Source organism: Aeromonas sp. S11(2024) (assembly GCF_041402345.1).
GTDB classification, from domain to species: domain Bacteria; phylum Pseudomonadota; class Gammaproteobacteria; order Enterobacterales; family Aeromonadaceae; genus Aeromonas; species Aeromonas veronii.
The window spans coordinates 1-56,066 of record NZ_JBGLRC010000026.1; the positions used below are offsets into that span (position 1 = coordinate 1).

Sequence of the window (56,066 nt, forward strand, 5' to 3'; positions counted from 1 at the left end):
GCGCGAAGGGAGCGGAGTTCCCCCCGTTGTGTGAAGGCAAGACCACAAAAGTATGCGGTGCAAAAAGCCAATAAAAACAATGCCAGTCAGGCTTAACTGACTGGCATTAGCCTCTTGCGACTCCTTTTTAAACGTTTTTACGGCATTTTATGCTGCCCGAAGGGGAGCCTGGGGCATCAGATCCCCGAGAGTAGCCGGTACTCCTCCAGCACGTAGGTATCCGTCATTCCGCTGACATAATCGAGCAGCAGCCGCACCCGGTAATACCACTCCTGCTCGTTCTGGCAGGCAAAGCGCGGATCCGGAGTGGCGATCGCCAATCGATAGGCCTTGAGATGGCGGGCCGAGAGGCGGTGATAGAGGCGGCGCGCAAAGAAAAGCGCCTGACTCCCCTCCCCGGCCAGCAGGCGAGTAAACTGTGGCGCTGGCAGTGCCAATAGACAGGCATAACTGGTCAGCACCCCGCGCAGCGCCGCATACCCTTCCAGTTCGAGAGCCTCGACTTCGGAGCGCATAAAGACCAGCTCGCGGGCCACCAGCTTGAGGATATCGAGCACCCGCGCCGCCGGCTCCTGACCGTGCAGCAGCGCTTGCGGATAGGAGCCCTGCAAAATGGCCTGATGTTCGCTGACATAGCTCTGCGCCGCCAGCGCCACCAGATCCCGGGTCAGTTGCTGGCGAAAATGGGGAAAAAAGCCCCGACCACTGGCAAGCGCGTCATCCAGTAAGGTGCCCATGTAGTCACTCTGGTCAGCAGCTCGCAGCGCCGCCAGCAGTTCACCCTGAGTCAGGATCCGCCGATCTACCGCATCTTCCAGATCGGCGATGCAGTAGGAGATGTCATCGGCCGCCTCCATGATGTAAACCAGCGGATGACGGCAGCCGGGGGCCAATCCCAGGCTCTGACCGAGGGCGCGGTAGAGCGGCTGCTCACTGAAGAAGATGCCCCGCTTGCTGCTCCAGCCATGATGCTGACCATAGCTCACGCCGGGCTGGGGCTGCTGCGGGTATTTGCAGAGCGCCGCCAGTTGTCCGAGTGTCAGGTTGAGCTCGTGCAAGCTGTGCACCAGCCGCAGACTCTGGGCGTTGCCATCAAACAGTTGCAGATCCTGACGCAATTCAGCCCACTGGGCCGAAGGTGGCTGCGCCAGCGCCTGCTGATAGAGGGGATCAAGCATCTCGCCGAGCCACTGGCTCATCACCTGCTCGCCAAAGTGGCCAAACGGCGGGTTGCCCACGTCATGAAGCAGGCAGGACATCTCCACCAGATTGATAAAGGCCCCTTCGCAGACCGTTCCTGCTGGCAAGGCGGCCAGAATGCGGCGGCTGATCTGGCGACCGGTCTCCTGCACCTCCAGCGAGTGGGTGAGGCGGCTGCGCACCGAGGCCTTAACATCGAGCGGAAAGACCTGGGTCTTCTGCTGCAACCGGCGCACTGGTGCGGCCTGCACGATACGGGCGCGATCCTGCTCGGTCGCCTCCAGCAGATCCTCGTCTCCCCAAGGGTGGATGCGCGCAGGGGTAATCAAACGGCTATACATCTCGCAGCTCCTTGCCAACAACGTCCATCAGACTCAAGACAACCTCCAGCCTCAAGACAGCAACCAGCGCCGCAGACGGGCGATGTCGCCGGGATATTCCTGGCGCAGCGTCTCAATCCAGTCTTCCACGTTTTCCCACCAGGCGGGATGATCCGGGCTCTGGATCAGCTGGGCCGTCTGCTGCAGACGGCGCAGGCCGATGGAGCCTGCCGCCCCTTTTATCTTGTGGGCTTCTTCCACCACCCCAGCTTGATCCTTGGCAATCATGTTGGAGTCGAGCACTGCCATGTAGTCCGGCATCATCTTCTCGAACAACTCAACGCTGGAGAGCAGCACCGGCTTGCCCACGGTATCGGCGTAATCGGTGAGGAAGGGGATATCCAGCAGGGCATCCTGATTGCCCGCATCAGCCTGCTCGTCCGCTTCATCCTCGGCCAGATCGGCAAACAGGTGGCCAATCACCTCCCGCACCGCTTTGGAGCCAAGCGGCTTGTTAATCACATCCTGCATGCCGTGATCCCGGTAGTACTGGCGATCACCGGTGGAGTTGGCGGTGAGTGCCACCATGGGTGGCAGGCTGTCGCCATAACGCTCCAGCAGGGTTTTCGCCACATCGAAGCCGGTCATGTCCGGCAGCTGGATATCGAGCAAAATGAGGTCGAAATCATCCGGGTTGGCCATCGCCAACGCCTGGGTGCCGTCCCGTGCCACCTGCACCTGATGACCCAGCTTGCCCAGCAGGGCGCAGGCCACCGTCACGTTAAGGTCCACATCCTCCACCAGCAGGATATCGAGGGAGGGCATCTCCTCCTCCTGCTCTGGCAACACAGGCTCGGCGCAAGCCACTTCCAATTCGGCAGTGAAGCAGGAACCTTCGCCCGGATCGCTGTCCACATAGAGCTGGCCGCCCATCGCCTGTACCAGCTGACGGGAGACCGCGAGGCCAATGCCGGTGCCGGTGGCGTGCTTCTTGCCCTGCACCTGATAGTACATGGCGAAGATCTTCTCCTGCTGGGCGCGCGGGATGCCGATGCCGGTATCCTCCACCTCGAAGTGCAGAGCCAGCTTGCCCGGCTCATCGGCGGGATGGGATAGGCAACGCACGGTGACGCCCCCCTCATCGGTAAACTTGACCGCGTTGCCCACCAGATTCCACAGCACCTGACGCAGGCGGGTACCGTCAGCCATCACAAATTGCGGCATGTCGCCATCGCGATCGAAATGGAGATAGAGCCCCTTCTGCTCCGCCTGAATGCGCGACAGGGTCTCCAGCTCGTCGAGGAAGGCGGGCAGATCGATACGGGTCGGCGCAATTTCGAGACGACGGCGATCCAGTTTGTCCAAGTCGATGATGTCGTTGAAGATATTGCCAAGGGTCACCGCACTCAGGTGAATGGTCTTAAGCTGCTGTTGCTGCTTGGGATCGAGGGGAGTATCCATCAGCATCCGACTTAAGCCCACGATGCCGTTGAGCGGGGTGCGCAACTCGTGGCTGATGGTGGAGATGAAGGTGGTCTTGTCGCGGCTAGCCTTCTCCAGCTTGTCCTGGTACTGCTTGCGCTCGGTGATGTCGCGGCCAAAACCGAGCAGGCCGAGTCGCTTGCCGAAGCGGTCGAAGAAGGGCACCTTGCGCAGCTCGAAGTAGGCTTTACGGCCATCGGGATACTCCAGCCACTGCTCGTAGGTGAGCGGCTCGTTGCTGGCAAAGACCTGCTTGTCGGTCTCCACCACCTTGTTGGCAATCTCCTGCTTGTAGACATCGAACGGGGTCAAACCGATCAGCTCGGCCTCCACCTTGCCGGTCAGCTCCTCCATGGCGCGGTTGCAACCGGAAAACTGCTCATCCTCGTTGCGGTAGTAGACCAGATCGGGGGAGCAGTCGATAAAGGAGCGCAGCAGGGCGGTACGCTCCCCCAGATGGAGCTGGGCTTTCTCTCGCTGGAACACCTCGTTCTCGAGATCCTCGATGGCCTGCAGACGCAGGCTCTCGGCCCGGTTGGTCTCGGCAATCTGGGCGTTGAGGCGGCTGATGTTCTCCTGCAGTTGGGTATTGAGCTCCAGATCCCGCTCGCGCATATCTTGCAGCTTGCGCACCATCCTGCTCAGTCGCTGACGGGAATCCTCCAGCTGATCCACCACGATGGAGAGAAAATAGACCGCCCAGGGGGTCACCAGCAGGCCAAAGAAGACCGAGCGAACGAAGTCGATCACATCGATATTGCCGCGCAGGAACAGGGTCACCCCCATCTGGATGGCGACCGCCAGCACGATAATGCCCGCCGCCAGGAACATGCTGAAGCGCACCAGTCCCAGCTTGGTCATCAGATCGACATAATATTGCGCCCAGGATTTAATCTGTTTCATCTTATTGTTTTCCCCCGATATTCGCGGTACAGAATACCAGCACAACCGAGTGAACTCTTCTTAATCTCGCACAATTAATTAACGATTCGCCGAATGAAATGAGTGGGTTAGGATAATTGGCAATATTGAGTCAGTTGCCATTAAGGTTTTTTCTTTATACTCACCGGCCGAAAAAATTCACCACCATTTAATTTAGGAGTTATCCGATGCGCAATACCACCTTGCTGGGCCTGGGCCTGCTGGTCGCAAATAGTGCTTATGCTGATTTGGGTGAAATTCCCAAGGAGTCTGGCTGGTCCGGTTTCCTGCTTGGCGGGGTCAGTGTCATCAATTACGAATCGAATTTTTATAGCGGTGATGATGAAAACCGCCGCCTGAGCGGACTGGGCAGTGCCGAGAGCAGCTCCGCCGTTGCCCCGCTGCTCAACGCCGATATCCGCTACACCTTTGCCGATACCCGCACCCAGGTCTTCCTCGGTAACCTGATCCAGGATGCCATCCGTTTCGACTTCACCCAGCAGCTCGGTATCCGTCAGGAAATGAGCGACAAGGGCATCGTAGCTGGCTCCGTGGTCTTTAATGCCATGCCGACCGAGCAATGGAGCGATCCCTTCGCGGTGGGTGTCGACCGTCAGTCGACCGATATCAAGTCAAAAGGGGTTCGCTTCGCCTGGGACAGCATCTGGGGTAGCAACTTCAATGGTAGCCTGACCACCCGCAACATCGAGGTGGATGAGGAGCGCAGCGGCAGCCAGTACGGCGCCGATACAGCAGCCAAACTGGATCGCAACGGCAAGATCCACGCCCTCGACCTCTCCTACAAATGGCAGCTGGCGCCCGGTCAGATGCTGGAGCCAGCCTTTATCTACCGTCAAGCCGATCTGGATGGCCGCGCCCAGAGCTACAAAAGCAACGGCCTGCAGTTGACCTACGGCATGCGCGCTTCCCAGTGGTCTTTCGTCAGCAACGCCTATCTGGGCCAGACCAAATATGATGAGGCCAACCCGATCTTTGGCCAAAACGCCGACTCCGACGAGTTTGCCCTGACCGGTACCTTCTTCTGGCACCGCCTGTTCGGTATTGCGCCGCTCTCGGCAACCTTTACCGCTGGCTACGCCAAGTCCGATTCCGACATCAACTTCTACGATTCTGAATCCGTGATGTTCAACACCGGCCTGCTCTACAACTTCTAACAACTGTTGTTCGCACCGATACAACAAGGCCACCCGAAGGTGGCCTTGTTGCTATCCGGCATTTGCCTCAAATACCCAGAGAGTCGAGTAGATCGTCGTGATCGTTGGCGACCGGGGCCGCAGCCTGAACCGGCTTGGCGGCATCCTGCTTGGCCTGGGCGATCAGCGCATCGGGATCCAGCTCCTCGTGCTCCATCCCCTCATTGTGGATGCGGATGAACTCGGTTTTGTCCATCGCCAGCTCCAGATAGAAGATGTTGTTGCGGGCGGTGAAGAAGGTGACGCGGCGGGACTCCGGGCTGTCGAGATTGGTATCGACGCTCAGCATCACCTGCTTGTTAAGGGCCAGCATCTTCGGCTGGTTCTGGGTGATGTGGGTCTGCAGATCCCGGCCCACCTTGACGGTAAAGCTGCCGACGATCTGGTTCATCAGCTCGCCCATCACGTTGCTCACCTCGTCAGAGGTGTGGGAGATGGCGAGATCCTCTTTGGATAGTCCCATGCTCAGCATGTAGCTCTCGTACAGCTCCATGGCGGCGGCGGCGGAGAAGTTGATCACCACCAGACCGGAAAAACCGCCATCGAACAGCACGAAGCAACCGATATCCGGCTTGAGGCAGGTCTTGCTGATTCGCTGCACCATGCCGGAAAACCGCACCTGACTCATGGTCGCGGCACTCAAAACGTCCGTCACCGAGTTGCACAGGCTGAGCAGCACATCCTCTGTGGTCAATACGGCATCGTCATCGGATCTTGTCACTATCATGGGACCTTCCTGAACATCGAAAATGGGCTTATCTATACCATAACTCTAACAGATGGCGCGGCCCGGAGACTGAAATAGCGACACGCCTCTCAGTTGACTCCGTTATCAGCAGCCACAGGGGTGAAACAGCTCAGCTTGGCGAGCCGGGCACGCCATATATCGGCCTGCTGGGCCAAAACTTGTGGCTCATAAGGCACGACCGGATGAGCGCCCCAGATGGGGCCTGGCCAGGCGCGATCCGTCGCAAAGCGGGCTACATGGTGAAGGTGGAGTTGCGGCACCAGATTGCCCAGCGCTCCGATGTTGATCTTGTCCGGGCTGAGGGCCTGCTCCATCAGGGCGGCGACGGCGCAGGACTCCTGCATCAGCTGTTGCTGCTGCTCCGGCGCCAGATGGTGAATTTCCCGCAGGTTGGCTACTCGCGGTACCAGGATCAGCCAGGGATACTGGCTGTCTTTGGCCAGCAAGACCCGGCAGAGGGGCAGCTCCCCGAGCCACCGGGTATCTGCCTGCAGGCGTGAATGCAATTCAAACATGAAAACCTCGTTGAGTACGATGAACAGAGCGCCTGAAAAAGGAGTGTCCACGTTACTGCAACGGGCAGAAAACTTAAAGCTGTGGGACGGCCCAACCGATAAAGCGCTTGCGCAGGGCCGGGTCTGCCTGGAGGAACAACTGCTGCAACTGCCCTTCCAGCTCGCTGGCTGCCACAACGGGTTGCGCCCCACCGGAGAGCGTAGCCGTTGGTTGTGTAGTAACAGCGACGGCCGTCAGCGCTGCCTTGCCGCCGCTGCGGTTGTATTCAGCCAGTTTGCCGTTCCAATCCACCCCAAGCAGCATGCCGCTGGTCACCAGCACATCCTGCTGGATGGCAAGCGCGCGACCATTCTCCTGCAGCGCTACCACAGGAGCCTTGGCGTAGGCCTGCATCCCCCGCTCGTCTCCCGGTACGCTGGCAGTCAGCTGCAAATGCTGATTACTGCCCTGATAGCGCACCACCTGCGGCTCGGAGCGTACCTGCCGATCATTCTCGCTGCTGCTGCGAGTGGGGATCACCCCCTCGAAGCGCACCAGCAGTTGCTGCTCGCCATCAGCCAGGGTGGCATGCTGCTCATCCAGCAAGGTGCCGTTGCTCACCGCGAGAATGCGGAAATTCTCCGGAACCTTCACGTCCACCATGGCCTGCACACTGCCAGCCCCCAAGACTGCACAGAGCAGCACAAAACCGGTCAACCCTCTATTAATCTTCATTCCCGCTGATCTTCCTGATGCTGATGATGGGCGCAGGGTAGCAGCCGAAGATGACAGAAAAATAACGTCGCTCAGAGCAGGTAGTGGGGTCGCTCGGCAAACCACTGGGCAAGCACCTGCTTGAACAGCCGGATCTTGCGTGGCACCCGCCGCTGCTGGGCATGCAGCACATGAAGCTGATGCAGCCCGCTCTGCCACTCATCTAGCACGGTCACCAACTCCCCTGCCGTCAGCAGCGATTCCACCAGCATCAGCGGGCACTTGGCATAGCCCATACCGGCACGCGCCAATTGCAACACGGTACTGTAATGGTTGGCCCGCACCTTGCCCTGCACCAGAATGTGGGCCTCTTCCCCCTCACGGATAAAGTGCCACTGCTCCCAGGCCGGATTGTGCCCCTGCAACAGGCAGCTGCGCCCGCTCAGCTCATAGGGAGTGGCTGGACGCCCCTCTCTCGCTACAAGTGCGGGGCTGGCCACCACTACATCCTTAAGTCGGCCAAGAGGAAGTGCGACCAGATTGTCCGGCACCTCGTTCATGGCGCGCAGGGCGATGTCGTTCTCCCCCTGACTCATGTCGACCATCTGGTTGGTGAAGTTGAGTTCCACCTCCACTCCCGGGCAGAGCGCGGCAAAGCTGGTCAGCAGTTCGCTCACCATGCGGTCGCCGGTGCTGACCGGGCAGGTAAAGCGCAGTCGTCCGCAATCCTCTTCGGTCAGCGCCTGAATATCCTGCTCCGCTTGCCGCGCCAGCGCGAAGATCTCCCCCGCCTGCTGGTAGAGGGTTTTGCCCGCCTCGGTCAGGCTGAGGCGGCGGGTGGTGCGCTGCAACAGTTGCGCATTGAGGGAAGTCTCCAGCGCGCTGACGTGGCGGCTCAGCATCCCCTTGCTGACCCCCAGCGTATCGGCAGCAGCCGAGAAACTGCCGCGCAGCACCACTTCGTAAAAGCTGGCCAGATGGGCGATATCCATCATTAGCTCCAATATGGAAACAATGGGTTTATTTTACGCGCTTTTTCGCATTTTCTGTTGCGCTAGAATCGATACATCCCAACCAGGAGTGATGCAGATGAAAATTGTGATTGTGGGTGCCTCCGGCACCGTCGGCTCCGCGGTCAGTGAACTGCTTGCCAAAGATCATCAGGTGATCCGGGTCGGCCACAGCCGTGGCGATGCCACGGTCGACATGCGCGATCCCGCCTCCATCAAGGCGCTGTTTGCCCAAGTGGGCCAGTTTGATGCACTGGTTGTCGCCAGCGGCAGCGTGGCCTTCAACGGCCTGACCGAGATGACCGACGAGCAATGGCAGGTGGGACTGGAGAGCAAGCTGATGGGCCAGATCAACTTGACCTGCGCCGCCATCCCCTATCTGACTGACAAGGGTTCCATCACTTTGATCAGCGGTATTCTGAGCGAGGAGCCGATCAACTGGGGGGTGAGCGCCAGCACCGTCAACGGCGCCATCGATCACTTTGTGAAAGCGGCCGCCTGCGAGCTGCCAAGGGGCATTCGCATCAACGTGGTGAGCCCCACCGTGCTGGCGGAGTCGATGGACAAATACGCCGACTTCTTCCCGGGGTTCGTGCCGGTACCAGCCGCCAAGGTGGCGCAGGCTTACAAGAAGTCGGTGTTGGGCATTCAGACCGGTCAGGTGTTCAGAGTGAACGGCTGAGCGCCGCTCGCTTGCCGCCAGACCAGCAATAAAAACGGGCCCCGCTGAGGGGCCCGTCTGTTTATTTGCCTCTATCTTTCGCCACCGGCAAACGTTTGTTTCTAGGCGACAAAAAAAGAGAGCACCCTTAGTCGATCAGACCGTACTGATCGCGCAGCACCTCGATGATCTCCTGCTTGGGATTGGCAGAACGCGCCAGCTTGTGGCCGATGATCTTCTCGGCGATCCCGACGTAGGTGTTGGAGATATCCATCATCACTTCGGTCGGCAGCTTGTTGTCGCGGGCCAGGGCAAAACGTTCCGGCATACGGTTCTTGTTGAGCAGGATGTCCGGATCCGGGAAGTGGTTGAGCAGCCACTGACGGAAACCCTCTTTGGACTTCTCGACAATCTGACCGTCGCGCAGGGCCGCGCCATCCCAGATACGGGAGCTGTCGGGGGTGCCCACTTCGTCCATGTAGATCAGCTTCTCGTTGCCGGCGGCATCGTGGACGTAACCAAACTCGAACTTGGTATCGACGAAGATCTGATCCAGCCCGGCCAGCGCGTCGCTGATGACGTTGAAGCCCTCTTTGAGCAGCACTTCGTAGCGGTCGATGTCGGCCGGTTTGCTGAAGTTGAAGCCTTTATAGTGGCGCTCGATATCGGCACGGGAGACGTTGACGTCATCGGCTTCCGGCACGCCATCCAGCCCTTTCAGCACGCCCTTGGTAGACGGGGTGATGAGGATTTCCGGCAGCTTTTGATCCTTTTTCAGCCCTTCCGGCAGGGTGATGCCGCAGAACTCGCGCTCGCCATCCTTGTAGGCACGCCACATGGAGCCGGTGATGTACTGGCGGGCAATCGCCTCGATCATCACCGGACGGGCTTTTTGCACGATCCAGACGAAGGGGTGCGGAATATCCAGAATGTGGCTGTCGGCCAGTCCCTTCTCCTTGAACAGCTTGAACCAGTGGCTGGAGATGGCATTGAGCGCAGCCCCTTTGCCCGGTACGCCGTTCAGGCCATCCACACCTTGCCAGATGCAATCGAAGGCCGAGATGCGATCGCTGATCACCATGAGGGCGAGGGGCGCATCGGCCGGCACATCATAGCCTTTCTCTTTTATGAGCCGGGCACTGTCTTCGGGGGTCAACCAGTAGACGCTGCGCACTTTGCCGGAATGGACAGGTTTATCGGTACGGATCGGCAAATCGTCATTCACCGCCAATACTTGATCTGCAAGACTCATGGCTAATAACACTTCCTGTTTGTGGGGGGTAAACATCGCGAGTTCCTCACCTGCACGCTCTTTTTGCAACGGGCTGGCAAGGGGGCTCGCATCATCGAAAACCGCTCGGAATCCCCGCGTTTTCAGGGGGATTTTGATAACAAAACAGGGGCACAAGGCCCCTGTATTTATTCTGCTTTTGCTGCTGCCTGATCGGCCAGCCCCTTGGCGAACGCCTCGGACAGGCTGATATACATCTGGGAGATAACCCCGGACGATACCGGCTTCTTGTCCTTGTCGAACAGGGTAATGGAGGTCTTGCCTCCCGCCATTTCGCCAAGCTGGAAGCGGTATTTCTCCTCCTCCAGTTTGAACGGCTCGCTCCCTTTCGCCTTCCAGAACTCGGCACCCGGCTCTTCGTACTCGACGTCGATCCAGCCCAGAGATTGCTGGGTATCCTTGATGGTGAAACCGTAAGCGGGCAGTACCTGGTTGAGGCGACGCCACACCTGATCAAAGGAGCCTTCGGCAATCCAGGCGCTCAGCTCGTTGTTGTCCAGACCCAGTTGCAGACCCATGCCATCGTTGGACTTGTGCTGCTCGCGGGCTTTCAGCTGGCTGTCGTAATAGAGCGAGAACTGGTTCAGCACTCGCGCAGCATAGCGCTGGGCATCAGCAGGGGTCAGCTTGTTGCTGGTCTCGCCGTCGATGGTCTCTTCGTGATCCAGTACCCGGACCGACATGTTGACGGCGTGGCGCTGGGCGTCGTTGCGTACGGTGAACTGGTAACGCTGACGGATTTTGAAGTCTTCGTCATCTTCACCCCAGCCATCGAGGGCGACTGTGTTGTCAAACCAGCCGGTCTGCAATACGCCATCCTGCTGATCCAGCTTCTCGGTGGTGACCTTGTATTTGGCCAGGAAGTTCATCAGGAACGACCAGGTATCGCGCTCCACGCTCTGGCTGGTGCTCAGGGCATAGAAGGCAACGGTCGGTTCGGTTGCGCTCTGCACCACCTGACTGCCCGGTACCACTGTCAGCAATTGAGCGGGTGGGCGCACATCGACCTGGGCGCCGAGGGCACCTTCACGGCTGCTCTCGGGAAGCGGCGGGATGTCGTACTGGCTGTTGAAGGTGGGGGCACTCAATCCTGCGGGGATCAAGAACGCGCGGCCCTCGAGGCGGGCATCTTCATAACCGAAGTCGCGGTTGGCCATTTTGCGATCCTGGGGGGTGCTGCAACCGGCCAATACGGCCACAGTCGCAACGCTCAGCACCAGACGGGCTCTATTTCCCTTTCCATTAGATTTAAACACTCGCCATCAACTCCGCTGTGGTCAGTGCTCGCGCCATCAGCTGTTCGCCCTCGGGGGTGAGGTCAACCAGCGGCAGGCGCAAGGTGGCTGTTGCAATCAACCCCAGTTGGGCACAGGCCCATTTCACCGGGGTGGGGCTCGGTTCGCAGAACAGAGTCTTGTGCAACGGCATCAAGAGATTGTTGATGTCATGCGCCTGCCCGGCATCACCGGCCAGCGCAGCACGACACATGTCGGCCATCTGGGCCGCTGCAATATTGGTGGTGACCGAAATCACGCCATCGCCACCTTGCAGCATAAAATCACAACCAGTGGCATCGTCGCCACTGTAGAGAGCAAACTCCGGCCCGCACAGCTCGCGCAGCAGCGGAGTGCGGCTCAAATCGCCGGTTGCCTCTTTCAAACCGATAATGCCGGGAACCTTGGCCAGACGGGCCACCGTCTCCGGTTTGAGATCGCAACAGGTGCGACCGGGCACATTATAAAGAATTTGGGGCAGACCACTAGCCTCGGCGATCGCACAATAGTGGCGATAGAGACCTTCCTGAGTGGGCTTGTTGTAGTAAGGAGTCACCGAGAGACCCGCCACCACGCCGGTTTTGGCCAGTCGCTTTGCCAATTCAATGGCATGGGCAGTATTGTTGGAGCCGCAACCGGCGATGACGGGAATGCGTCCGGCGGCATACTCAACGGTCTTTTCAACGACGGCGATATGCTCCTGCTCGCTCAGGGTCACCGATTCCCCTGTGGTACCCACCGCAACAATGGCGCAGGTCCCGGCGCTGACATGATAGTCAACCAGCTTGGCCAGACTGGCCCAATCGACTTCACCTGAAGCCAGCATGGGGGTAACGAGCGCAACAATACTACCGCGTAACATGGACTTTTCTCCCGATTTTCAGGGGCGTAATGGTAAAGCTGACCCCTTTGAAAAACAAGGGAGAGAGGGGGCAAGCCGTGATACCATCCGGAACAAAAAGCAATGGACGAAAGTCGGCAGCGTCCCTCAGGGAGTGGTCATCAGGGCCGGAGGGTTGGCTTGCCAGCGCGGCTTTCGCAACGAAATAACGGACGAGAGAAGATTTATGACTCACTACCTGGTCGTAACGGCCATCGGCACGGACAGGCCTGGCATCGTCAATGAAGTGACCCGCCACGTCAGTGGCTGTGGTTGCAACATTGTAGACAGCCGCCTTGGCATCTTCGGCAATGAATTTACCTTTATCATGCTGCTCTCGGGCGACTGGAACAGCATGATGCAACTCGAAATCAGCCTGCCCCTGCGTAGCCAGGAGTGGGATCTCATCACCATGATGAAACGCACCGAGCGCCACCAGTCCCTGCAGTATGACGTCCGCGCCAGTGCCGACCTGTTGATCCGCGACGAGCCCGGCATCGTAAGCCAGTGCACCCAGTTCTTCAGCGAACATGGCTGGAACATTCAGGCGATGCAATCCATGACCCTGGAGCAGCAGCCGTTCAACCTGCTGAAGATCAGTTTTCAGCTCAATCTGGCCAGAGAGGGTGAAGTGGAAGGTTCGCAAACCGCCTTCGCCGAATTCTGTCGTCAACTGGGTGCCGAATCGTTCGAGTTTATCGTCAATCGCAAACACGCCTGAGGGCGTTTTACCCGAGGAGACCCCATGCAACCACTACAAGCTGGCAGCCCCGCCCCCGATTTCTCCCTGCCCGACCAGAATGGCAATCAGGTCAGCCTTGCTGGCCTGCGCGGCAAAAAAGTACTGGTCTACTTCTATCCCAAGGCAATGACTCCCGGCTGCACCACCCAGGCCTGCAGCCTGCGCGATGTGAACGCCGAGTTGGCCGCCCTCAATGTGGTGGTGCTTGGCATCAGCCCGGATCCGGCCAAACGGCTGAAAAAGTTCGAAGAGCGGGACCAGCTCAACTTCACCCTGCTGGCCGATGAAGACCACGCCGTCGCCGATGCCTTTGGCGTCTGGGGCCCGAAGAAGTTCATGGGCAAGGAGTATGACGGCATTCACCGCCAGAGCTTCCTGATCGACGAAGAGGGCAAGATTGCCCACCACTTCGACAAGTTCAAAACCAGCGATCACCATCAGGTGGTACTGGATTTCCTCAAGGGATAATCCTCCCCTACGTCATTAAAAGGCCTGCCATGCAGGCCTTTTTTGTCTGGTCAGCCGCCCCTTGCCAGCGGATTTTTCTCACCAACTCCCCCGCCCAGATCAAAAAATTCATTTTATATATGGGTTAACGTGACCCCAGAATCATCTTCCAGCGAGATATCCCATGAACATGAGCAACACTGAGCGTTTGATCCTGAGCAACCAGTACGAAATTCTGGCGAAACTCAACCCGGAGAATGCGGACGTCTACCAGCGCGCCAGCACCATCATCGAGCGCGGCTACTGCCTGCAGATCCTCGAGCTGGAGAAGAGCTTCGGCCATCTGGATCTGGCTACCTGCCAGGAGGTAATCGACACCCTGGAGCTGCACCACGCACTGGCCATCTCATGGGGCAATCTGGATGCGGCCGATCAGGGCGAGATCAACGCCAGCCGGCTGGAGTTCAACGGCTACAGCCGCAGCCAGGAGCGTGAGCTGGCCGACTACGTCTGTTTCTTGCTGGAAGTGGACAAGCGCTTCCCCGAGCTCAAGTGCCCGTGCGACGAGCTCTCCAGCGACATCGCCATGCGCGACAAGTACCAGCGGATGCTGCAGGTGTGGCGCCAATGCCCGCGCCAATACAAGCTCTCCATTCAGGAGATCCGCAAAGTACTGGCGGCCTAAACCGCAACCACAACAAAAAAGGCGCCACTGGCGCCTTTTTGCATCTGAATCGGGTTATTCGTAGAGAAAGGATTTATCGAGCTGCTGGAAGGCGGCTTTGAGGGTATCGGCCAGCTCTTCATAGCGGGGCTGGGAAACCAGCTGACGGCGGCCTCCCTGCTCGTTCATCTTGCCGTTGATCTCCCGATACCAGCTCGCCAGCGACGGGGGTAAACGGGTGTCGGCACGCTGGCCGAGCCAGTAGTAGCCCTGCAGCGGCAAGCTGAGCAGAAACAGCACCGAGGTGATGACGGAGGGCCAGTAGTGCAGCTCGCCAAACTGGAACTGCAGCATCACGCTCAACACCGCCAGCGCGGGGATCACCTTGAGGGCGAACTCGGTCGCCTTTATCACCCGATTTTCAGGAAACATCGAATTGAGCTCGGGACGGCGCGGCCAAAGCGTCATATAATGGCGGCCTTGCTGTAACTTAGTTCCAAAAATGTTCATGCTCATACTACCTCCGAGCGCTTTTTGAACGTACTAACGGCAAAACCTCGACAAAATTTGATGCAAAGTAACAAAGGTTGAGGATGACTTTGTTATTTTTCAACAATCGGGTTATCCTTTGTACGCCCATTTTTGCGTCAAAAGCTTCTTGCTATTGACCTGTCAGGGACGTCTGGATTTCGGGTCTTGTATCACTATACAAGGGGCAAGCAACAGATTGCCAACCCTCATAAGGATAAGTTGAAAGTTTTTGGCCGCACCGCGTCCAACGCATCCGCCTACACAACCCAATCTGCGATAGGATTTATTCATGAGTAAGCTGGTTCTTGTTCTTAACTGTGGCAGCTCTTCCCTGAAGTTTGCCGTCATTGACGCAACCACCGGTGATGACCTGCTGTCCGGCCTGGCCGAGTGCTTCAACCTCGACGACGCCCGCATCAAGTGGAAACTGAATGGCGAGAAAGGCAGTGCCGATCTGGGCGCGGGTGCCGCTCACCAGGAAGCGCTGGACTTCATCGTCAACAAGATCCTGCCGCTCAATCCGGAACTGTCCAAGAACCTGATCGCCATCGGTCACCGTGTTGTTCACGGTGGCGAGCGCTTCACCTCTTCCGTTGTCATCTGCGAAGACGTGATCGCCGGCATCGAAGCCGCCGTTCCGTACGCACCGCTGCACAACCCGGCTCACCTGATCGGTATCCGTGAAGCTCGCCGCGTATTCCCGGCGCTGGCAGACAAGAACGTGGCCGTATTCGATACCGCGTTCCACCAGACCATGCCGGAAGAAGCCTTCCTGTACGCTCTGCCGTACAAACTCTACAAAGAGAACGGCATCCGTCGCTACGGCGCTCACGGCACCAGCCACTACTACATCAGCCTGGAAGCTGCCAAGCAGCTGAACAAGCCGGTTGAAGAGCTGAACATCATCAACTGCCACTTGGGCAACGGCGGTTCCGTCTGCGCTATCAAGAACGGCAAATCTGTTGATACCTCCATGGGTCTGACCCCGCTGGAAGGTCTGGTGATGGGTACCCGCTCCGGCGATCTGGACCCGGCCATCATCTTCTTCCTGCACGACAAGCTGGGCATGAGCGTTGCTGATATCAACACCATGCTGACCAAAGAGTCCGGCCTGCAGGGTCTGACCGAAGTAACCTCCGACTGCCGTTTTGTTGAAGACAACTACGACAGCAAAGAAGAAGCCAAGCGTGCTATGGACGTTTACTGCTATCGCCTGGCCAAGTACATCGGCGCCTACGCTGCCGCCATGGACGGTCGTCTGGACGCCGTTGTTTTCACCGGTGGTATCGGTGAAAACTCTGCCCCGATCCGTGAAATCACCCTGAACAAGCTGGGTCTGCTGGGCTTTGACGTTGATCACGACGCCAACCTGAAGGCTCGTTTCGGCAAGGGTGGCGAGATCACCAAGGCTGGTTCTACCAAGGCTCTGGTTATCCCGACCAACGAAGAGTGGGTTATCGCCCACGACGCGCTGGAACTGGTCGGCGCTTAATTGACGCAGTAACTCGAGGCCGCCCACCAGGGCGGCCTTTTCCTGATCCCAAAAAATGAACAAGGGGTATAAAGTGGCACGCACTATTATGCTTATCCCGGTCGGCACTGGTGTCGGCGTAACTTCCGTGAGTCTGGGCGTTGTTCGCGCCATGGAGCGTCACGGTGTCAATGTCAGCTTCTTCAAACCGGTTGCCCAGCCGCGTCCGGGTGAAACCGGTGCCGAGCGCTCAACCGCCGTTATCCGCGCTGCTGCCAACATCAACCCACCCGAGCCGTTCACCCTCTCCTACGCCGAGAACATGATCAGCTCCAGCAACACCGACATCCTGCTGGAAGAGATCGTTGCCCGCTTCGAAGAGCACGTGAAATCCAGTGGTGCCGAAGTGCTGGTTGTCGAAGGTATGGTGCCGACCGACAAGCAGCCCTTTGCCAACAAGCTGAACTACGACGTTGCCAAGGCGCTGGATGCCGACATGGTATTCGTGACCCACCCGGGCCATGACTCCAGCCAGAAGCTGAAAGAGCGCATCGAACTGGCCTGCTCCAACTTCGGTGGTGTCAACAACCCCCGCATCGTTGGTTGCGTGATCAACAAGGTTGGCGCGCCGGTTGACGAGCATGGCGTAACCCGCCCTGACCTGACCGAGATGTTCGAAGCCCATCACCACGCTTCCGACGCCGCCCACAACCTGGAAGTGCTGCAAGTGTTTGGCAAGAGCCCGCTGCGCATCCTGGGTTGCATCCCCTGGAACACCCAGCTGATCGCCCCGCGCGCCAAGGATCTCGCCAAGCATCTGGCCGCCAAGATCCTGCACAAAGGCGAGCTGGATAGCCGTCGCCTGCAGACCGTGACCTTCTGCGCCCGCTCCATCCACAACATGGTCGAGCACTTCCGTCCGGGCAGCCTGCTGGTCACCTCCGGCGACCGCTCTGACGTCATCGTCTCCGCCTGCCTCTCCGCCATGAACGGCGTCAAGCTGGGCGCCCTGCTGCTGACCGGCAACTATCATCCGGAGCCGCAGGTAATGGCGCTGTGCCAACAGGCCATGGCCACCGGCCTGCCGATCATGATGACCGGTACCAACACCTGGCAGACCGCCGTCAGCCTGCAGAACTTCAACGTCGATATTCCGGAAGATGACCGCGAGCGTATCGAGCTGGTACAGGACTACGTCGCTGGCCACATCGACAAGCACTGGATCGAGTCACTGACTGTCAGCTCTACCCGTTCCCGTCGTCTGAGCCCGCCGGCATTCCGTTATCAGCTGACCGAGCTGGCCCGTCAGGCCAACAAGCGTGTCGTGCTGCCGGAAGGCGACGAGCCGCGCACCATCAAGGCTGCCGCCATCTGTGCCGAGCGTGGCATTGCCCGTCCGGTGCTGCTGGGTAACCCGGAAGAGATCCGTCGCGTTGCCGAGCAGCAGGGTGTAGTTCTGACCGATCGCGTCGAGATCATCGATCCGGCCGTTGTGCGCGAGCGCTATGTGCCGCGTCTGGTCGAGCTGCGCAAGAACAAGGGCATGACCGAAGTGGTTGCCCGCGAGCAGCTGGAAGACAACGTGGTACTGGGTACCATGATGCTGGAGCGCAATGAAGTTGACGGCCTGGTATCCGGCGCGGTGCACACCACTGCCAACACCATCCGTCCGCCGATGCAGATCATCAAGACAGCTCCGGGCTCTTCCCTGATCTCCTCCATCTTCTTCATGCTGCTGCCTGACCAGGTGCTGGTCTACGGTGACTGCGCGATCAACCCGGATCCGACTGCCGAGCAGCTGGCCGAGATCGCCATCCAGTCCGCCGACTCCGCTGCCGCTTTCGGCATCGAGCCGCGCGTCGCCATGATCTCCTACTCTACCGGCACCTCTGGCGCTGGTGCCGATGTAGAGAAAGTGCGTGAAGCGACCGAGCTGGCCAAAGCCAAGCGCCCCGACCTCATCATCGACGGCCCGCTGCAGTACGACGCGGCCATCATGGAGAACGTGGCCAAGTCCAAGGCACCGAACTCACCGGTTGCCGGTAAAGCTACCGTGTTCGTCTTCCCTGACCTGAATACCGGTAACACCACTTACAAAGCGGTGCAGCGTTCCGCTGACCTGGTCTCCATCGGCCCCATGCTGCAAGGCATGCGCAAGCCGGTCAACGACCTCTCCCGTGGCGCCCTGGTTGACGACATCGTCTACACCATCGCCCTGACCGGTATCCAGGCTGCCCAAGCTGACGAACAAGCCTAATCAGTGCCTGTCTGAAAAAACCGATCACAAAGGCTGCTCACCCCAAGTGAGCAGCCTTTTTTCTTGGTTCTCTTTTGAAGACCAGTGAAACATGCCACCAGCGCAGTGTTGCGTAGAATAATGCCATGCGGTGCGCCAGCAACAGCTTTAGCGGAACCTCTCGGGAAAGCGTGCCCGCCACCTTAAAGATTCATCTAAAATAGATTAAAGATCATACGGTTGGATATATGAGAGCATTCATAGCTAAGCGCTTATAGCAAATATTTCGCCATCGGCATGAGGATTTAACCTGTTAGAAATAGCAGTGAAAAAGACCCGTTCGATACGCTATTCATCAATGTGCCACTCGGCAATATCCACATCATGGAGGAATGGAAATGCTGATGAAGAAGCTCTCTGCAGTCATGCTGCTGGCCTGCTTGCCCCTGTTCAGCCAACCTGTGCTGGCCGCAGATAAGGCAGCACCCAAGCAAACAACCACAGCCGAGGTCGCCAAGGAAGCCGGCAAGCTGAATATCAATACGGCCACCATTGCCGAACTCACCAGCCTGAAAGGGATTGGCGACAAGAAGGCACAAGCCATCGTCGACTATCGGGAAAAACAGGGAAAGTTCACCTCAGTCGATCAGCTGGCAGATGTCAATGGCATTGGCCCGGCCACGCTGGAAGCCAACCGTGACATGATCATCGTCAAATAACGTCCGAGCTCTGCATATACGAATGGGGCAGCCTGTGGCTGCCCCATTTTTCTTGGAGTATCATGGCCGCACTTTAATCCCGCTGGATAGTTTTCCATGAAAAAGACTCCTCTGACAGTTCGCAAGGCCGTGCTCCCGGTAGCCGGTCTGGGTACCCGTATGCTGCCAGCCACCAAGGCCATCCCGAAAGAGATGTTGCCGGTGGTCGACAAACCGCTGATCCAGTACGTAGTGCGCGAAGCCATCGCCGCCGGTATCAAGGAGATCGTGCTGGTCACCCACTCGAGCAAAAACTCCATCGAAAACCACTTCGACAAGAGTTTCGAGCTGGAAGCGACCCTCGAAAAGCGAGTCAAGCGTCAGCTGCTGGAAGAGGTGCAACAGATCTGCCCGAAAGACGTCACTATCATGCACGTCCGTCAGGGTGAGGCCAAAGGTCTGGGCCACGCTGTGTTGTGCGCCCGCCCGCTGATCGGTGACAACCCCTTCGCCGTGCTGCTGCCGGATGTACTGATTGATGAAGTGGCCAGCGACCCGAAAAAAGACAACCTGGCCGAGATGGTACACATGTTCGAAGAGAACCAGATCAGCCAGATCATGGTGGAAGCGGTTCCCGAGAGCGAAGTGGACAAGTACGGCATCGCCGACATCAAGGGCGAGGCCCTGAGCGAGGGGATGTCCCTGCCGATGCAGGCCATTGTCGAGAAGCCGCCCCGTGACGAAGCCCCCTCCAATCTGGCGGTGGTGGGTCGTTACGTCCTCTCCTCCAATATCTGGCCGCTGCTGGAGAAGACCCCGGCCGGTGCCGGTGACGAGATCCAGCTGACTGACGCCATCGCCATGCTGATGGAACAGGAGCAGGTCAACGCCTACTTCATGAAGGGCAAGAGCCACGATTGCGGCAGCAAGCTCGGTTACATGAAAGCCAATGTGGAATATGGTGTGCGCCATCACGAGCTGAATGGTGAATTCATCGGCTGGCTGAAGCAGTTCGTCAAGCAGTTGTAATCGCTGATAAATCTGTTTTTTATAGACGTATTTAAGGGGCATCAAATGATGCCCCTTTTTCATTTTTGCAACAAAAAATCAATCAAGAGTAAATAAACTCTCAGCAAATCATAATGTTGTAATTTATTCACACATGCTCTATAAGGATTGAGGCGTGTTTCTCGCCCTTGCATAAAAAACTCAAAAAAATATAAGACACAGGTGGAAGTTCCAATGAATAACCCGTCAAAAGGGACCTTTTTAGGTCACCCTAAAGGGCTTTTTTTGCTCTTTAGTACCGAACTGTGGGAGAGATTCTCCTATTACGGCATGCGTGCCGTGCTGGTGCTCTATTTGACCGACCTGACTGCCAACGGCGGTCTGGGCTGGAGTCAGGCAGATGCCCTCAAACTCTACGGTATCTATACCGGTCTGGTTTATATCACTCCGCTGATCGGCGGCTGGCTGGCTGACACCTTCCTGGGTCAACGTCGCGCCATCCTAATCGGTGCCGTGCTGATGGCCGCAGGTCAGTTCACTCTGGCACTACCCCACGCCATGTTCCCGGATATGGTCAACACCATGTTCTACGCGGGCCTCGCGCTGCTGATCGTGGGTAACGGCCTGTTCAAACCGAACATCTCCACCATGGTGGGTGACCTCTATGAAGAGGGCGATCACCGCCGTGATGGTGCTTTCACCATCTTCTACATGGGTATCAATCTGGGTTCCCTGCTGGCAGGTGTGATCTGTGGTGCTGCCGCTACGGCCTACGGCTGGCAAGCAGCCTTCGTCGGCGCCGGTATCGGTATGCTGCTCTCTCTGGTGATCCAGGCCACCATGGCCCAGCGTTTCCTGGGTGACATCGGTCGCGTCACTGCCGCCCAGCGCGCAGCCGCCCTGCGTACTACCGAGCAGAAAGCACCGCTGACCAAGCAGGAAGTGGATCGCATCAAGGTTATCCTGGTACTGGGTCTGTTCACCATCATCTTCTGGGCCGGTTTCGAGCAGGCCGGTGGTCTGATGAACCTCTACACCCAGGAGTATACCGACCGCATGATCGGCAGCTTCGAAGTGCCGACCGCCTGGTTCCAGTCCCTGAACCCCTTCTTCATCATCACCCTGGCACCGGTCGTTGCGGCCATCTGGATCAAGCTCGGCAAGAAAGAGCCGAACTCTCCTGTGAAATTCGCCATGGGTCTGCTGTTCCTGGCTATCGGCTTCCTGTTCATGGTTGGTGCCGTGCTGCAGCAGGGTGGTGACAACACCGTCAAGACCTCCATGTTCTGGCTGGTAGGTGCTTACCTATTCCACACCCTGGGCGAGCTCTGCCTCTCTCCGATCGGCCTCTCCATGGTGACCAAACTGGCTCCGCTGCGTCTGGCTTCCCTGATGATGGGTGCCTGGTTTGGCTTCGTTGCCCTGGCCAACTACGCTGCGGGCTTTATCGGCTCCTTCGTGGGTGAAGCCGGCCCGATCGCCATCTTCGGTGGCATCGCCCTGGCGGCGATACTGAGCGCCCTGATCCTGCTGACCATGGCCAACCGCCTGGTTTACTGGATGCACGGTGCCGAAGGCCCGGCCAAAGAGCCGCAAGCTCAAGAGAAAAAACTGCACTCCGCCACCGTCTAAACGATCAGGATTGTAAACAACAAACAGGGCGCCTATCGGCGCCCTGTTTGTTTTAGCCTGTTTATCAGGCGGCATCAGTGATGACGAACCTGCACATCCAGCGAGCCGCCGCTGTCGCTGCGAAACTGCAGGGCGAACGGTTCATGCCAGCTGCGTTTGTGCAGGGCGTAGTGGCTGCTGCGCATCAGACCAAGGGGTAGCCCACCGGAGCGCATCAGCCAGTGGGGAGAGGTGAGCCCGGCGTTGGCAAACACCAACCCATCATGCTGATCAAACAGCAGCGCCGCCATGGCAAAAGAGTGGCGAAGCCCGGACGCCATCAACTGATGGTTGAGGTAGTCGAGCAACCGGTGCGGCTGGCTCAGCAACCGGCTCTCGTTCTGCTGAAACTGGCGATAGGGGACGTTCATCAAGGATCGCACCAGTGCCCCACAAAATGCCGCATCCGTACCCATGATCGGCAGCTCCATCACCAGCACCAGCAGCTTGTCTTCCACCTTGAAGGTATCGGGAATAAACAACTGCCCCAGCCCCTTGAACGTGACCTGCCAGGGGCCCCACTCCTGCAAGCCCGGCGGCTTGAGCCCCGCCAGCAGGCGGCTAGCCGCCTTGTCGTGGGCACTGAAATAGTCGATGTGATCCATCAGCTCCAGCTGCTGCGCCCGGTTGCCGCTGCCGTTGAGACACTGTTCGATACTGCGCTCGACCAGCGCATAATCCTCGAGGGGTTTGAGCAGATAGTCCCGCGCACCGGCACGCAAGGCGCTGGCGACCGCCTCCATGGTGCTCTGGGCCGAAATAACGATCACCGGGATATGGGGATAGCGCGCAGAGAGGCAGGCGATCACCTCGTGGCCATCCATATTGGGCATATTGAGATCGCAGAGCACCACATCAGGATGGTAGAGGGCCGCCGCCGATAGCCCCTCAATACCATCTTCGGCCTGAAAGACCGTTGCCCCGTCCCGTGCGAGGTAACTCACTAACGAGTGGCGAAAAACGGCCTCGTCCTCCACCACCAGGATCCGTAGCCCGGCTTTTGACATCTTGATAAAGCTCTTATTAGTCAATTGGTTATTTAGGTATTAAGACTAGCTCAAAAGTCCGGCATCCGCGGAAACCCTGCGTCAAAAGTAGACCTCGATCATACGATGGCATCAAGAGAACCCCATCCGTCCGCGCAGCTCTATTCACTCGGGAGGCCCCACGACTACGACCGCCATCCGAATTGTGCAAGTGGGCGCCATAAGGGATAATGCCCCCCACTCCAGCTCGTGAAGAAGACCATGACCCCAGCCGAATACAGCGCCCTTGCCCACCCCAGATTGTCCCATCCGGCTCGCAGTCTCTACACCCTGCAGCTGCGCCGACTGGTACTGGAAAATCAGGCGGCCAGGCTCAACTATCCCGAGCTGGGTCGGGCGCTGGCGGTGGTCGATCCGGGTGATCCCAGCGGCTTCTCGTTTCAGGTCAATGCCCGCCAACTCACCGAGCTGTTCAATGAACTGATGGAGGCTGGCCTGCTGCAGGTCGAGGCGCAGCCCGAGAGTGAGCACTACCACCAGTGCCCGTTCCAATTGCCGCTGCTGACCCAGAAACTGCGCAGCCCGCTGCCGGAGCGCCCCTTCCAGATGCATCTGCAATGGCGTCCGGACGAAGAGCTGCCCGCCCTCGCCCGTCTGTGCGGGGTGATCGATGCCAGCTACAGCGAAGAGGATCTGGGGGAGTTTATCGCCTACTGGCTGGGGCGCCCCGAGGTGTTCGACTCCCAACATCAATGGATGCTCAAGTTCATTCGCGCCCTCAAGACCCGCCGCTATACCCGTCGCAAACCGATGGAGGTGCAGGGCTACCAGCAGGTGACGCCGGCCCCGGCAGAGTCGGGCCCCAGCAAACGGGCCCAACAGATGATTGAAGAGGCCAAGCGACTGGCCCAACAGCAGACGCAAGAACCCGCAGCGCAGCAGGAGCCGGATAATGATTGATAGCGGCCCCCGCCTGCAGGCAGAATCAATCCCCTGTCTACCCATCCCTGATCGAGCAGAAGGAGCACTCCATGACTGACCCGCAAGATCCCCTGCGCCAGGAGCTGGAAGAGATCGAAGCCAAGCGCCAGAAGATCGCCAAGGCCAAGCAGGATCACCGTATTCACGACCCGGAATTGAGCCGCCATGTGGGTGGCCTGCTGGAGCGCATTCGTCGCCTACAGCAAGAGACCGGCGGCGGCCAGTATGACTACGAGACCCTGCGCAAGGAGTACGACGCCAAGGCCAACGCCGAGGTGCGCGAGCTGCAGAAGGCGGCCCGTCAGGAGCGGATCCAGAAGCTGATCGCCCAGGCCGACCTCAACCCTGACTGGGTATTTGACAAGATGGATGCCACAGATCCGGCGCTGCAATATCCCATCGAGACCGCCCGTTACTTTATCAGCGGTTTCGAGCACTGGGAGAAGAGCGGTGGCGGCTGCATGCTGATCTACGGCGACTACGGCACCGGCAAGTCGACCCTGGCGGGGGCGGTAGCGCATGAGCTGATCGCCCGTCACCAGAAATCGGTGATCTTCCAGCAGTGGGCCTCCATCGTCGATCGGCTGTTCTTCAACGTGATCCCCGATCAGGACGAGCGCAACCAGTACCGCCGCGCACTGGAAGAGGTGGATCTGCTGATCATCGACGAGGTATCGGCCAACCGCGCCAAGATGGCGGAGAGCCAGTCCAGCTTCCTCGGCCACCTGCTGCGCCGCCGTCGCAACCTGTCAAAGAGCGTCATCATCATCACCAACCACACGCCCCAGAGCCTGCATCAGGCGATCGGTGATTTCAGCTATGAGGCGATCAAGGCATTCAATCCGGTGGATATCCACTTGAGCGGCCCCAGCCGTCGCCCCAGCATCGGCAACTACAACGGCTGATGCTTCTCAAAGAGTGCGAGTCGCTGACGGCTCGCACTCTCTCCTCCCTGTCAGCTCACAAATAGAAACAACTCTCATTTACAGCAAGCAAACAAGCCACTAGGCTAGCCCCTTTTGCCAAGGGAGCTCATCTATGCCAACCACACTGATTTTCGGAGCCAGCCGCGGGCTGGGCCGCACCTTTACTCATCACGCCCTGAACCAAGGGCACCGGGTCGTTGCGCTGGTGCGCAGCCCCGAGATGGCCATGGAACTGAGTGCGCTGGGAGTTGAGGTGATCGAGGGGGATGCGCTTGATCCGGCTGCGGTGCAGCAGGCATGTGTTCTGGCGGGGCAAGATGCACAGGTCGTCTCTACACTGGGCAGCTTCCGTCAAGCCGAGCCGGTGGACTATCAGGGCAACCGCCATGTAATCGATGCCATGGATCAGGCAGGCCTGAAACGGCTGCTGTTGGTCACCTCCCTCGGCTGCGGCGACAGCTGGCAATATCTGCCTGAGCGGGCCCGCGCCGCCTTCGGTCATGAAGTGCGTCTCAAGAGTCTGGCGGAGAGCTGGCTGCAGACCAGCGCCCTCGCATGGACCATTCTGCGCCCGGCGGGCCTGCAGGATGGCGACGCCACCGGCTGCGCCGAGCTGAGTCAGGGCAAGGAGGTACACGGACTGGTGCGCCGTGCCGATGTGGCCGCCCAAGGGCTGCGCCTGCTGGCGGATGAGACAGCGGTGGGACAGATCTACGCCATCGGGGATCCCACGCTCCAGCGCGGCTAAAGCAGCAGTAAAACCGCTTAACCCTACCACATAACAAAACGGTCAACCCAAGGGCTGACCGTTTTCGCTTTACCGCACATGCAATCTCACGGGCGCTTGCACCATCTCACGGACGCTTGCGCCATCCCGCTTAACCGGCAGTCGTCTCACTCTGTACGATCGGCTGACTGGCCACCGGCAACGACGGCTGCCGCCAACGCAGCAGCAGGCAGGCCAGCACACCGTAAAGCAGCGCCAGACCCCACAGCTGCCACCAGTAGCGGGAGACCTGCGCAAAGTCGGCCCCCATCTGGTTGAGGCGCAGAAAACCCTCGATGGCGGGGATAGTGGGCACCCACTGAGCGAGCCAGTTGAGAAGCGCCGGGATCAGCTCGAGCGGCCAGATAAAGCCCGCCAGAAAGACCAGCGGCAGGGAGGAGATGAGTACTACCTGAGTTGGCAGATCGCGCCGGGTAAAGATCGCCCCCAGCACCACGCCAAACCAGCAGGTCGCCAGCAGGAACGGCAGGGCGAACAGCCAAAGCTGCACCGGGTCGGCATGACGAGCGATATTGTAGTGATCGAAGCAGAAGCCGAGGAAGTAGCTCACCGGCAGCAGGAACAACCCAGCCAGTACCAGGGTTCTGGCCAGCAGTAGCGGCAATACAGGCGCGCTTTGCCAGTAACCATGCTCGCCGCGACAACTGCGCTGGTTCTGGGTCGCCCCCAGGATCCCCGCCCCCATCAGCAACACCTGATGGAGGATCAGCACAAATACCGCCGGCACCACGTAGTTGACGTAGCCCATGGTGGGATTGAACACCGGCACCACGTTGAGGGCCACCGCATTCCAGCCCATGGCCGCTTGTGGCAGCGCTTCGCCGTGGCTCAACAGCCGCACCACCTTCACCTGCGCGGCGAGAGTGCCGCCAGCCTGCGCCAGCCCCTCGGCAATGGTACCGTAGACCAGAAAGTAGGAGGCATCACCGGCATAACTCAGGGTGACGCTCTTGCCCAGCATCAGATCCCGATAGAAGTGGTTGGGGATATGCAGGATCCCGCTCGCCTTCCCGGTCATCATCAGCTGCCGCGCTTCATCCAGCGAATTGGCCCGCGCTACCAGTTTCACCTGCGGCGTGGCATCGGCCATAAATTCCAGCTGACGCGACAGCTGACTGCCATCTTCATTGACCACCACCACCGCCTCTTCCCGCGGTAGTTGATGCAGATAGGGTTGGGGGTAGAGGAAGGAGTAGAAGAACACCCCGCCAAACAGGGTGAGCATGATGGCGCGATCCGCCAGCAGGGTGCGCAACTCGAGGCGCAACAGATCGACAAATCCCAGCATCACTCAGGCTCCTTTTCGGCGACTGCCACTGCGGCTGATTGACGGGCCAGCTCGGCCTGCTGCTTGTAACGACGTACCACCAGCAGCAAGGGGAGCAGAAACAGCAGCAGCGCCCCCAGTTGCGGCAGGGCGGATGCGAGCGGCAGACCGTAGTTGCTCTGACCAATCTGCAGCTCGACATAGTGAGAGACCGGCAACAGGCTGCGCCAGAAGCGGGCGAAATCCCCCATGGCACTCACCGGAAAGGTGACCCCCATAAAGGCAAAACCGGGCGCAGTGTAAGCCCCCGCCAGCGACAGGGCGCGCGCCGGATCCCGGATGATGCCGTAAAAGAAGGCCCCCATGGTGACGCAGGCGGCCGAGGCGAGCCCCAGCCCCACCAGCAATACCAGCCAGCTACCGTGCATGGGGTAGGAGAAGCCCTTGAACAGCAGCAGCGTCCAGACAATCCCCCAGCCCCAGCCAATCAGCACGTGGGGCAGCAGGGTGCGCCAGAGACCAAACCAGACACCGCGAGTGGTCCAGTCCAGCCCCAGCCGATCGGTACGGGCCAGCGCATTGAGGCCAAACAGCACCACCAGAATCTGCCATACCGCGGGCAGAATGGCACTCAGCAGAAACTGGGCGTAGCTGGAGTTGAGGTTATAGAGCGCCGTCACCTGACTGCTGATGGGCACCGACTGCCCGAGTGCGCCGGGCAGCGCCTTGCCGTCAGCCATCGCCTCCAGCACGCCGACCTGACCGTTAAGGGTGCCTACCACCTGCGCCAGCGCCGAGTTGACAAGCTTGGCGATCAGGATGAACTGGCCGTTGTTGAACACCGTCACCTGTGGCTGGGTGCCCTGACGGGCATCCCGCTCCAGATGGTTGGGGATCACCACCAGCGCATAGATGTCGCCACCGCGCAGGGCTCGGGCTCCGGCATCGATGGAGTCAAACTGTTGCGCCACCTTGAGCCCGGCTGAGCCATCCAGCGAGAAGGCGAGCTGGCGCGAGAGCACGCTGTGGTCGAGATCCACCAGCCCAACTTTGAGGTCGCGAGCCAGCCCTGCCGAGAAGATCCAGCAGAGGATCCCCATCAGCAGCAGCGGCACCCAGCTCATCAGGGCACGGCTGAACGGATCCTGCCACAGCAGCCGAAATTCACGTCCCATCAGAGTTCAACCAGCACACTCATGCCAACCCGCAGCCCCTCAACCGGTTGCAGCGGGCGAGCCTCCACCTGGAAGCTCTTCATATCGAAACCCTGACGGGTATCGGTGGCGCGCCAGGTGGCAAAATCCCCCATCACGGCCACATGGGTCACCTTGAAGCGCACCATCTGATCGCCAAGACCCGGGATGCGGGCATCAAACTCGGTACCGACCTGGAAGCGGGGCAGCAGATCCTCGCGAACGTGGAACTGGGCCCAGGCATCGCTCATGTCGAGCAGGGTCACCACCGGGAAACCTTGTGGCGCCAGCTCGCCGCTGCGCAGCAGCACCTGACTCACTTCACCATTGTGGGGGCTGGTGATGCGGGTATCGGCCAGATAGGCCTCAACCTCGGCAACAGAACCCGCCGCCATCTTGGCCTTCTCGCGAGCGGCGATCTTGGTCTCTTCCCGCGCCCCTTCCAACGCCATCTGGTACTGTTGCCACGCCATCCCTTCGCTGTAGCGTGCAGCTTGCCAGGCCGTCCACGCCTCGTCGCGTTTTTGCAGCGGCATTACGCCATCGCGGTGCAGACTGGCCACCCGCTCATAGGTCTTGCCACGCAGCTGGGCGGCAGCCTTGGCTTTTTGCCACTGATCCTTGGCAGCGGCGATCTGCTGGGCTCGGGCCCCTTTCTCGGCCTCTTGCGCCATGGCGCCCGCAGCGGCCTCACCGGCCTTGGCCTGGCTCAGCTTGGCTTCGATCTCGGGGCTCGCCAGGGTAAAGACCAGCTGATCCTTGGCCAGCTGATCGCCCTTTTTCACCAGCACCTCGTCGATGCGACCCGGCACCTTGGAGGAGACCGAATACTGCTGCGCTTCAATTTGCCCTTGCAGATGCACCGGCTCGGGCTGATAAGCGAGCCAGAAGCGCCAGCCGAGCCACACCACCAGGATCACCAGCGCCAGCGGCAACAACAGCGGTTTACCCTGGCTCATCTTCTTTTTGATGGGGGGATGGCTCATCACTTCACCTCGACAAACGGGCGACCCTTGACGGTCGGAAAAGACATGAAAAAAGGAACAGACAGGGCCGGGATCATGAGTTCACCTCGATCACCTGACCATGCTGATATTGATTGAAACTGTTCATCTGGCCGGAGAGCGCCAGCAGGCGGGCCAGCGACACCACATATTGATAGGCCGCCGCCGCGCGCTGAGTCTTCACCCCCGCCAGCTGGTTTTGGGCATCCACCACATCGAGGGAAGTAGAGAGCCCCTGCCCGAAGGCCTTGTCCCGCAGCAGCACGTTCTCCTCGGCCAACGCCTGAGTGGAAGAGAGGGATTGATACTCCTCCAGCCCCTGCGCCGCTTCGCGCCAGGTCTTCTCAACGAGCAACTCCAGATCCTGACGGGTCTTGGCCTGCAGCAGATTGACCTGCAACTCGGCACTCTTGGCGGCCTGCACCGTCTCGGAGCGGCCATCGCGGCTCACCAGTGGCATGCTGACCCCCACCCCCACCAGCCAGTCCGGCGCAGTCTTGGAGGCGAGTGAATCATCTTCATAGAGGTTGTAGTTGCCGAACAGGAACACCTCGGGGGCATATTTGCCCTGCTCGACCCGGATCAGCCCCTTGGCCTGCTCCTTCTTGGCGCTGAGCAGCTTGAGACCGGGGTGCACCTCCAGGGTCTGGCTCACCAACCCCTCGAGGCGCGGCAGATCCTTGTTGACGAACAGGCCGCTGCCCGGCTGGGCATCTGGCAACTTCAGCATGCGGCCGAGGGCCAGTTCGGCGATCTCGAGGCTGCGGCGCGCCTTCTGGGTATCGATGCGCGCTCTGTCATAGGCCGACTGGGCGGAGAGACGCTCCACCCTGGCTATCTGGCCCTGCGCTTCTAGCTTCTTGGCATGATCCAGATGGTGGGCCAGCCCCTCTTCGATCTCCTGTTTGGTCTGCACCACCTGAGCAGCCAGCACCACGCCGAAATAGGTCTGGGAGAGGCTCTCGAAGGTCGATTGCTGCTTGAGCACCAGCAGTTGCTGCGCCTCGCTCACCTGCGCCTGGCGGATATCCTGCGCCGCATCGATGCGACCACCGGCAAACAGCGGCCAGAGCATCTTGACCGAGCTGGTCACTACATTCTGTTTGGTCAGGGGGGTGACAAATGCGTTGGCCCCGACCCCGAACAGGCTGCCGAGTGCCAGGAGCAGATCTTTCTGCTTGGCCAGCGGATTGAGATCGAGGGCATCAAGTTCAATCGGCTGATCAAGATGGGTATAGCTAGCCCCCAGATCCACCTTGGGCAGATACATGTCCTTGGCCGCCTCGCGCAGCTGCTTGGCCCGATCGACCCCGGCCTGCTCGGCAGCCAGCCCTTCATCCTGCTGGATGACCCGGGTCCAGGCTTCGCCGAAACTGATGGTTTGCGCCTGCGCCGACCCCAGCACGGCCCCCATCAGACACGGCCAGAGTGATTTAATGAACCTTGACGTCATAGATCCCCAATCCGCTTTTGTTGCATAAATGTTTGGAGCATTTGCTCGATTTAAGCCCGCTATCATAACGCAAAGCGGGCCTGCAAGTGGACTGACAATTATGCAGGCGTCCGACCCGAATGGTACAGCGCTCACTCTCCGTCAATCTGGCCGTTTTTCAATAACTCCAGAATTTGCAAGCCTTGGCGCGACGTTTTTTTCAGAAAAAAATGGCTGACGCTCAAATACTAACCTTTTCTCCTGCCTAAAAAATGCGTAATATACGCCGCCCTAAGCCGATGGTAACCGTGGAATGCAGATAGGTCCCCACACGCTTGAAACTCCCTTGATTGTGGCTCCCATGGCCGGTGTAACTGACCGACCATTCCGTGAACTTTGTTTGCGATTGGGGGCTGGCATGGCCGTTTCCGAGATGCTGCTGGCCAACCCGGATGTCTGGGATACCCAGAAAACCCGGATGAGGATGGATCACTCTGCAGAAGGCGGATTGCGATCGGTCCAGATTGCCGGAGCCGACCCCGAGATGATGGCGTTTGCTGCCCGCTACAACGTTGAGCAGGGCGCACAGATCGTCGACATCAACATGGGATGTCCGGCAAAAAAAGTGAATAAGAAGTTGGCAGGTTCTGCCCTGCTGCGAGCCCCCGATCAGGTCAAAGCAATTTGCCAGGCCGTGGTGGATGCAGTGGAGGTGCCTGTCACCTTGAAGATCCGCACAGGATGGGATCCGGATAACCGCAATGGCGTGGAGATCGCCCGAATCGCCGAAGATTGCGGTATCGCGGCCCTTGCCGTGCATGGTCGTACCCGTGCCTGCCTCTACAAGGGCGAAGCGGAGTACGACACGATCAGGGCGATTAAGCAGGCCGTATCGATTCCTGTTGTCGCCAATGGTGACATCAACAGCCCGGAGAAAGCCCGGTATGTCCTCGACTATACCGGTGTCGACGCCGTGATGATCGGCCGAGCTGCGCAAGGACGACCCTGGATTTTCCGGGAAATCCGTCATTTTCTTGAGACGGGCACCAAGCTGCCGCCTCCCGAGAGGGAAGAGGTTCGCACCCTGATGAACGAGCATGTAACCAACCTGCACCGGTTTTATGGTGCATATCTGGGAGCGCGCATAGCCCGTAAACACGTGGGCTGGTATCTGGATGAAGAAGAGACGGGCCGAGAATTCCGTAAGCACTTCAATGCCCTGGATTGCGCAGACGCGCAACTTGAGGCACTCGAAGCGTATTTCGATGGATTAGGTTAACAAGATAACTAAAGAGCCGACCGAATATGTTCGAACAAACCCTGACTTCTGATGCATTGGTAACAACTACTCACAATCACGCTGCCGAGCCGACCCAGCGCCCCCTGCGTGACTCTGTGCAACAGGCCCTGCGTAACTACCTGGCCCAGTTGAACGGTCAGGAAGTGATTGATCTGTACGATATGGTTCTCTCCGAAGTCGAAGCGCCGATGCTGGACGTGATCATGCAGTACACCCGTGGTAACCAGACTCGCGCTGCCGTGATGATGGGTATCAACCGTGGCACCCTGCGCAAGAAGCTCAAGCGTTACGGCATGAACTGATTGCTGGCCGCGAGCCGCGACGGCGGTTCAAGGCAGATGCGAAAGGCGCCAGGTAGCAATACCTGGCGCCTTTCCTTTATGCTCTCCCATCCATTTCACCATGGCGACCCCGATGAACCGCACTCCCCTGCTGCTGATGGTACTGGTCACCCTGCTGGCCGCTGCCGGCTGGCTCTTCTCGAAAGAGGCGATCCGCGAACTGCCCCCTGCCGCCTTTATCGGCAGCCGCTTCCTGCTGGCCGCGCTGCTGTTGCTCCCCCTAGCCTGGCTGCGTGAACCGCCGCCGACTCGCGCCCAACTGGTGCGGGCTAGCGGTTGCGGCACATTACTCGGTGCCAGCCTGCTGCTGTGGGTCACTGCCATCAGCCAGAGCGATGCGCTGGGCAGCGGCGCCTTTATCATGAGCGTCGCGACCCTGATGGCCCCGCTGGCCGCCTGGGGAGCCTTTCGGGCCAAGCCTGGCCGCCACTACTGGCTCACCCTACCCATCGCCATCGTGGGCCTGTTGCTGCTCTCCAGCAGTACCCACTGGGGCGTGTCGCTCTCGCTGTTCTGGTTTCTGGCGGCGGCCACCACTCTCGGCATCCAGCTTGCCGTCCATCGCCACTTCGCCCAATCCATAGCCCCTACCTGGCTCACCTGCATCCAGCTGGCGATGACCGGCCTGCTCGGCACCCTGCTCTCCCTGCTGACCGAACAGTGGCCCGAGGCTGGAGTCAGCCACGGCATCTGGGGCTGGTTTGCGGCGAGCGTCTTGATCGCCACCACATTGCGCTACTGGCTGCTCACTCACGCATTGAGCAAGATGACCACTGCCCACGCCGCCCTAATGATGCTGCTGGAACCGGTCTGGACCCTGATCCTGAGCACCCTCTTCTATAGCGAACCCCTCGGCGGCGCCAAACTGGCCGGAGCCGGACTGGTGCTCGGCGCCCTGGTGCTCTACCAACTGCCCCTGCTGCTGCGCAGCGCACGGCTCAAAACGCCCGTCTGATACGCGTCACCGTCCTGCGGGGCGGTGTCACCATTTCCCTCATGTTTGCTTATCTTGTCCTGCCAATGCTGACGTTCTGTTAACGACATTTAACCCTTGGTATCCAGAGGGTTAAAGGGCATACCCCATGAAAAAATGCCATATGGCCAGCTTGATGAAGGTCACATTCCTGCCCCTCTTCGCTCCCTATGATGCCCCCATCATCGGTCTGGACAATCCTGACGATGGCCACACATGGGAATAACAAGAGAAAAGACTATGCAGCAAACCAGCCCCCTCAAGACGGTCACGGTCAGCATATTGGCAACCGCCATGCTGATCTTTGTGGCCCAGTACCTGATAGGCAAACAGGAGATCAAGATCGGCATCGCCATCATCCCGATCCTGCCAATGCTCTTTGCCGTCATCATCGGCATGATTGTCTCCGCTAAACCGGTCAAGGATCGCATCCCCGGCTGGAAGCAGCTCTTCACAGAGAAAGAAGAGGGCTTCTGCGGCAAGATGGTGGGCTTCAGCCTGCTGATCCTGGGTACCCAGTACGCGGGGATGATCATCCCCAACCTGAAGATGATCCTGAGCGTCGGCGTGCCGCTGTTCCTGCAGGAGATTGGCAACCTGCTGCCGATCCTGATCGCCATCCCGCTGGCGGTGAAGTTCGGCTTTGGTCGTCGCGCCATCGGGGCCTGCTCCTCCATCAGCCGTGAGCCGTCCGTTGCGGTAATTCAGGGCAAGTTCGGCACCGGCTCCCAGGAGTACATAGGCGTGCTGGCCATCTACCTGTGCGGCTCCGTTATCGGCACCCTCTGGTTCAGCGTGCTGGGCAGTATCGCCCCGCTCACCGGTCTACACCCGCTGGCGCTGGCTGCCGGCTCCGGCGTGGGCTCAGGCTCCATGCTGAGTGCCGCCTCCGGCGCCCTGATCAACGGTCTCGATGAGGCGCTGGCCCAGCAGGTGCTGAGTATCGCAGCTGCCTCGAACCTGCTCTCGTCTGCCCTCGGGGCGCTGTCCCTCACCTATCTGGGTCTTCCGCTCGCTGAAAAAATCTATGCCCTGACTGCCAAAGGAGAGAAAGCATGAAAAGCATCGTAATGGATATGCGGTTCGTCTTTCTGGCGATCCTGCTGGCTATGTTTACCCAGACCCTGACCACCGGCACTCCACTCTGGCTGATGGGTGACAGCTTCATCGCCATGTCACTGGTGGTGTTCGCTTCGCTGATTGCCAAGCGCTACCTGCCCTCATCCCTGCCGGCGTTTGCCTATGCCACCATCATCGGCATTCTGATCTGCCTGCCGGAGACCCCGGTACGCGGCCTCTTTATCGACGCCGTCGCCAAGATCTCCTTCCTCTCCTGCTGCGTACCGCTGCTGGCCTTTGCCGGTCTCTCGGTGGGCGGTCAGCTGGAAGAGCTGAAGAAGATGTCCTGGAAAGTGATCCTGATCTTCATGATCGTCTCCACCTGCTGCTTCTTCGGCGCCTCGCTGGTGGCCCAGCTCGGTTTCTCCATCCAAGGGATCATCTGATGAACAACATCCACATTGAACCGGCCCTGCTGGCCCTGCGCGACTTCAGTCAGGAAGTGCGCCACCATCTGCACACCATTCCGGAAGCCTCCGGCGTCGAGTTCAAGACCTCGGCCTACTGCCGCGAGCTGATGGCAGGCTTTGGCTACCGTCTCACCGACTACCCGGGCTTCACCGGTTTCCACGGCGATCTGGTGGTTGACCCTGTGCTGCCGACCATCGCCTTCCGTGCCGACATGGATGGCCTCGAGATGCATGACATGAGCGACGTTGCGTTCAAGTCAACCCACGAGGGAATGGCTCACAACTGTGGTCACGACTCCCATATGGCGATCGCCCTGACCGCAGCCAAGTTTCTGGCCGCCAACCGCGATCGCCTGCAGTACAACGTCCGCTTTATCTTCCAGATGGCGGAAGAGGATATGCGGGTGCCGGGCGCCGAGAAGATGGTCGAACTGGGCTGCATGAAGGGGGTGGACGAGGTCTATGCCCTCCATAACGACGGTGCCATGGAGACCGGCACCATCAAGTTCAACCACGGTGTCATGTCCTCCTGGGGCTCCGCCTGGACACTGGATGTGCACGGTATCTCCGCCCACGGCTCCACCCCCCACAAGGGGCTGGATGCCATCCGCGAAGCGGTGCGGATCATCGAGGACATGGACTACATCGTCGCCAAGCGCACCAGTCCGTTCAGCCCGGCGGTGTTTGGCTGCGGCATGATCAACGGCGGCACCATCCCCAACGCCATCGCCGACCATGTGCAGGCGCGCGGCACCATCCGTGCCATGGATGCCGAGACCGACCAGATCCTGAAGAACAGCTTCAAGGAGATCGTGGCCCAGAGCGAACTGCGCGGCTTCAAGACCAAGATGGTCTATGCCGGGTATCCTGCGGTCGAGAACCACGCCGATGCCTGCGCCCGTCTGCTGCAAGCGGCCGCCGACGTATTGCCCTCCGAGGGGATCAACGCTCAGGGTCAGCCGATGACCGGCAGCGAAGACTTCAGCTATATGGTCAACGCCTGCCGTGGCCGCAAGGGGGCCATGTTCTTCCTCGGCAGCGGCTGTCAGGCCAAAGGGATCTGCAACTACCTGCATGCGAATCCCTACTACCTCGATGACGACTGCCTGCTGGTCGGAGCCCAGATCTTTATCAATCTGGCGACCCGCAGCGCTTAATCCCGCATACCGATAAAACCAGAAGAGAGGCCAAGGCCTCTCTTTTTTTGTCTCTGTATTTTTGCTCTGTGTACGACAAACAACCCGCGGTTAGAGCCACGGCAACTCCGCCATATTGGCAGCGGGCGGCTGGTTGATAAGGTGCAGTTGTACCGTCTCCCGGCTGATATGGGGGGCGTAGAGGTGGATAAAGTCGTACATGTAGTCACGCAAATGGGCATGTTTGCGCAGGCAGATGTGGGTGGCACTCGAGGCGATCAGGTGGTCGATGTTGAGTCTCACCAGAGCCTCCCTATCCCCCTCGTCAAAGGCTGCGCTTGCAATCACCCCGACCCCCATGCCGAGCCGGACGTAGTGCTTGATCACGTCGGTGTCGGTGGCGGTCAGCACGGTTTTCGGCGAGAGGCCGTGACGGCTGAAGGCCTTGTCCATCTGGGATCGGCCGGTAAAGCCGAACACATAGGTGATGAGGGGATAGCGGGCCAGATCCGCCATCGACAGCGGCTGGCAGTCGCTCAACGGATGACCGTGGGGCACCACCACACTGCGCCCCCAACGATAACAGGGGACGGCGGCCAGCTCGTCGAACAGATACATGGACTCGGTGGCGATCGCCATATCCACATCGCCGCTTTGCACCATCTGGGCCAGTTGGGCAGGTGCCCCCTGATGAAGTTGGATCGCCACATCGGGATAACGACGGCTGAACTCGGTAATCACCGCTGGCAGCTTGTAGCGCGCCTGGGTGTGGGTAGTGGCGATACGCAGCACCCCGCTGGTGGCCAGCTGCTCCCCGAGCGACAGCTGGTTGATCTGCTCCACCTGCGCCACTACCCCCTTGGCCAACTCCATCACCTGCTCGCCTGCGCTGGTCAAGCCGACCAAATTTTTCCCCTTGCGGGTAAAGAGGGCGAGCCCGAGCTCATCTTCCAGCATCTTCATCTGCTTGCTGAGGGTCGGCTGGGAGGTATAGAGCTTCTCCGCCGTCGCCGAGATGTTGAAGTTGTTCTTCACAATCTCGGTAAAGTTCTTGAGCCGGGCGATGTTCATCTGGGCAAGGGATCTCGCTGCTGCGGCCAGTGGGGCTGACCTGAAAAAGAGAGAGCGGGGCTAGCCCCGCAACTAACCGCCGACCATACCACAGCGCGGCGCACGATAATCTGCCCCAGGTCAGAAAGCGGCGAGCTAGTCGCTGGCCAGCTTGATCCCGAGCCCGACAAACAGGGAGCCGATGCCCCGGTTGAGCCAGCGACCGAGACGCTGCGACAAGCGTACCTTGTGGCTGGCATAGACGGTGGTAAAGACCAGCAGGTGACACCAGATGATACCGCCCAGATTGAAGATGCAACCGAGCAGGATAAAGGCGAGCGCCTTGTCGGGGGCATCCGGCGCGATGAACTGGGGCACGAAGGCGAGAAAAAAGAGCGCCACCTTGGGGTTGAGCACATTGGTCAGCACTCCCTGCCAGTAAATCTGGCCATAGGAGAGGGCGGGCAGGGTGGCCCCTCCCTCCATTGCACCCGTTGCCTGCTGGCGCAGCAGGGAGAATCCCAGATAGATGAGGTAGATGGCGCCAGCCAGCTTGATAAGGGCAAACAACTCGGCCGAGGCACTGAGCAGGGCCGACAGACCGAGGGCCGCCGCCAGCACATGCACCATGACACCTGTGCCGATACCCAACGTCGCTACCGAACCGGCACGCCACCCTTGCGAGCCGCTGCGCAGCATGACCAGCACGGAGTCCGGCCCCGGCATGATGTTGAGCAGCAGCCCCGAGACCATAAACAGTGCAAGATCATGAATACCGAACATCATCCCTCCCCTCGTAAAGCAAAACCAAACAAAGAGGGCTCCGCAGAGCCCTCTTTTCTTTCACTCTGCGGCAGCTGACGTGTCATCAGCTGTCCCGCCAGCCATCAGGGCCGCAGCGCCTTGTCCGCCCGCGAAATGCCGCAGACGCCGGAGCGCACCACTTCGATGATCTCGTTGGTCTGGGCTGCGGTCTTGATGAAAGCATCCAGCTTCTCGCTGGTGCCCACCAGCTGCACCGTGTACTGCTCGGGGGTGACGTCGACGATCTGGCCACGGAAGATATCCGCCAGCCGTTTCAGCTCGTCACGAGCCCCACCGGCGGCACGCGCCTTGACCAGCGCGATCTCCCGCTCGATATGCTCCCCTTCGCTCAAGTCGCACACCTTAAGCACATCCACCAGCTTGTGCAGCTGCTTCTGGATCTGCTCCAGCACCCGCTCGTCACCCATGGTGACGATAGTCATGCGCGACAGGGTGGGATCCTCGGTCGGCGCCACCGTCAGGGTCTCGATGTTGTAGCCGCGCTGGGAAAAGAGGCCCACCACGCGGCTCAGGGCGCCGGATTCGTTCTCCAGCAGTACTGAAATGATGTGTCTCATCAGGTCCTCTCCGTCTTGCTCAGCCACATCTCATCCATGGCACCAAACTTGATCTGCATCGGATAGACGTGCTCATCCGGGTCGACCGAGATATCCATGAACACCAGCCGATCCTTCATGGCGAAGGCCTTCTCCATGGCGCTCTCCAGCTCGGCCGGATCGTTCACCGCGATACCGACGTGGCCGTAGGCTTCCGCCAGTTTGACGAAGTCCGGCAGGGACTCCATGTAGGAGTGGCTGTGACGACCGCCGTAGAACATCTTCTGCCACTGCTTGACCATGCCCAGCGCACGGTTGTTGATGGAGATGATCTTGATGGGCACCCCGTACTGCATGCAGGTGGAGAGCTCCTGAATGTTCATCTGCACCGAGCCATCGCCGGTGACGCAGCAGACCACCGCATCCGGGTTAGCAAACTGGGCCCCCATGGCGGCCGGAATGCCGAAGCCCATGGTGCCTAGGCCCCCTGAGTTGATCCACTGGCGCGGTTTGGCAAACGGGTAGTAGAGGGCAGCAAACATCTGGTGCTGGCCCACGTCGGAGGCAACGAACGCCTGACCCTGAGTCACCTTGTAGAGGGTCTCGATCACCTGCTGTGGCTTGATCTGGGTAGCCGACTTTTCGTAGGCCAGACAGTGACGGGAGCGCCACTGGTTGATCTGGCTCCACCAGTCCGCCAGCGCCTCCTTGTCGTTATCGAAGCCACACTCGCGGATCACTTCCAGCATCTGCTCCAGCACGGTTTCCACCGAGCCGACGATGGGCACATGGGCCTGCACTGTCTTGGAGATGGAGGTGGGGTCGATATCGATATGAACCACGGTCGCATTGGGGCAGAACTTGGCCACGTTGTTGGTGACGCGGTCATCGAAGCGGGCACCGACGGCGAAGATGAGATCCGCGTTGTGCATGGTCTTGTTGGCTTCGAAGGTGCCGTGCATCCCCAGCATGCCGATAAATTGCGGATGGACGCCGGAGAAAGCCCCCAGTCCCATCAGGGTGGTGGTCACCGGCAGGTTCAGCAGCTCCGCCAGTTTGGTCACCAGATGGTCCGCATTGGCGTTGATGGCGCCACCGCCCACGTACATCACCGGGCGCTGGGCATCCACCAGCAGCTTGGCTGCCCGCTTGATCTGCCCTTTATGGCCAGACTTGGTCGGGTTGTAGGAGCGCAGGGAGACCGTCTCGGGATACTGGTAGGGGAATTTCTCTTTCGGGTTCTGCACATCTTTGGGCAGATCCACCACCACCGGCCCCGGGCGGCCGCTGGCGGCAATGTAGTAGGCCTTCTTGATGGCCTCAGGGATATCGCTCGCCTTCTTGCACAGGAAGCTGTGCTTCACCACCGGGCGGGAGATACCGATCATGTCGGTCTCCTGGAACGCATCCTCACCGATCATGCTGGTCGGCACCTGGCCGGAGAGGATCACCAGCGGAATGGAATCCATATAGGCGGTGGCAATACCGGTAATGCAGTTGGTCGCTCCCGGGCCTGACGTTACCAGCACAGTCCCCACCTTGCCGGTGGAACGGGCGTAACCGTCAGCCATGTGAACCGCGGCTTGCTCGTGCCGCACCAAGACATGCTCCATCTTGCCGTTTTCGAAGAGAGCGTCATAGATGTCGAGCACTGAGCCACCAGGGTAGCCGAAGACGTGCTCAACTCCCTGATCTTCCAGCGCTCTAACCACCATCTGGGCGCCTGATAACATCTCCATGATAAAGCCCTCCAGGCTTTGCTCCGTTTAGCGAATCCCGCCGACGATGCCGTGCTTCCCGGCACAGCCCGATCCGTTTCTTGTTGTTATCTGAATGCAGATCGGTCCAATTCAGCCCCGTCGACAGTAGAAAAAAAGGATTTTTCCGTCATTCACCCGAAAATAGGGTGAAAAACCAACTTAACCCGCTTCATAACGCTTGTCCACGGCTTTATCTGACCAGAACAGTCATACATTTCAACCGGCTATTAACATTCAATGACTTGCCGCAGCGACCATGAAACAAAAGGGAAGGAAGTCGGGGAATGGCCAGCGGATCATTCCGCAGAGGGGAAAAACAGCCACAAAAAAGCCCACCGCTCCGCAGTGGGCTTGATGCCGAATGATGACTCAGTTCTCCTGATCCGGCTCCGCCAACCAGATCTGCTGATCCGGATCGGTCTCTTCACTGACCGAGATGCTGACACCCATATCGAGCAACTCGTGCAGGGTGAGATTGTCAGCTAGGTTCATGACTTCGCCGTTTTCATTGGTAAAGCGCATTTGCTCCATCCTCTCCTTGGTGGGATCGCCTTTCAGTCTAGTCAACAACGCTCACTTGCGATAACCAGCAACTGGATAAACAGTCGCCCCCATCCAGCTCGCTCAGGCGATCACTCACCTCCTCCGGAAACAGAGTGCGAGCCCAGAGCCGCCGCGACAGAGAGGCCACGCTCTCGTCAGCGCCCGCCGCCAGCCAGCGGGCCAGCTCCCCCGCCACATCGGGGTAGCAGACTGCCCCTGGCGAGGCGCTGTCGAGCCAGGTACGCACCAGATTGGCATCGAGCACATCCATCAGGGTCGCCAGCCCCATCATCTCGAGGGTCTTGCCATTGGTCAGCTGCTCGAACTGGCCGCCGAGGGGTTTGACCAGCAGCTTCTTGCCGAGGGTGAGCGCCTCGGAAGCCAGCTCGAAACCCGCGTTGGAGATGACGCCGCGACAACCGGCCAGTACGGCGATAAAACCGTGCCGTGACGGCGGCTCGAAGCGCAGGTTGCGCCATTGGCTCGAGGTGCGAATGGCGGGATGAAAGCAGACGAAGCGTTGCTGACCAAAACGCGACAACAGGGCAGCGATCGCCTCGGTCTGCTCGAACGGCAGATAGACCAGGATCTCACCGTTATCCGGCGCAGCGGCGATAGGGTCGATCACCGGCGGCAACAAGGGGTGACCGAAGTGAAACCAGTGCAGCCCGAGCGGCTGATCCACCGGGGCAAAGTGGCGCATCAGCTGACGGCTTACCCCATCCTCCCCCCAGCGCGGGATGGGCCAGTTGAAGCTGGCCTGATGGCTGACGGTGAGGCTCGGCTTGCCATAGCGGCGGGCTGCGTGGGCAGTTAGCGGCTCAAAATCGCTCACCACCAGATCGTATTCGCTGCAATCGAGAGACCGCAGATCCCGCCAGAAGGTGAGCGGCGAGGCGGCTTGCAGGGTGCGCCACGGAGAAACTCGCCCCTCGTGACTGACAAAAGTGAGGCCGGGAAAAGCGCGGTAGGCGCCGAACTCCTCCATGTCGAAGTAGCGGTCGGCGGGGCGGCCGCTAAAGAGATAATCCACCTCGACCCCTGCCGTGCGCAGCGCCCGCGCCAGGGTGCGACTGCGACTGATATGACCGTTGCCGGTGCCTTGCACCCCAAACAGTATCCTCATGAGTGGCTCCAGCCAAGCGCCAGCACGGCGCAACCGCCACCCAGCAGGGCACCGGCTACCAAATCACTCAGGTAGTGTACCCCGAGCAACAACCGGGATGCCCCCACCAGCGCCGCCCAGCCAAACAGCAGGGGCGCCCAGAGCGGAAAGCCGGTGGCCAATATGGTGGCCATCAGAAAAGCGGCGGCGGTGTGACCGGAGGGGAGGCTGTAACGATCGGAAGGAGTGATAAAGACCGGCAAGCCGACCGGCCGTTGCCGTTTCAGGCTGTTTTTCAGCAGCAGATAGAGGGGCAGTTCGATGGCGAAGGCTAGCAGCGCCAGTCGCACCAGCTCCCGCTCTGCCTCCCCCTGCCACCAGAGCAGGGCGGCCAGCACAGCGTAAAGCGGGCCATCGCCGGTGCGGGAAATGAGACGACTCACCCTCGCCTGCTGCCGGTTGTAGCCGTGAAGCAGGCAGACCCGGCACACCTGCAGGTCCCATTGCTGGATCTTGTTCATATCCCCTCCTTCCCTGAATTCTGCTTGCAGAGTAAGAAAGCGGGATGACGTTACGTTGAACAAGGGATAACAGATTTATGAAAAAAGGGCCGAATGGCCCTTTTTAATCTCGATGTTGCGGCAAAATCAGTGGCTGCCGCGCAGACCGGTCTCCATCAGACGGCAGTTGTGGTCCGCCAGACGGGCCATGAAGTGCTCATCCACTTTCAGGCCAAACACCTGCTCGTAGAGATCTTTCATCACGAACGGCTGCCACATCATGCTGAGGAAGGAGATCTTCAGCATGTCGGGATCCAGGTTGTCACCCAGCTCGCCGTTGGACTTCATGGTTTCCAGCAGGGCATCGAACTGCGGCAGCTGACGTTCCAGCAGGCGGTTCAGCACAAAATCCCGGCCCGGGCTCTTCTCGGTTGACAATGCGCTGGAGATGGCAGAGGTCAGCTCGCTGTTGGGCGCCATCACCTGATAGTAGGTGTTGAGCAGCTCGTTGAGGCTGTGATTGCTGTGTTCATCTTGCCAGGCATGGTCGAGGGGCTCGGCGACATCGCCCAACACCGCTTTGTAAAGACCCTCTTTACTGCCGAAGTAGTAGTGGATCATTGCCAGATTGGAGCCAGCAAGCTCCGCGATTTCGCGTGTAGTCACCTTGCTATAGGGAGTATTGAGAAAACGCTCACGGGCGGCAGCAAGCAACTTGTCACGAATGTCAGAACGTCCGACCGGACGACCAGGTCTACGTTTTTCCATTTAACACCTCAGATAATTCAGCCAATGCTGATAAGTCGATCTGGTTGTGCAGAGAATAGAGCACAGCAGGAATGACCAGATAATCGGTCATGGGCCGAATATGGGACAAGGAAATTTGCAATCCTTTACAATCCGATTAAATACGTCAGCAGATTGCCCCTGACCTTCCGTGTTGACACAGCATAAAAATCTCGATATTGGTAAAAGCGTTATCGACTGGAAGGAATAACAACGTCATGCGTATCGCCACCCCGCTACTACTAATCTCCCTAATCGCGTTAACTCGCGCGGGATCCTTGTAGCCGGGCTAAGGCATAGCCGGAATTTACAAAAACCCGTGCACCCTGCACGGGTTTTTTTATGCCGCCGCAGGATGCACGTTACCGAACTTAGGAAGAGGGAAGTCACATGTCAGATCGGGTCATCATATTCGACACCACCTTGCGTGATGGTGAGCAGGCCCTGGCGGCCAGTTTGACAGTCAAGGAGAAGCTGCAGATCGCCCAGGCACTGGAGCGGCTCGGTGTCGACGTCATGGAGGTGGGCTTCCCGGTCTCTTCTCCCGGCGATTTTCAATCGGTGCAGACCATCGCCCGCCACATCAAGAACAGCCGGGTCTGCGCCCTCGCCCGCGCCCTGCCCAAGGATATCGATGCCGCCGGTGAAGCCTTGCAGGTCGCCGAGGCCTTCCGCATCCACACCTTTATCTCCACCTCCTCCATTCATGTGGAGAGCAAGCTGAAAAAGAGCTTCGAGGATGTGCTGGAGATGGGGGTCAGCGCCATCAAGCACGCCCTTCGCTACACCGATGATGTGGAGTTCTCCTGCGAGGATGCCGGCCGCACCCCGATAGACAACCTGTGCCGCATGGTCGAAGCCGCCATCAAGGCCGGCGCCCGCACCATCAATATCCCGGACACCGTGGGCTACACGGTACCGACCGAGTTCTCCGGCATCATCCACACCCTGTTCAACCGGGTACCCAACATCGACAAGGCGATCATCTCGGTCCACTGTCACGACGATCTGGGACTCTCGGTGGCCAACTCCATCGGCGCGGTGCAGATGGGGGCCCGCCAAATCGAGTGCACCATCAACGGCATCGGTGAACGGGCGGGCAACTGCTCGCTGGAAGAGGTGGCGATGATCCTCAAAACCCGCGCCGACCTGCTCGGGGTGCAAACCAATATCCGTCACAACGAAATTCATCGCACCAGCACGCTGGTCAGCCAGCTCTGCAACATGCCGGTGCAGCCCAACAAGGCGATCGTCGGGGCCAACGCCTTCTCCCACAGCTCCGGCATCCATCAGGATGGGGTGCTCAAGGCGAAAAATACCTACGAAATCATCACTCCCGAGAGCATCGGCCTGACCCAGAACAACCTCAACATGACCTCCCGCTCCGGCCGCCACGTTATCAAGCACCGGATGGAGTCCATGGGCTACGCCGAGAGCAGCTACGACCTCGACCACCTCTACGGCAAGTTCCTGACCCTGGCCGACAAGAAGGGGCAGGTGTTCGACTACGACCTCGAAGCGCTGGCCTTCTTCAGCCAGATCCACGAAGAGCCCGAGCACTTCAAGCTGGAGTACCTCGGGGTGCAGAGCGGCAGCTCGGTACTGGCCACCGCCTCGGTCAAATTGAAAGTGGGGCAGGATCTGATCTGCGAAGCAGCCACCGGCAATGGCCCGGTGGATGCGGTCTACCAGTGCATCAACCGCATCACCGGCTATGAGATCCGCATCGACAAATATGCCCTCAAGAGCAAGGGCGAAGGGGAAGATGCCCTCGGTCAGGTCGATATCGTCGCCGAGTACAAGGGGCGCAAATTCCACGGCATGGGACTGGCCACCGACATCATCGAATCCTCGGCCCACGCCCTGCTCCATGTGATCAACAGCATCTGGCGCGCCGATCAGGTGGCCGAGCAGATGGAACGCAATAACAGCATCAAATCAGAAACCGTCTGAGCAGGACTCACAGCCACACAGACGGCATGGAATGACAACATCAGGACGGGGAACGTCTGAACCGGAAACCGCGCGCAGCGTCGGAGAAACCGGACAGAGGGATCTCAAAGACAATATCAGGATGGAGAGTGTATGAGCAGTTATCGGATCGCAGTATTGCCGGGTGACGGCATTGGCCCGGAAGTGATGGCCGAAGCCGTCAAGGTGCTGGAGAAGGTGCAGGCCAGGTTCGGCCTCGCCTTCGAGTATGATCACCATGACGTAGGCGGCATCGCCATCGACAACCACGGTACCCCGCTGCCGCAAAGCACCATCAAAGGTTGTGAAGCGGCCGATGCCGTGCTGTTTGGCTCGGTAGGCGGCCCGAAATGGGAACATCTGCCCCCCAACGATCAGCCTGAGCGTGGCGCCCTGCTGCCCCTGCGCGCCCACTTCAAGCTGTTCTGCAACCTGCGTCCGGCCCGCATCTACACCGGCCTCGAGCAGTTCTCCCCGCTGCGCGCCGATATCTCCGATCGCGGTTTTGACATCGCCTGTGTGCGCGAGCTGACCGGCGGCATCTACTTCGGCCAACCCAAGGGGCGCGAGGGAGAAGGGGCGAACGAGAAGGCGTTCGACACCGAGGTGTACCATCGCTTCGAGATTGAGCGCATCGCCAAGATAGCGTTCGAATCGGCGCGTGTGCGCCGTGGCAAGGTCACCTCCATCGACAAGGCCAACGTGCTCGCCTCCTCCATTCTGTGGCGCGAGGTGGTGACGCAAGTTGCCAAGTCCTATCCGGATGTAGCGCTGAGCCATATGTATATCGACAACGCCACCATGCAGCTCATCAAGGATCCGTCCCAGTTCGATGTGCTGCTCTGCTCCAACCTGTTCGGTGACATCCTCTCCGACGAGTGCGCCATGATCACCGGTTCCATGGGGCTGCTCCCCTCCGCCAGCCTCAACGAATCGGGTTTCGGCCTGTTCGAACCGGCCGGTGGTTCGGCTCCGGATATCGCCGGCAAGGGTATTGCGAATCCCATTGCCCAGATCCTCTCCGCCGCCCTGATGCTGCGCTACAGCCTGGGCCAGGAAGCCGCAGCTCAAGCCATCGAGCAGGCCGTGGCCCAGGCCCTGGCCGAGGGTTACTTCACCGCCGACCTGCATCAGGCCAGCGCCCGCCATCCGGTGCAGAGCACGTCCGAGATGGGTAGCCAGATCGCCGCCCGGATCTGAGCCGCATAACAGAGAACAAGGAAGAGAGAAGCAATGGCCAAGACCCTCTATCAGAAAGTATTCGACGCCCACGTGGTACGGGAAGTGGAAGGGGAGACCCCCCTCATCTACATCGACCGCCATCTGGTGCATGAAGTGACCAGCCCGCAGGCATTCGACGGCCTGCGCGCCATGAATCGCCAGCTGCGCCGCCCGGACCTGACCTGGGCCACCATGGATCACAACGTCTCCACCACCACCAAGGACATCGCCGCCTCCGGCGAGATGGCCCGCATCCAGATGGAGACGCTCGCCGAAAACTGCAAAGAGTTCGGGGTTCGCCTCTACGATCTCAACCACAAATATCAGGGGATCGTCCACGTGATGGGCCCCGAGCTCGGCATCACCCTGCCCGGCACCACCATCGTCTGCGGCGACTCCCACACCGCCACTCACGGCGCCTTCGGCTCGCTGGCGTTCGGCATCGGCACTTCCGAGGTGGAGCATGTGATGGCCACCCAGACCCTGAAACAGGGCCGCGCCAAGACCATGCGCATTTCGGTCAACGGCAAGCTGGCCGAGGGCATCAGCGCCAAGGACGTGGTGCTGGCCATTATCGGCAAGGTCGGCCATGCCGGTGGTACCGGCTACGTGGTGGAATTCGCTGGCGAGGCCATTGCGAGCCTCTCTATGGAAGGGCGGATGACGGTGTGCAACATGGCCATCGAGCTGGGCGCCAAGGCCGGCATGATCGCCCCCGACCAGACCACCATCGACTACATCCGTGGCAAGGAGTTTGCCCCCAAGGGCGAGGTACTGGAGCAGGCCATCACCTACTGGCAGAGCCTCAAGAGCGATGAAGGTGCCCGTTTCGATGCCGAAGTAGTGCTGGATGCCGCCGATATCGCCCCGCAGGTCACCTGGGGTACCAACCCGGGTCAGGTGATTGCCGTCAACGAGCCTATTCCGGCACCGGAATCCTTCAGCGATCTGATGGAGCAGCAATCCGCCCGCAAGGCGCTCGCCTACATGGACTTGCAACCGGGCCAGAAGCTCTCCGACGTCGCCATCGACAAGGTGTTTATCGGCTCGTGCACCAACAGCCGCATCGAGGATCTGCGTGCTGCCGCCGCCATCGCTCGCGGTCGCAAGGTGGCCGCTGGCGTGCAGGCGCTGGTGGTGCCGGGCTCCGAGCAGGTGAAGGCGCAGGCCGAAGCCGAGGGGCTGGACAAGATCTTCATCGAGGCCGGTTTTGAGTGGCGCCTGCCGGGCTGCTCCATGTGTCTGGCGATGAACAACGACCGGCTGCAACCGGGAGAGCGCTGCGCCTCCACCAGCAACCGCAACTTCGAAGGGCGCCAGGGCCGCGCCGGCCGCACCCATCTGGTGAGCCCGGCCATGGCCGCCGCCGCCGCCGTCACCGGCCGCTTCGCCGACATTCGCGCACTGTAAGAGGACATTACGATGACAGGATTCAAACAGCATAAAGGGATCGTCGTCCCCCTCGACAGCGCCAACGTCGACACCGACGCCATCATTCCCAAACAGTTTTTGCAAAAAGTAAACCGCATTGGTTTTGGCAAGCACCTGTTCCACGACTGGCGCTTTCTGGACGATGCCGGCCAGCAGCCAAACCCCGAGTTTGTACTGAACCAGCCGCAATTTGCCGGTGCCAGCATTCTGCTGGCCCGCGAGAACTTCGGCTGCGGGTCTAGTCGCGAGCACGCCCCCTGGGCGCTGGCCGACTACGGCTTCAAGACCATCATAGCCCCGAGCTTTGCCGACATTTTCTACGGCAACGCCATCAACAATGGCATGGTGCCGGTGCGTCTGAAGGAGGAGGAGGTCGACACCCTGTTCCAGCTGGTGGCCGCCAAGCCGGGCATCGAGATCGAGGTGGATCTGGAGGCCAATCAGGTACGTGCAGGTAGCCTCTGCTTCGGTTTCGAGATCGATGAATTCCGCCGTTACTGTCTGCTCAACGGCTTGGATGCCATCGGCCTGACCCTGCAGCACGAGGCCGCCATCAGCGCCTTTGAGGCGAAGCAGCCGAGCTGGATTTAACGCGCCAGTTGCAAAAAAACAAGTAGAATCAACAGGGAGCTTCGGCTCCCTGTTTTACTGTCCGCTACGCTTCCCAATTTGGGCCACCGGAACTGGCCCGTGCCACAGGAAAGGATGATGAAGAGACCGACGGCTATCCCTCTGCTCTGTGCCCTGCTGCTTGCCCTGCCTGCGGGGGCCAGCCAAACCAGCTTCAACAACAGCCTCGGCCAGATCAGCGTCGGCTGGCAGGATAGCGAAGGCAAACCCCAACAGCTCACCTACCGGCTCGAACAGGGCAAGTTGCCGCCCCTTATCGCCTATCGCCCGGCCAGAATGCAGGAGGAGGTGTTGCAGGTGTTGCTGCGGGAGGTGCGCCAGAACTACCCCGAGGTGCAGTTCACCCTCGCCCGTCCCTCGCTGGAGCTGCATCTGAAAAGCCGCAATCAGGACAAGGCGCGCGAGGCGATGGCCTTTCTGCAGTCCAGGCGGAGCAAAGAGGAGCAGGCGTGGCTGACCAAACACTACTTCCAGTACTTCAACACCCCGGACGGACAGCTGGCGGTGAAGCAGGATCATGTGCGCATCGCGCTGGAGAGTCGCAGCGGGCTGGCTCCACTGGCGGATCAACTCAAGCAGCAGGGCAGCACCGAAACGGAAGCGCGCCAGAAAACCGTGGCCCATATGCTCACCTTTATCCAGAGCATCCCCTATCAGCAGCTCGACAGCCTGAATGGAAGGCAGGGCAAGGGCTTTCTCCCGCCCCGTCAGGTGCTGGAGCAGAACCGGGGGGACTGCGACAGCAAGGTAACCCTGATGGCCGCCATGCTGGCTCAGCTCTTTCCGGAGCTGAAACAGGCCATGGTGTTCGTCCCCGGCCATGCCCTGCTGGCCGTTGACCTGCCCGCCAAGCCGGGGGATGTGACCCTCAACTGGCAGGGGCAGAACTACCTGCTGCTCGAACCTACCGGTCCCGCCACCTTGCCTGCTGGCCAAATCGCATCGACCAGCAAAACGCTGGTCGATAGCAAGCAGTTGAGTGTGCAGCCGGTTCAGGAGAAAGGCTAATCCCCTCCCTCTGCCTATGGGGAGAAAGGATTAACCCTGAGGCAGAAACTCTACCGCCAGCAGCAACCCGCTCTCCTCCTCCAGCACTCGGATAATACGGGCATGGGCTTCAAAGGGAGGCAACAGGTTGTTGTTGGTGGCAAGACTGATCCGGATGGGCTGATTGATGTCGAGCTGGTGTTCAGAGACCGCAATCCCCATGCCGTTGGCACTGAGATCCCGGCAGATCCCCTCCAGCACCAGCTGCTGCTGATAGACGGTGACCGGAGCATTGATGACCATGCGCGCAAAGGCACGCCTTTCCTTTGTATTGGTAAGCACGCGAACATCCTCTGTTGGGTGGGCGTCATCTCATGGGTATTGCACAATTGTGCTGGTCTACCCAAAAGAACGTTAATACAATGCGGTTCGTTTCTCAAACGGGGTGCGGTTTACCGCTGAGATTATACCCGTGTACCTGATCCAGATAATGCTGGCGGAGGAATTTGAGGCATGGAGCTCATTTTTTGCGCCCTCACCCGCTGGCACCTCGTTATTAACAAGTAATAAGGAGTGCCACCCATGAAGACCCTGCTGCTGGTCACCACCGGCCTGCTGTCGGCCAATGTGTTCGCCGCCGACACCCTCACCGTCTATACCTACAGCTCCTTCACTGCCGAGTGGGGTCCGGGGCCCAAGATCAAACAGGCCTTCGAGAAAGCGTGCGACTGCACCCTCAATCTGGTTCCCCTCGAAGATGGGGTCGCCATCCTCAACCGGCTGCGGCTGGAGGGCAACCACAGCAAGGCCGATCTGGTGCTGGGGCTCGACGATGCCCTCATCAGCGAAGCCAAGCAGAGCGGTCTGTTCGCCCCCCATCCCGCCAAGCTCGACAGCATCAAGGTGCCGGGTGGCTGGCAGGATGACACCTTCGTCCCCTACGACTACGGCTACTTCGCCTTCGTCTATGACAAGGACAAACTCAAGCAGCCGCCCAAGAGCCTGAAAGAGCTGGTGGAGCGGCCCGACCTCAAGGTGATCTATCAGGATCCCCGCACCTCCACCCCGGGGCAGGGGCTGATGCTGTGGATGAAGTCTGTCTACGGCGACAAGGCGCCTGCCGCCTGGGCCGAGCTGGCCAAAAAGACGGTCACCGTCACCAAGGGGTGGTCAGAGGCCTATGGCATGTTCCTCGATGGTGAAGCGGACATGGTGCTCTCCTACACCACCTCTCCGGCCTATCACCTGATTGCCGAGAGCAAGCCCCAGTATCAGGCTGCAGCCTTCGAGGAGGGTCACTACCGTCAGGTAGAAGTGGCCGCCAAGCTGAAGAGCGCCAAACAGGAGAAGCTGGCTGACCAGTTCCTGCAATTTATGGTGAGCCCCGCCTTCCAGCAGGAAATCCCGACCGGCAACTGGATGTATCCCGTTATCGACATGCCGCTGCCCAAGGGCTTCGAGCAGATGATCACCGTAGCCAAGCCGCTCGCCTTCAGCAGCGATGAGGTGGCCGCCAATCGCAAAGGGTGGATCCGCGAGTGGCTGCAAGCCGTCACCCAGTGAGCCGTTATCTGAAACTACAGGCGCGTCCCCTCTGGTGGTTGCCGGGCAGTGCAGCCACCTTGTTGATCCTGCTGTTATCCCTCGGGCCGCTCGCGGCCCTGTTGTGGCAGGCCGGTTCGCTGGCCCCCCGCACCCTGCTCGCAGATCCTTATCTGCGTCATGTGCTGGGCTTCAGTCTGGGACAGGCACTGCTCTCCACTCTGCTGAGCCTGGGGCTGGCCATTCCGGTGGCCCGCGCGCTGGCGCGGCGGCGCTTCGTTGGCCGAACCTTGCTGATCAAGCTATTTGGTCTCTCGCTGGTACTGCCGGTCATCATCGCCATCTTCGGCATTGTGGCGGTACACGGCAAACAGGGGTGGCTGCCGCAGCTGCTGCGCACCCTGGGGCTGGATCCCGGCAACTACCTCTACGGCCTGTTCGGTATCCTGCTGGCCCACGTCTTCTTCAATATGCCGCTGGCGGCACGCCTGATGCTGCAGAGCATAGAGAGCATCCCCGAATCGAGCTGGCGCCTTGCCAGCCAGCTCGGCATGCGCTCATCTCATATCTTCCGGCTGCTGGAGTGGCCACTTATTCGCGGCATATTGCCGGGGCTGGCCAGCCTCATCTTCATGCTCTGCTTCACCAGCTTCACCACAGTGCTGGCGCTGGGGGGCGGGCCGAAATCGACCACGCTGGAGGTGGCCATCTATCAGGCGCTGCGCTTTGACTTCGATCTCGCCACCGCGGGCGGATTGGCGCTGGTGCAGCTGATCCTGACCGCCGCCCTGCTCGCCCTGCAGCACAAGCTGCAGAGTACCCCGGCCAGCAGGGTGACACCCCGTCGCCCCTGCCTGCGGCCGGATCGCCATCAGCCAGGCACGGCCGTGGTGGATCTCCTCTCGCTCAGCATCGGGCTCGCCATCTTTCTGCCACCGTTGCTTGCCATCGTAGTGGCAGGCCTTCAACCCGGCCTGCTGACAGCGCTCACCTCCAGCAAGCTGTGGCAGGCGAGCGGCCAGTCGCTGCTGATTGCGCTGGCGGCAGGCACCCTGGCGACCCTGCTCGGTAGCGGCCTGCTGCTCACCAGCCGTCACCTCAAGGTACGCACCCGCCAGCGGCGAGCTGCCGCCCTTTGGGAGGCCAGCGGTTCGATGATCCTGATGCTCCCGGCGGTGGTGCTCTCCACCGGTCTCTTCATCCTGTTTATGCCGTTCGCCGATGTGTTCGCCCTCGGCCCCTGGCTGGTGGTGCTGGTCAACGCCCTGATGGCGCTACCCTACGTGCTGCGCACCCTCTCCGCCCCCATGCAGCTGGTGGTGCGCCAATACGACCGGCTGGCGGATAGCCTGGGGGTACGCGGCCTGCATCGCCTGCGACTGGTGGAGTGGCCGCTGCTGCGCCGCCCGCTGGCACTGGCGATGGCGCTGTCGATGATCCTCTCGCTGGGGGATCTCGGCGCCATCGCCATGTTTGGCAGTCAGGAGCTCACCACCCTGCCCTGGCTGCTCTACCAACAGCTTGGCAGCTATCGATTGACCGAGGCAGCCGCCACCGCTCTGCTGCTGCTGACGCTCTGTTTCTCCCTGTTCTGGCTGGTGGAGCGGGGTCTTGGAGGAAAACATGCTGAACATTGATATGCTTGCGACCAGCTACCCCGACTGGCGCGTCAGCTTCAGCGCGACCCTGCCCAAGGGAGAGATCACCGCACTGATCGGCCCAAGCGGCGCAGGTAAATCGACCCTGCTCGGGATGATCGCCGGATTCGTGCCGGTGGAGTCGGGCCGCCTCAGCTTCGATGGCGAAGATCTGCTGCCGCTGGGCCCGGCCGAGCGACCAGTCACCACCCTGTTTCAGGATCACAACCTGTTCCTCCATCTGTCGGTGTTCGACAATATCGCCATCGGCTTGCACCCGGGTCTGCGCCTGAGTGCCGCCCAGCGGGCACAGGTGATCGATGCAGCCGCACGGGTTGGTCTTGGCGAGATGTTAAACCGCCAGCCTGAACAGCTCTCCGGCGGCCAGCAGCAGCGAGTCGGGCTGGCTCGTGCGCTGGTGCGCGGCAAACCGCTGCTGCTGCTGGATGAGCCCTTCTCTGCCCTCGATCCCGCCCTGCGCCGGGAGATGCTGGCGGAAGTGGCGAGGCTAGCCTGCGAACAGGGCATTACCGTACTGATGGTCTCCCACAATCCGGAAGATGCCCAGCTGATTGCCGATCAGGTGCTGTTTGTCGACGAGGGCCGCATCGCCCTGCAAGGCAAGCCGGATATTCTGCAAAATAGCGACCATCCGGGGCTGCTGCGCTACCTTGGCCAATAGCCCTTGGGAGTAAAGACTGCGCCATGATCAAAAAAGGAGGCCGATTGGCCTCCCTTTGTATCTGGAAATATTCATTTAAATCAGAGGTTTTCCTCGGCGAACGAAGCCAGTCGGCTGCGCACCACGCCATTGAGGAAAATGTTGGCACTGCCGTCAAAATCCTTGAAACGCTCGACGATGTAGGTGAGACCCGAGGTCACAGGGCTCAGATAGTTGGAGTCGATCTGGGCCAGGTTACCGGAGCAGACGATCTTGGTACCCTCGCCGCAGCGGGTGATGATGGTCTTGATCTGGGACGCTGTCAGGTTCTGGCACTCATCCAGCAGCACGAAGGTGTTCTGGATGCTGCGCCCGCGCATGAAGTTGACCGATTTGAACTGGATGTTGGCCTTCTCCATGATGTAGCTGAGCGAGCCGCTCATGTTCTCGTCCTGCTTGTGCAGCACCTCCAGGGTGTCGGTCACCGCCGCCAGCCAGGGCATCATCTTCTCCTCTTCGGTGCCGGGCAGGAAGCCGATGCTTTCGGCAATTTCCGGGGTATTCCGGGTGACGATCACCTTCTCGTAAATGCCCTTCTCAATCACCAACTCCAGCGCAGCAGCCATGGCCAGCAAGGTCTTGCCGCAACCCGCCGGGCCGGTCAGGATAACCAGATCGATGTGCGGATCGAGCAGTGCATCCAAAGCCATTCCCTGATAGACGTTCTTGGGATGGACACCCCACGCCTTGCGGGACATCAGCCGCTCGCGGCCCAGATCCTTGATGCGGATCTTGTTGCCATCGTGGCTGAGCACCCGGGCTGCGAAGAAATTCTCCTCATCCACCAGATACTGGTTTACGTGAACCCCTTCCAGCAGATTGGCATCGATCACATGGATGGTGTCGCGGCCATGGGTCTCGCTCTCGCACTCGCCAACCCGCTCCCAAAAGCTGCCGGGCACCACCTGAAAGCCTTTAGCCAGCAGGCGGATATCGTCGATCAGCTGGTCGCTACGGTAATCTTCAACGTGAGCAAGCCCGGCCCCCTTGGCCTTGAGGCGCATGTTGATGTCTTTGGTGACCAGCACCACCTGACGCTTCAACTCGTGCTTTTGCAGATAGAGGGCCGCGTTGATGATGCGGTTGTCGGCCTCCTTGTCGGTAAACACCTCGGCATCCTGCGGCAGATGGTGATCGCTGAAGATGCAGATATTGCCGCTCGCTTCGCCAGCCAGCGGCACGCCTTGGGTGATCTGATCCGGGGTTGCATCGCGGAACACATCTTCCAGCGCACGAATGGCCACCCGCGCGTCGCGGCTGACATCCTTGTTGCGATCCTTGATGTTATCGAGCTCTTCCAGCACCGTCATGGGGATGAGCACGTCGTGCTCTTTGAAGGAGTAGATAGCGAGGGGTTCGTGAAGCAGAACGTTGGTATCCAGGATAAACAGCTTTCGGTCCGTATTGTCCATAAGCATCCTCCTTGGCACTGAAGGGCCACGTGTGTGAATCTCAGATGTCATTGAAACCACACGGCCGTGACAGTTTTATTACCCTCAACGCTACGCCCGATTTTACTATCGCGCAACAAATCACTGGGCCGCCTGATTTGATTGCGCATAAAAACAGCAATAAAAAGACCGGCACTGTGGCCGGTCTTTTCTCTATCGTTCAACTACTTGGGCATGTCTGTCAGCCGCACTTGGAGTCGCCACAGTTGAGGCAGGTCATGCAGCCATCCTTCAGCACCAGCGCCTTGGTGTGGCACTTGTAGCAGAGCGCGGCATTGGCCGGGAAACCACTGCCAGCCTGCTGCTCTTCGGCGTCCTGAGCCGCCTTCAGCTCGGCCTGCTTCTCGGCCAGAAACGCCTGCTGATGCTCGTCCAGCCCGGTTGCCTTGAGCATGCCGATCTCGGTGAGATGGCTCTCGATCACGTTGCCAATTTCAGCGATCAGCGATGGAACGTACTTGCCCTTGTTCCAGTAGCCGCCCTTGGGATCGAATACGGAACGCAGCTCCTCCACCAGGAAGGTGACATCCCCCCCCTTGCGGAATACCGCCGAGATGATGCGGGTCAGCGCCACGATCCACTGGTAGTGCTCCAGACTCTTGGAGTTGATGAAAATCTCGAACGGACGGCGAGTTTCGTGAACCGTGCCCTCGTTGAGAATGATGTCGTTGATGGTGATGAACAGCGAGTGCTCGGAGACATGCTCCGGCGTCTTCAGCTTGTAGGTGGTGCCCATCAGCCGCTCTGGGCGCAGCACGGTTTCGTGCATGTGCACTACGTCATCCTGCGCAGAGAGATCTTCTTGCGGCTCATCCTTGGTACGCACCTTGTAGGCGACGATTTTCTTGTCGATCTTCTTGACCATAATGTCGTTCTCAGAATTTACCGTAATAGCCTTCTTTCAAGGCGTCGTAGAGGTTGGCGGCCGTATGCAGCTCGCCATCGTATTCGATCTCTTCGTTCCCCTTGACGGAGATGACGGAGCCATCCTCCAGGGTGAAATCGTACAGGGTGTTCTCCAGATCCTTCTCCTTCACCAGCACGCCCTGGAAAGCCTCCGGATTGAAGCGGAAGGTGGTGCAGCCCTTGAGGCCAGAGTCCGAGGCATACATGTAGATGTCCTTGAACTGCTCGAATGGGAAATCGGTTGGCACGTTGGCAGTCTTGGAGATGGAGGAGTCAATCCAGCGCTGGGCCGCCGCCTGAATGTCCACATGCTGCGCCGGGCTGATGTCATCGGCAGTAATGAAATAGTCCGGCAGACGGCTCGCCTCATCATCGGCATAGGGCATGGCGGCCGGATTCACCAGCTCGCGGTAGGCCAGCAGCTCGAAGGAGTAGACATCGACGCTCTCCTTGCTCTTCTTGCCCGGCTTGATAACGTTGCGGCTGTAGTGGTGGGCAAAGCTCGGCTCGATGCCGTTGCTGGCGTTGTTGGCCAGAGACAGCGAGATGGTGCCGGTCGGCGCGATACTACTGTGATGGGTGAAACGCCCACCCACTTCGGCCAGCTCGGCGACCAGCGCAGGATCCACTTCGGCAACCTGCTGCATGTAGCGGCTGTAGCGCGCATGCAGCACCTTGCCCTTCACCTTGTCGCCCACCTTGATGCCATCAGCCACCATTTCCGGGCGCAGACGCAGCATCTTGCCGGTCACTTCGAACTCCTGCTCCATGATGGGGGCTGGGCCCTTCTCCTTGGCAAGACGCAGGGACTCCTGCCAGCCGGTCATCGCCAGCTCCTGGGATACCTGCTCGGTAAAGGCTACGGATGCCGCAGAGCCGTACTTGATCTGCAGCATGGTGAGGGTCGAACCAAGACCCAGGAAACCCATGC

Annotated in this window: 54 protein-coding genes and 1 riboswitch (1 of these 55 running past the window's edge); of the genes, 27 read left to right on the forward strand and 27 right to left on the reverse strand. The window is 59.7% G+C overall.

Translation table 11 applies throughout. The annotated features are described in order from the left end of the window. Positions 1-176: 176 nt before the first annotated feature. Together dgt and arcB are read right to left on the reverse strand one after the other, a co-directional pair. A complete protein-coding gene (dgt, locus tag ACB040_RS17045; RefSeq protein WP_371155732.1) occupies positions 177-1,541 on the reverse strand; it encodes a dGTPase in 1,365 nt (454 codons plus the stop codon). Positions 1,542-1,592: 51 nt separating this feature from the next. Next, complete coding sequence (gene arcB / locus ACB040_RS17050; protein ID WP_371155734.1) at positions 1,593-3,905, reverse strand: aerobic respiration two-component sensor histidine kinase ArcB; 2,313 nt, start codon at positions 3,903-3,905, stop codon at positions 1,593-1,595. Positions 3,906-4,111: 206 nt separating this feature from the next. Between arcB and ACB040_RS17055 the strand changes: the two genes are divergently transcribed. Continuing rightward, complete coding sequence (locus ACB040_RS17055) at positions 4,112-5,098, forward strand: DUF2860 family protein (protein WP_199415542.1); 987 nt, start codon at positions 4,112-4,114, stop codon at positions 5,096-5,098. A 67-nt stretch (positions 5,099-5,165) separates the two neighbouring features. Here the strand turns inward: ACB040_RS17055 and ACB040_RS17060 are convergent, their stop codons facing one another. The 4 genes from ACB040_RS17060 to ACB040_RS17075 form a co-directional block, all read right to left on the reverse strand. After that, positions 5,166-5,864, reverse strand: coding sequence for a DUF3334 family protein (locus ACB040_RS17060; protein ID WP_021231953.1), 699 nt, complete (start codon positions 5,862-5,864; stop codon positions 5,166-5,168). Between the two features lie 89 nt (positions 5,865-5,953). After that, positions 5,954-6,400: an HIT domain-containing protein gene (locus tag ACB040_RS17065; protein ID WP_338773810.1), complete on the reverse strand. Its 447-nt coding sequence runs from the start codon at positions 6,398-6,400 to the stop codon at positions 5,954-5,956. A 73-nt stretch (positions 6,401-6,473) separates the two neighbouring features. Then, positions 6,474-7,115, reverse strand: a complete 642-nt coding sequence (locus ACB040_RS17070) for a DUF2057 domain-containing protein (protein WP_371155737.1) — start codon at positions 7,113-7,115, stop codon at positions 6,474-6,476. A gap of 71 nt (positions 7,116-7,186) precedes the next feature. After that, the gene (locus tag ACB040_RS17075; RefSeq protein ID WP_110303442.1) at positions 7,187-8,086 is read right to left on the reverse strand and encodes a LysR family transcriptional regulator; all 900 of its coding nucleotides are present in this window, start codon (positions 8,084-8,086) and stop codon (positions 7,187-7,189) included. A 97-nt stretch (positions 8,087-8,183) separates the two neighbouring features. Here ACB040_RS17075 and ACB040_RS17080 point away from each other — a divergent pair, with 97 nt between their 5' ends. After that, on the forward strand, positions 8,184-8,786 hold the full coding sequence (locus tag ACB040_RS17080) for a short chain dehydrogenase (protein ID WP_371155739.1): 603 nt from the start codon (positions 8,184-8,186) through the stop codon (positions 8,784-8,786). A gap of 127 nt (positions 8,787-8,913) precedes the next feature. Here ACB040_RS17080 and ACB040_RS17085 read toward each other — a convergent pair whose 3' ends face one another. The 3 genes from ACB040_RS17085 to dapA form a co-directional block, all read right to left on the reverse strand. Beyond that, complete coding sequence (locus tag ACB040_RS17085) at positions 8,914-10,017, reverse strand: phosphoribosylaminoimidazolesuccinocarboxamide synthase (RefSeq protein WP_040065098.1); 1,104 nt, start codon at positions 10,015-10,017, stop codon at positions 8,914-8,916. Positions 10,018-10,184: 167 nt separating this feature from the next. Beyond that, a complete protein-coding gene (gene bamC / locus ACB040_RS17090; RefSeq protein ID WP_005349235.1) occupies positions 10,185-11,312 on the reverse strand; it encodes an outer membrane protein assembly factor BamC in 1,128 nt (375 codons plus the stop codon). After that, the gene (gene dapA, locus ACB040_RS17095; protein ID WP_139410839.1) at positions 11,305-12,192 is read right to left on the reverse strand and encodes a 4-hydroxy-tetrahydrodipicolinate synthase; all 888 of its coding nucleotides are present in this window, start codon (positions 12,190-12,192) and stop codon (positions 11,305-11,307) included. The genes bamC and dapA overlap by 8 nt, the downstream gene beginning before the upstream one ends. Before the next feature lie 205 nt (positions 12,193-12,397). Between dapA and ACB040_RS17100 the strand changes: the two genes are divergently transcribed. The 3 genes from ACB040_RS17100 to ACB040_RS17110 all read left to right on the forward strand — a co-directional run bounded on the left by ACB040_RS17100 (position 12,398) and on the right by ACB040_RS17110 (position 14,084). Next, positions 12,398-12,931: a glycine cleavage system protein R gene (locus tag ACB040_RS17100; RefSeq protein WP_005349229.1), complete on the forward strand. Its 534-nt coding sequence runs from the start codon at positions 12,398-12,400 to the stop codon at positions 12,929-12,931. Positions 12,932-12,955: 24 nt separating this feature from the next. Beyond that, entirely contained in the window at positions 12,956-13,420 is a 465-nt protein-coding gene (gene bcp, locus ACB040_RS17105; protein WP_005358255.1) for a thioredoxin-dependent thiol peroxidase, read from the forward strand. A 163-nt stretch (positions 13,421-13,583) separates the two neighbouring features. After that, a complete protein-coding gene (locus tag ACB040_RS17110; RefSeq protein WP_338773803.1) occupies positions 13,584-14,084 on the forward strand; it encodes a YfbU family protein in 501 nt (166 codons plus the stop codon). Between the two features lie 54 nt (positions 14,085-14,138). On the opposite strand, the gene yfbV is transcribed toward ACB040_RS17110, so the two are convergent. Beyond that, entirely contained in the window at positions 14,139-14,579 is a 441-nt protein-coding gene (gene yfbV, locus ACB040_RS17115; protein WP_005339116.1) for a terminus macrodomain insulation protein YfbV, read from the reverse strand. A gap of 304 nt (positions 14,580-14,883) precedes the next feature. On the opposite strand from yfbV, the gene ACB040_RS17120 reads away from it, so the two are divergent. The 5 genes from ACB040_RS17120 to ACB040_RS17140 all read left to right on the forward strand — a co-directional run bounded on the left by ACB040_RS17120 (position 14,884) and on the right by ACB040_RS17140 (position 21,639). Further along, positions 14,884-16,086: an acetate kinase gene (locus tag ACB040_RS17120; RefSeq protein ID WP_005349210.1), complete on the forward strand. Its 1,203-nt coding sequence runs from the start codon at positions 14,884-14,886 to the stop codon at positions 16,084-16,086. A gap of 55 nt (positions 16,087-16,141) precedes the next feature. Then, on the forward strand, positions 16,142-18,322 hold the full coding sequence (pta, locus tag ACB040_RS17125) for a phosphate acetyltransferase (RefSeq protein WP_005339119.1): 2,181 nt from the start codon (positions 16,142-16,144) through the stop codon (positions 18,320-18,322). 377 nt (positions 18,323-18,699) lie between these two features. Continuing rightward, positions 18,700-19,020, forward strand: coding sequence for a ComEA family DNA-binding protein (locus tag ACB040_RS17130; RefSeq protein ID WP_338773802.1), 321 nt, complete (start codon positions 18,700-18,702; stop codon positions 19,018-19,020). Positions 19,021-19,116: 96 nt separating this feature from the next. Then, on the forward strand, positions 19,117-20,028 hold the full coding sequence (galU, locus tag ACB040_RS17135; protein WP_005339121.1) for a UTP--glucose-1-phosphate uridylyltransferase GalU: 912 nt from the start codon (positions 19,117-19,119) through the stop codon (positions 20,026-20,028). Positions 20,029-20,241: 213 nt separating this feature from the next. Beyond that, a complete protein-coding gene (locus ACB040_RS17140) occupies positions 20,242-21,639 on the forward strand; it encodes a peptide MFS transporter (protein WP_005339123.1) in 1,398 nt (465 codons plus the stop codon). Positions 21,640-21,713: 74 nt separating this feature from the next. Here ACB040_RS17140 and ACB040_RS17145 read toward each other — a convergent pair whose 3' ends face one another. Beyond that, positions 21,714-22,685 (reverse strand): response regulator, encoded by a 972-nt coding sequence (locus ACB040_RS17145; protein ID WP_144713690.1) that lies wholly within the window; start codon positions 22,683-22,685, stop codon positions 21,714-21,716. Positions 22,686-22,925: 240 nt separating this feature from the next. Here ACB040_RS17145 and ACB040_RS17150 point away from each other — a divergent pair, with 240 nt between their 5' ends. The 3 genes from ACB040_RS17150 to ACB040_RS17160 all read left to right on the forward strand — a co-directional run bounded on the left by ACB040_RS17150 (position 22,926) and on the right by ACB040_RS17160 (position 25,319). Further along, entirely contained in the window at positions 22,926-23,624 is a 699-nt protein-coding gene (locus ACB040_RS17150; protein ID WP_338773800.1) for a DnaT-like ssDNA-binding domain-containing protein, read from the forward strand. Positions 23,625-23,695: 71 nt separating this feature from the next. Next, positions 23,696-24,550, forward strand: a complete 855-nt coding sequence (locus ACB040_RS17155) for a DnaA ATPase domain-containing protein (RefSeq protein ID WP_042010405.1) — start codon at positions 23,696-23,698, stop codon at positions 24,548-24,550. A gap of 133 nt (positions 24,551-24,683) precedes the next feature. Then, on the forward strand, positions 24,684-25,319 hold the full coding sequence (locus tag ACB040_RS17160; RefSeq protein WP_338773797.1) for an SDR family oxidoreductase: 636 nt from the start codon (positions 24,684-24,686) through the stop codon (positions 25,317-25,319). Between the two features lie 130 nt (positions 25,320-25,449). Here ACB040_RS17160 and ACB040_RS17165 read toward each other — a convergent pair whose 3' ends face one another. From ACB040_RS17165 to ACB040_RS17180, 4 genes are all read right to left on the reverse strand, one after another. Then, entirely contained in the window at positions 25,450-26,646 is a 1,197-nt protein-coding gene (locus ACB040_RS17165; protein WP_338773795.1) for an ABC transporter permease, read from the reverse strand. Further along, positions 26,646-27,800 (reverse strand): ABC transporter permease, encoded by a 1,155-nt coding sequence (locus ACB040_RS17170; protein ID WP_201994584.1) that lies wholly within the window; start codon positions 27,798-27,800, stop codon positions 26,646-26,648. Before ACB040_RS17170 ends, ACB040_RS17165 begins: the two co-directional genes overlap by 1 nt. Then, positions 27,800-28,804: an HlyD family secretion protein gene (locus ACB040_RS17175; RefSeq protein ID WP_371155747.1), complete on the reverse strand. Its 1,005-nt coding sequence runs from the start codon at positions 28,802-28,804 to the stop codon at positions 27,800-27,802. Before ACB040_RS17175 ends, ACB040_RS17170 begins: the two co-directional genes overlap by 1 nt. Positions 28,805-28,877: 73 nt before the next feature. Then, complete coding sequence (locus ACB040_RS17180) at positions 28,878-30,275, reverse strand: TolC family protein (protein WP_371155749.1); 1,398 nt, start codon at positions 30,273-30,275, stop codon at positions 28,878-28,880. 292 nt (positions 30,276-30,567) lie between these two features. Between ACB040_RS17180 and dusB the strand changes: the two genes are divergently transcribed. The 6 genes from dusB to ACB040_RS17210 all read left to right on the forward strand — a co-directional run bounded on the left by dusB (position 30,568) and on the right by ACB040_RS17210 (position 35,554). Beyond that, positions 30,568-31,533 carry a tRNA dihydrouridine synthase DusB gene (gene dusB, locus ACB040_RS17185; protein WP_040064999.1) on the forward strand — a complete coding sequence of 322 codons (966 nt, stop codon included), beginning with the start codon at positions 30,568-30,570 and terminating at the stop codon, positions 31,531-31,533. Positions 31,534-31,559: 26 nt separating this feature from the next. Continuing rightward, positions 31,560-31,856 carry a DNA-binding transcriptional regulator Fis gene (fis, locus tag ACB040_RS17190; RefSeq protein WP_005309538.1) on the forward strand — a complete coding sequence of 99 codons (297 nt, stop codon included), beginning with the start codon at positions 31,560-31,562 and terminating at the stop codon, positions 31,854-31,856. Between the two features lie 112 nt (positions 31,857-31,968). Then, positions 31,969-32,850: a DMT family transporter gene (locus ACB040_RS17195; RefSeq protein ID WP_371155751.1), complete on the forward strand. Its 882-nt coding sequence runs from the start codon at positions 31,969-31,971 to the stop codon at positions 32,848-32,850. Positions 32,851-33,108: 258 nt separating this feature from the next. After that, positions 33,109-33,927, forward strand: coding sequence for a DUF3100 domain-containing protein (locus tag ACB040_RS17200; RefSeq protein WP_005339140.1), 819 nt, complete (start codon positions 33,109-33,111; stop codon positions 33,925-33,927). Then, on the forward strand, positions 33,924-34,373 hold the full coding sequence (locus ACB040_RS17205) for a hypothetical protein (RefSeq protein WP_033114935.1): 450 nt from the start codon (positions 33,924-33,926) through the stop codon (positions 34,371-34,373). Before ACB040_RS17200 ends, ACB040_RS17205 begins: the two co-directional genes overlap by 4 nt. Continuing rightward, a complete protein-coding gene (locus ACB040_RS17210) occupies positions 34,373-35,554 on the forward strand; it encodes a M20 family metallopeptidase (RefSeq protein ID WP_005341171.1) in 1,182 nt (393 codons plus the stop codon). The genes ACB040_RS17205 and ACB040_RS17210 overlap by 1 nt, the downstream gene beginning before the upstream one ends. Positions 35,555-35,644: 90 nt before the next feature. Here ACB040_RS17210 and ACB040_RS17215 read toward each other — a convergent pair whose 3' ends face one another. From ACB040_RS17215 to ACB040_RS17250, 8 genes are all read right to left on the reverse strand, one after another. Then, on the reverse strand, positions 35,645-36,604 hold the full coding sequence (locus ACB040_RS17215; RefSeq protein ID WP_371155754.1) for a LysR substrate-binding domain-containing protein: 960 nt from the start codon (positions 36,602-36,604) through the stop codon (positions 35,645-35,647). Positions 36,605-36,739: 135 nt separating this feature from the next. Next, positions 36,740-37,366, reverse strand: a complete 627-nt coding sequence (locus tag ACB040_RS17220) for a LysE family translocator (protein WP_335818260.1) — start codon at positions 37,364-37,366, stop codon at positions 36,740-36,742. Positions 37,367-37,470: 104 nt separating this feature from the next. Beyond that, complete coding sequence (gene ilvN / locus ACB040_RS17225) at positions 37,471-37,965, reverse strand: acetolactate synthase small subunit (RefSeq protein ID WP_005311605.1); 495 nt, start codon at positions 37,963-37,965, stop codon at positions 37,471-37,473. Then, positions 37,965-39,683: an acetolactate synthase 3 large subunit gene (locus ACB040_RS17230; protein ID WP_371155757.1), complete on the reverse strand. Its 1,719-nt coding sequence runs from the start codon at positions 39,681-39,683 to the stop codon at positions 37,965-37,967. The genes ilvN and ACB040_RS17230 overlap by 1 nt, the downstream gene beginning before the upstream one ends. A gap of 390 nt (positions 39,684-40,073) precedes the next feature. Continuing rightward, positions 40,074-40,226 (reverse strand): hypothetical protein, encoded by a 153-nt coding sequence (locus ACB040_RS17235; RefSeq protein WP_005339147.1) that lies wholly within the window; start codon positions 40,224-40,226, stop codon positions 40,074-40,076. Positions 40,227-40,263: 37 nt separating this feature from the next. Continuing rightward, entirely contained in the window at positions 40,264-41,373 is a 1,110-nt protein-coding gene (locus tag ACB040_RS17240; RefSeq protein ID WP_139732814.1) for an MJ1255/VC2487 family glycosyltransferase, read from the reverse strand. Then, positions 41,370-41,873: a phosphatase PAP2 family protein gene (locus tag ACB040_RS17245; RefSeq protein WP_005339149.1), complete on the reverse strand. Its 504-nt coding sequence runs from the start codon at positions 41,871-41,873 to the stop codon at positions 41,370-41,372. The genes ACB040_RS17240 and ACB040_RS17245 overlap by 4 nt, the downstream gene beginning before the upstream one ends. A 126-nt stretch (positions 41,874-41,999) precedes the next feature. Further along, a complete protein-coding gene (locus tag ACB040_RS17250) occupies positions 42,000-42,620 on the reverse strand; it encodes a TetR/AcrR family transcriptional regulator (protein WP_005349170.1) in 621 nt (206 codons plus the stop codon). Between the two features lie 408 nt (positions 42,621-43,028). Between ACB040_RS17250 and leuA the strand changes: the two genes are divergently transcribed. The 5 genes from leuA to ACB040_RS17275 all read left to right on the forward strand — a co-directional run bounded on the left by leuA (position 43,029) and on the right by ACB040_RS17275 (position 48,899). Further along, entirely contained in the window at positions 43,029-44,591 is a 1,563-nt protein-coding gene (gene leuA, locus ACB040_RS17255) for a 2-isopropylmalate synthase (protein WP_323928093.1), read from the forward strand. A 132-nt stretch (positions 44,592-44,723) separates the two neighbouring features. Further along, a complete protein-coding gene (leuB, locus tag ACB040_RS17260) occupies positions 44,724-45,809 on the forward strand; it encodes a 3-isopropylmalate dehydrogenase (RefSeq protein ID WP_338773777.1) in 1,086 nt (361 codons plus the stop codon). Between the two features lie 33 nt (positions 45,810-45,842). Continuing rightward, on the forward strand, positions 45,843-47,240 hold the full coding sequence (leuC, locus tag ACB040_RS17265; protein WP_338773776.1) for a 3-isopropylmalate dehydratase large subunit: 1,398 nt from the start codon (positions 45,843-45,845) through the stop codon (positions 47,238-47,240). 12 nt (positions 47,241-47,252) lie between these two features. Next, positions 47,253-47,852, forward strand: a complete 600-nt coding sequence (leuD, locus tag ACB040_RS17270; RefSeq protein WP_338773774.1) for a 3-isopropylmalate dehydratase small subunit — start codon at positions 47,253-47,255, stop codon at positions 47,850-47,852. A 117-nt stretch (positions 47,853-47,969) separates the two neighbouring features. Then, the gene (locus ACB040_RS17275) at positions 47,970-48,899 is read left to right on the forward strand and encodes a hypothetical protein (protein ID WP_069526619.1); all 930 of its coding nucleotides are present in this window, start codon (positions 47,970-47,972) and stop codon (positions 48,897-48,899) included. 30 nt (positions 48,900-48,929) lie between these two features. Here ACB040_RS17275 and ACB040_RS17280 read toward each other — a convergent pair whose 3' ends face one another. Beyond that, a complete protein-coding gene (locus ACB040_RS17280) occupies positions 48,930-49,220 on the reverse strand; it encodes a PilZ domain-containing protein (RefSeq protein WP_005339160.1) in 291 nt (96 codons plus the stop codon). 89 nt (positions 49,221-49,309) lie between these two features. Continuing rightward, a riboswitch (TPP riboswitch) is annotated at positions 49,310-49,400 on the forward strand. Between the two features lie 60 nt (positions 49,401-49,460). Between ACB040_RS17280 and thiB the strand changes: the two genes are divergently transcribed. Genes thiB through thiQ form a run of 3 tightly spaced genes read left to right on the forward strand, consistent with a single transcriptional unit; the run spans position 49,461 to position 52,739 of the window. After that, on the forward strand, positions 49,461-50,441 hold the full coding sequence (thiB, locus tag ACB040_RS17285; RefSeq protein WP_204380214.1) for a thiamine ABC transporter substrate binding subunit: 981 nt from the start codon (positions 49,461-49,463) through the stop codon (positions 50,439-50,441). Then, complete coding sequence (thiP, locus tag ACB040_RS17290) at positions 50,438-52,057, forward strand: thiamine/thiamine pyrophosphate ABC transporter permease (protein ID WP_338774962.1); 1,620 nt, start codon at positions 50,438-50,440, stop codon at positions 52,055-52,057. The genes thiB and thiP overlap by 4 nt, the downstream gene beginning before the upstream one ends. Next, complete coding sequence (thiQ, locus tag ACB040_RS17295; RefSeq protein ID WP_088870122.1) at positions 52,044-52,739, forward strand: thiamine ABC transporter ATP-binding protein; 696 nt, start codon at positions 52,044-52,046, stop codon at positions 52,737-52,739. Before thiP ends, thiQ begins: the two co-directional genes overlap by 14 nt. Positions 52,740-52,819: 80 nt before the next feature. On the opposite strand, the gene ACB040_RS17300 is transcribed toward thiQ, so the two are convergent. From ACB040_RS17300 to ACB040_RS17310, 3 genes are all read right to left on the reverse strand, one after another. Then, on the reverse strand, positions 52,820-54,190 hold the full coding sequence (locus ACB040_RS17300) for a PhoH family protein (RefSeq protein ID WP_005358170.1): 1,371 nt from the start codon (positions 54,188-54,190) through the stop codon (positions 52,820-52,822). 220 nt (positions 54,191-54,410) lie between these two features. Further along, complete coding sequence (locus tag ACB040_RS17305; protein ID WP_257691649.1) at positions 54,411-55,094, reverse strand: NrdJb; 684 nt, start codon at positions 55,092-55,094, stop codon at positions 54,411-54,413. Positions 55,095-55,104: 10 nt separating this feature from the next. After that, positions 55,105-56,066: the final stretch of an adenosylcobalamin-dependent ribonucleoside-diphosphate reductase gene (locus ACB040_RS17310; protein WP_257691648.1), read on the reverse strand. It continues 1,186 nt past the right edge of the window; 962 of the gene's 2,148 nt are visible here — the last part of the coding sequence; the start codon falls outside the window, past its right edge; its stop codon occupies positions 55,105-55,107.

Excerpts from the sequence above, each read along its gene's own strand:
- ACB040_RS17230 (WP_371155757.1), bottom strand. The coding sequence starts at position 39,683 with ATGGAGATGTTATCAGGCGCCCAGATGGTGGTTAGAGCGCTGGAAGAT.
- ACB040_RS17055 (WP_199415542.1), top strand. The coding sequence starts at position 4,112 with ATGCGCAATACCACCTTGCTGGGCCTGGGCCTGCTGGTCGCAAATAGT.
- ACB040_RS17070 (WP_371155737.1), bottom strand. The coding sequence starts at position 7,115 with ATGAAGATTAATAGAGGGTTGACCGGTTTTGTGCTGCTCTGTGCAGTC.
- ACB040_RS17130 (WP_338773802.1), top strand. The coding sequence starts at position 18,700 with ATGCTGATGAAGAAGCTCTCTGCAGTCATGCTGCTGGCCTGCTTGCCC.
- leuA (WP_323928093.1), top strand. The coding sequence starts at position 43,029 with ATGTCAGATCGGGTCATCATATTCGACACCACCTTGCGTGATGGTGAG.
- ACB040_RS17195 (WP_371155751.1), top strand. The coding sequence starts at position 31,969 with ATGAACCGCACTCCCCTGCTGCTGATGGTACTGGTCACCCTGCTGGCC.
- bcp (WP_005358255.1), top strand. The coding sequence starts at position 12,956 with ATGCAACCACTACAAGCTGGCAGCCCCGCCCCCGATTTCTCCCTGCCC.
- galU (WP_005339121.1), top strand. The coding sequence starts at position 19,117 with ATGAAAAAGACTCCTCTGACAGTTCGCAAGGCCGTGCTCCCGGTAGCC.
- ACB040_RS17305 (WP_257691649.1), bottom strand. The coding sequence starts at position 55,094 with ATGGTCAAGAAGATCGACAAGAAAATCGTCGCCTACAAGGTGCGTACC.
- ACB040_RS17110 (WP_338773803.1), top strand. The coding sequence starts at position 13,584 with ATGAACATGAGCAACACTGAGCGTTTGATCCTGAGCAACCAGTACGAA.
- ACB040_RS17275 (WP_069526619.1), top strand. The coding sequence starts at position 47,970 with ATGAAGAGACCGACGGCTATCCCTCTGCTCTGTGCCCTGCTGCTTGCC.
- ACB040_RS17245 (WP_005339149.1), bottom strand. The coding sequence starts at position 41,873 with ATGAACAAGATCCAGCAATGGGACCTGCAGGTGTGCCGGGTCTGCCTG.
- ACB040_RS17170 (WP_201994584.1), bottom strand. The coding sequence starts at position 27,800 with ATGGGACGTGAATTTCGGCTGCTGTGGCAGGATCCGTTCAGCCGTGCC.
- ACB040_RS17300 (WP_005358170.1), bottom strand. The coding sequence starts at position 54,190 with ATGGACAATACGGACCGAAAGCTGTTTATCCTGGATACCAACGTTCTG.
- ACB040_RS17085 (WP_040065098.1), bottom strand. The coding sequence starts at position 10,017 with ATGAGTCTTGCAGATCAAGTATTGGCGGTGAATGACGATTTGCCGATC.
- leuC (WP_338773776.1), top strand. The coding sequence starts at position 45,843 with ATGGCCAAGACCCTCTATCAGAAAGTATTCGACGCCCACGTGGTACGG.
- dapA (WP_139410839.1), bottom strand. The coding sequence starts at position 12,192 with ATGTTACGCGGTAGTATTGTTGCGCTCGTTACCCCCATGCTGGCTTCA.
- ACB040_RS17175 (WP_371155747.1), bottom strand. The coding sequence starts at position 28,804 with ATGAGCCATCCCCCCATCAAAAAGAAGATGAGCCAGGGTAAACCGCTG.
- leuD (WP_338773774.1), top strand. The coding sequence starts at position 47,253 with ATGACAGGATTCAAACAGCATAAAGGGATCGTCGTCCCCCTCGACAGC.
- ACB040_RS17240 (WP_139732814.1), bottom strand. The coding sequence starts at position 41,373 with ATGAGGATACTGTTTGGGGTGCAAGGCACCGGCAACGGTCATATCAGT.
- ACB040_RS17200 (WP_005339140.1), top strand. The coding sequence starts at position 33,109 with ATGCAGCAAACCAGCCCCCTCAAGACGGTCACGGTCAGCATATTGGCA.
- ACB040_RS17150 (WP_338773800.1), top strand. The coding sequence starts at position 22,926 with ATGACCCCAGCCGAATACAGCGCCCTTGCCCACCCCAGATTGTCCCAT.
- ilvN (WP_005311605.1), bottom strand. The coding sequence starts at position 37,965 with ATGAGACACATCATTTCAGTACTGCTGGAGAACGAATCCGGCGCCCTG.
- thiB (WP_204380214.1), top strand. The coding sequence starts at position 49,461 with ATGAAGACCCTGCTGCTGGTCACCACCGGCCTGCTGTCGGCCAATGTG.
- ACB040_RS17205 (WP_033114935.1), top strand. The coding sequence starts at position 33,924 with ATGAAAAGCATCGTAATGGATATGCGGTTCGTCTTTCTGGCGATCCTG.
- arcB (WP_371155734.1), bottom strand. The coding sequence starts at position 3,905 with ATGAAACAGATTAAATCCTGGGCGCAATATTATGTCGATCTGATGACC.
- dgt (WP_371155732.1), bottom strand. The coding sequence starts at position 1,541 with ATGTATAGCCGTTTGATTACCCCTGCGCGCATCCACCCTTGGGGAGAC.
- dusB (WP_040064999.1), top strand. The coding sequence starts at position 30,568 with ATGCAGATAGGTCCCCACACGCTTGAAACTCCCTTGATTGTGGCTCCC.
- ACB040_RS17235 (WP_005339147.1), bottom strand. The coding sequence starts at position 40,226 with ATGCGCTTTACCAATGAAAACGGCGAAGTCATGAACCTAGCTGACAAT.
- ACB040_RS17155 (WP_042010405.1), top strand. The coding sequence starts at position 23,696 with ATGACTGACCCGCAAGATCCCCTGCGCCAGGAGCTGGAAGAGATCGAA.
- ACB040_RS17120 (WP_005349210.1), top strand. The coding sequence starts at position 14,884 with ATGAGTAAGCTGGTTCTTGTTCTTAACTGTGGCAGCTCTTCCCTGAAG.
- ACB040_RS17215 (WP_371155754.1), bottom strand. The coding sequence starts at position 36,604 with ATGAACATCGCCCGGCTCAAGAACTTTACCGAGATTGTGAAGAACAAC.
- ACB040_RS17210 (WP_005341171.1), top strand. The coding sequence starts at position 34,373 with ATGAACAACATCCACATTGAACCGGCCCTGCTGGCCCTGCGCGACTTC.
- ACB040_RS17180 (WP_371155749.1), bottom strand. The coding sequence starts at position 30,275 with ATGACGTCAAGGTTCATTAAATCACTCTGGCCGTGTCTGATGGGGGCC.
- ACB040_RS17250 (WP_005349170.1), bottom strand. The coding sequence starts at position 42,620 with ATGGAAAAACGTAGACCTGGTCGTCCGGTCGGACGTTCTGACATTCGT.
- ACB040_RS17140 (WP_005339123.1), top strand. The coding sequence starts at position 20,242 with ATGAATAACCCGTCAAAAGGGACCTTTTTAGGTCACCCTAAAGGGCTT.
- pta (WP_005339119.1), top strand. The coding sequence starts at position 16,142 with ATGAACAAGGGGTATAAAGTGGCACGCACTATTATGCTTATCCCGGTC.
- ACB040_RS17075 (WP_110303442.1), bottom strand. The coding sequence starts at position 8,086 with ATGGATATCGCCCATCTGGCCAGCTTTTACGAAGTGGTGCTGCGCGGC.
- fis (WP_005309538.1), top strand. The coding sequence starts at position 31,560 with ATGTTCGAACAAACCCTGACTTCTGATGCATTGGTAACAACTACTCAC.
- thiQ (WP_088870122.1), top strand. The coding sequence starts at position 52,044 with ATGCTGAACATTGATATGCTTGCGACCAGCTACCCCGACTGGCGCGTC.
- leuB (WP_338773777.1), top strand. The coding sequence starts at position 44,724 with ATGAGCAGTTATCGGATCGCAGTATTGCCGGGTGACGGCATTGGCCCG.
- ACB040_RS17100 (WP_005349229.1), top strand. The coding sequence starts at position 12,398 with ATGACTCACTACCTGGTCGTAACGGCCATCGGCACGGACAGGCCTGGC.
- ACB040_RS17065 (WP_338773810.1), bottom strand. The coding sequence starts at position 6,400 with ATGTTTGAATTGCATTCACGCCTGCAGGCAGATACCCGGTGGCTCGGG.
- yfbV (WP_005339116.1), bottom strand. The coding sequence starts at position 14,579 with ATGAGCATGAACATTTTTGGAACTAAGTTACAGCAAGGCCGCCATTAT.
- ACB040_RS17145 (WP_144713690.1), bottom strand. The coding sequence starts at position 22,685 with ATGTCAAAAGCCGGGCTACGGATCCTGGTGGTGGAGGACGAGGCCGTT.
- ACB040_RS17060 (WP_021231953.1), bottom strand. The coding sequence starts at position 5,864 with ATGATAGTGACAAGATCCGATGACGATGCCGTATTGACCACAGAGGAT.
- ACB040_RS17165 (WP_338773795.1), bottom strand. The coding sequence starts at position 26,646 with ATGCTGGGATTTGTCGATCTGTTGCGCCTCGAGTTGCGCACCCTGCTG.
- ACB040_RS17080 (WP_371155739.1), top strand. The coding sequence starts at position 8,184 with ATGAAAATTGTGATTGTGGGTGCCTCCGGCACCGTCGGCTCCGCGGTC.
- ACB040_RS17220 (WP_335818260.1), bottom strand. The coding sequence starts at position 37,366 with ATGTTCGGTATTCATGATCTTGCACTGTTTATGGTCTCGGGGCTGCTG.
- ACB040_RS17160 (WP_338773797.1), top strand. The coding sequence starts at position 24,684 with ATGCCAACCACACTGATTTTCGGAGCCAGCCGCGGGCTGGGCCGCACC.